Genomic DNA, 55,294 nt, shown 5'->3' on the forward strand with positions numbered 1-55,294 from the left:
CCTACCAGATCAGCGTCGAGCACCTCGCCGACTGGATCGCCACCCGCGGCTACGCCACCAGCTGACACCCGCACACAGCACACACACCGAAGGGCCGGACCCCACCACGGGGCCCGGCCCTTCGGCGTACTCGAATCAGGGTTCCCGGCCCACGCGCGCCGGCTCAGCGCCCGCCGCCGGCTCGGCGATCGCCACGGGCTCGGCTGCCTCGATGCGGTGGGCTCGTCGGCGCAGCCACCAGGTGCTGCCGAGCCCGGCGAGCACCGCGAGGACCAGCCCGGCCCAGGAGATGTCCTTGAGCCAGTGCTCGGCCGCCCGGCCGACGCTGAACAGCAGGTAGGTGGTGCCGAACGCCCAGACCAGCCCGCCTGCGGCGTTGGCCACCAGGAACCGCCGGTACGGCACGTGCAGTGCCCCGGCGAGCGGGCCGGCCAGGATCCGCAGCAGCGCCACGAAGCGGCCGAAGAACACAGCCCAGACGCCGTAGCGGGCGAAGCTCTGTTCGGCCCGGACGAGTTGGGCGGGACCGAGATGACGGGGGAAGCGCCGGCCCAGCCGGGCCAGCAGTGGTCGACCACCGCGACGGCCGACCGCGTACCCGATGGAGTCGCCGACGATCGCTCCGGTGGCCGCGGCGGTGGCGACCCACTCCGGTTCGACCACGCCTGTGGCGGCGAGCAGTGCGGAGCTGACCAGGACGATCTCACCGGGCAGGGGGATGCCCATGCTCTCCACGCCGATGATGCCGCCGACCAGCAGGTAGACCGCGATCGGTGGCAGCGACACGAGCCAGTGCTGGACGTCGAACACGGTTGACCCCTTCTCCGACCGGGCCTCGAACCCTACCCGTGGCCGGCTGTCCCGGCAGGTCCCGCACAACCCGTAGACCGTCCTAGGAGGCTAGGGGTAAGGGTCGACCGGAGGTCGGCACTCGGGTTGCGCAAATAGCAAGACGGACGTACGGTTTTGTTGAGAGCGTAATCGGCGGTAAGTGTCACCTAACCTCGGCGGTACCCCGACCGGTGCGACAGACTGCTCAGGACTACTCACGGTCGCTGGTGTGAAGGAGTACGACGTGGCGAGCCTCGACACCTTCGGTGCGAAGACCCAGCTACGCGTCGGAGACGCGAGCTACGAGATTTTCAAGATTGACAAGGTGGACGGCCACGCGCGGCTGCCGTACAGCTTGAAGATCCTGCTGGAGAACCTGCTGCGGACCGAGGACGGCGCGAACATCACCGCCGACCACATCGAGCAGCTCGGCGCGTGGGACTCCACCGCCGCCCCGAGCGTCGAGATCCAGTTCACCCCGGCGCGGGTGCTCATGCAGGACTTCACCGGCGTTCCCTGCGTGGTCGACCTGGCCACCATGCGCGAGGCCGTGCGTGACCTGGGCGGCGACGCCAGCAAGGTCAACCCCCTCGCCCCGGCCGAGCTGGTCATCGACCACTCGGTGATCGCCGACCTGTTCGGTCGCGAGGACGCGTTCGCCCGCAACGTCGAGCTGGAGTACGAGCGCAACAAGGAGCGCTACCAGTTCCTGCGCTGGGGCCAGACCGCGTTCAACGAGTTCAAGGTCGTCCCGCCGGGCACCGGCATCGTGCACCAGGTGAACATCGAGTACCTGGCCCGCACCATCATGGAGCGCGGCGGCCAGGCGTACCCGGACACCGTTGTCGGCACCGACTCGCACACCACGATGGTCAACGGCCTGGGCGTGCTGGGCTGGGGCGTCGGCGGCATCGAGGCCGAGGCCGCGATGCTCGGCCAGCCGGTCAGCATGCTGATCCCCCGGGTGGTGGGCTTCAAGCTCTCCGGCGAGATGCCGGCCGGCACCACCGCCACCGACCTGGTGCTGACCATCACCGAGATGCTGCGCAAGCACGGCGTGGTCGGCAAGTTCGTCGAGTTCTACGGCCCCGGCGTGAGCGCCGTGCCGCTTGCCAACCGGGCCACCATCGGCAACATGTCCCCGGAGTACGGCTCCACCGTGGCGATCTTCCCGATCGACGCGGAGACGATCCGCTACCTGGAGCTGACCGGCCGCGACGCCGCGCAGGTCGCTCTCGTCGAGGCGTACGCCAAGGAGCAGGGCCTCTGGCACGACCCGAACCACGAGCCGGACTACTCGGAGCGCCTGGAGCTGGACCTCGGCACGATCGAGCCGTCGCTCGCCGGCCCGAAGCGCCCGCAGGACCGGGTACCGCTGGGCGCCGCCAAGACGCTGTTCCGCTCGGCGCTTACCGACTACGTGGCCGACGACTCCGCCGGTGAGCGCGACTTCAAGCCGGGCGTTCCCCGCGAGGAGCTGCCGCGCGGCGCCAACGGGCCGGCCGACCAGGCCAGCGCCGAGTCCTTCCCGGCCAGCGACCCGCCGGCCAACGAGTTCAGCGACCCGGCCGACGAGCCGCGCGACCTGGAGACCGCGGCGGTCGGCGCGGGCGGCCGGGCCAGCAAGCCGGTACGGGTCACCGGCGCCGACGGCGTCGAGTACGAGCTGGACCACGGCGCCGTGGTGATCGCCGCGATCACCTCCTGCACCAACACGTCCAACCCGCAGGTGATGATCGGCGCCGCGCTGCTGGCGCGCAACGCCGTCGACAAGGGCCTGACCCGCAAGCCGTGGGTGAAGACCACCCTGGCGCCGGGCTCGAAGGTCGTCATGGACTACTACGAGCGGGCCGGCCTCACGCCGTACCTGGACAAGCTCGGCTTCAACCTGGTCGGCTACGGCTGCACCACCTGCATCGGCAACTCGGGCCCGCTGCCCGAGGAGGTGTCCGCCGCGGTCAACGAGCACGACCTGTCGGTCGTCTCGGTGCTGTCGGGCAACCGCAACTTCGAGGGCCGGATCAACCCGGACGTCAAGATGAACTACCTGGCGTCCCCGCCGCTCGTGGTCGCGTACGCCCTCGCCGGCACGATGGACATCGACCTGGCCAACGAGCCGATCGGTGAGGACACCGAGGGCAACCCGGTCTACCTGCGCGAGATCTGGCCGAACAGCACCGAGATCCAGGACGTCATCGCCCAGGCGATCGGCGCGACCGGGTTCAGTGCCGCGTACGCCGATGTCTTCGCCGGCGACGAGCGGTGGCAGTCGCTGCCCACCCCGACCGGCGACACCTTCGCCTGGGAGAGCGACTCCACCTACGTGCGTAAGCCCCCGTACTTCGAGGGCATGCAGCAGGAGCCGAGCCCGGTCGTGGACATCGCCGGCGCCCGGGTGCTGGCCAAGCTGGGTGACTCGGTGACCACCGACCACATCTCGCCGGCCGGCGCGATCAAGGTCGACTCCCCGGCCGGCACGTACCTGGCCGAGCACGGCGTGCCGCGCCACGAGTTCAACTCGTACGGCTCCCGGCGGGGCAACCACGAGGTGATGATCCGGGGCACGTTCGCCAACATCCGGCTGCGCAACCAGTTGGTCCCCGGGGTGGAGGGTGGCTTCACCGTCAACCACCTCAGCGGCGAGCAGACCTCGATCTACGACGCCTCGGTGGCCTACCAGGAGGCCGGCATCCCGCTGGTCGTGCTGGCCGGCAAGGAGTACGGTTCCGGCTCGTCGCGGGACTGGGCTGCCAAGGGCACGATGCTGCTGGGCGTCCGGGCGGTCATCGCCGAGTCGTACGAGCGGATCCACCGCTCCAACCTGATCGGCATGGGCGTGCTGCCGTTGCAGTTCCCGGTGGACGTCACCGCCGAGTCGCTCGGTCTGACCGGCACCGAGACGTTCACCATCACCGGGGTGACCGCCATCAACGACGGGGACACCCCGCGCACCGTGCGGGTCAGCACCGACACCGGCGTGGAGTTCGACGCCGTGGTGCGGATCGACACCCCGGGTGAGGCGGACTACTACCGGCACGGCGGCATCCTGCAGTACGTGCTGCGCCGCATGATCGCCAACTGATCGCGTACGGCTGGTCGAAGGCCGCTCCCGCTCCGGCGGGGGCGGCCTTCGCCGTCCACGCCGAGAAAGGGCTCGCGGTCAGAGCGCCCGGAGTCGAACGGCTACCGCGTCATGCCGGTCGGTCACGCCGGCCCGCTCGGGATGTCCGGGAGCGCGAGGGAAGCCAGCCGTTGGTCGATCGCCGCATCCACCTGCCCCATCTCGTAGCCACGTAACCGCCGTCGCAGGCTGGCCCCCCGCAGCACGTCGCGCGCGGCAGCCCGGGACACCGCGCTGTCGATGGCCAGAGCCCTGTCGACCTCGGCGAAGAGACTCTCGACCGCACGCATGTCGTAACCGCGCAGAGCAGTTTCGAACGGCAGTTTCATGCGGCCACCTTATCGGTCGCCGGCCAGTGTCCAACGGGGATGCGCCGCATGATCGCCAACTGACGTACCGACGTCGGCGAAAGGGCCGCTTTCCGCGCTTGCGGGGAGCGGCCCTTTCGTTTCTCCTCGCTCTCGACTCGGCAGCGGCCTCCATCGGCCCAGTCGTGGCGGCGGGCCGCATCGGTTGTCGCCGCCTTCGGTGGGCAGCCCGGCCCGCCGCCCGGTTCCGGTTGCGTCCTTTGCTCTGCACCCGCCCGTGCACCACGAACGGTCCGTAACTGGCGCGTGGGCGGGTGCAGAGCAAAGGACACGAGGAGCACCGGCACCGTCGGCCTGGATGGCGCGAGGGGCGGGTCAGCAGTGCACGCCCCAGCTCAGCGCAGCCGTAGCGCCACCGCGCGGGCCTCCTCGTCGGTCAGCGGCAGGAACCAGAGGAAACGGCGCACGATGGCGACCGGATCGGGTCCGCCCGGCTGGCCGCGCAGGTCGCGGATCGCCCGGCGGGTGATCCGGGAGAACTCGGGGATCAGGGTCGCCCGGCGGGCGAAGTCCGTCGGGGTCGCTCGCAGCGCCGGGCAGGGCCAGTCCTGTCCGCAGGCGTCGCACGTCCACAGCGGACCGTCGGCGGTGTGCGCGACAGGCGGGCCGCACCGGGACCGCCAGCGTGCTTCGGGTACGACGTTCGCCGGGCGACCCGGGCCACGGTACGGGGGGTGCCGTGGCCCGGTCGGGCGGGTGAGGCTGGGCCGGACCGGTGGCGGACCGCCCGTCGGCTTCGGGTGGTGCTTGTCCTCGGGCATCCTGCGCTCCCTCCGCGGTGCTGTCTCCACAACACACTGCCGAGGGTTGCCAAGCGATCACACCGCGTAGAAGTATCTCCCCTTGACGTCTGGAACGTTCTGGGAGGTGTGGAGATGAATCGAGCCGTACAGGCGGCGATGGCCGAGAGGGGCCACACGGCGGACAGTCTCGCTGCGCGGATCGGTGTCGATCCGAAGACGGCGGCCAAGTGGGCGAGCACGGAACGAATTCCGCAGACGCGTCATCGCGCGCGGGTCGCCGAGCTGCTCGGTCGGGACGTCGACGACCTGTGGCCGGACGCGCTGAAGCGCCGGACGCCGGCCTGGTTCCGACACTGGGCCGAGATGGAGCGCGAGGCAGTGTCGCTGCGGTCGTTCCAGCTCGCATGGGTACCCGGCCTCCTTCAGACCAAGGCGTACGCGCTGGCCACGCTTGTCGGCGAGGCGTTCACGCCGGCCGAGGCCGACAATCTCGCCGAGGCGCGGCTGAGCCGGCAGGCGATCCTGCGCCGGGAGCGCCCGCCGCTGCTGATCGCGGTCCTCGACGAGGGAGTGCTCCGGCGCACCCTCGACGGCGACCGGGCCATGATGCGCGAGCAGTGCGAGAAGCTGGCCGAGCAGGCCACGTTGCCGAACGTGTCGCTGTTCGTCGTGCCGGCCGCCGCCGGCATGTATCCGGGCCTCGGTGGGCCGTTCACCATCGCGGAGATGCCGGACGGCGGGCGGGTCGCCCACGTCGACAGCCAGGCGCAGGCGCAGCTCATCGACAAGACCGCCGACCTTGCTAGCCTGGATCGACGGTGGGAGCGCATTCGCGACGCAGCGTTGTCGCGTGCGCAGTCCCTCAACCTCCTCAGAGAAGCGGCAGCATCATGGACCTGACCGGCGCTCGGTGGCGTAAGAGCAGCAAGAGTGGCAACAACGGCGGCGACTGCGTCGAGGTGGCCGACAACCTCGCGGGCGTCATCGGCGTACGTGACTCCAAGGACCCGGCCGGTCCGACGCTCGCCTTCGACCCGACGGCCTGGACCCGGTTCCTGGCGCTGGCCAAGCGCGGCTGACCCCACCCGTCCTAGCCGGCGAGTTCGGTGGCCCGGTCGAGCAGCGCGCGGCGTTCGGCGGCCGAGCCGACCGCCGCCGCGGCCTCCCGGAACAGGGTGGCCGCGCGCAGCCGGTCACCCTGGCGGGCCACCAGATCGGCCCGCACGGCCACGGCCAGCGGGTTGTCGTCCAGCCCTCCCCCGGCGTGTGCCGCGTCGAGCAGGTCCAACCCGGTGGCCGGGCCGTACGCGTAACCGTGGGCGACAGCGCGGTTGAGCGCGATCACCGGTGAGGGTCGGCTGCCGGCCAGCGCGTCGTAGGACCGAGCGATAGTCGGCCAGTCGGTGGCGTCGGCGGACGTCGCGGTGGCGTGGCAGGCGGCGATCCGCGCCTGCCACGCGTACGGCCCGTCGTGGCGTACCCGATCGAACGCGGCCAGGCCCTCGGCGATGCCGGCGCGGTCCCACCTGTCGCGGTCCTGCCGTTGCAGGGTGAGCAGGTTGCCGGCGGCGTCGCGGCGGGCGTCCCGGCGGGAGTGCTGGAACAGGACCAGCGCCAGCAGCGCGGTCACCTCGGACTGCTCCGGCATCAGCCGGTCGAGCAGCCGGGCCAGCCGGACCGCCTCCTCGGCGAACGCCGGCTCGCCGTCGGCGACGTAACCCCGGGTGAACAGCAGGTACAGCACGGCGAGGACGCCGGGCAGCCGCTCGGTGAGCGCCGGGCCGGTCGGTACCCGGTACGGGATGCCGGCCTGCGCGATGCGGGTCCGCGCCCGGGTCAGGCGTCGGGTCATCGTCGACTCGCTGACCAGCAGCAGTCGGGCGATGTCCGCGGTCGGCACGCCGCAGACGGTTCGCAACGTCAGCGCCACCCGGGCGTCCAGGGCCAGCGCCGGGTGGCAGCAGGTGAAGATCAGGCGCAGTCGGTCGTCCACCACGTCCTCCCGCACCTCGGGCTGCGCGTCGACGGGCGTGAGGAGGGCCAGGTCGTGCAGCTTGCGGCGCTCCACCGTGGCACGGCGCAGCACGTCGAGCGCGCGGTTGCGGGCCACGGTCATGAGCCAGCCACCCGGATTTGTCGGCACACCGTCACCGGGCCAGCGCTCCAGGGCGACGGCCAGCGCCTCCTGGGCGCAGTCCTCGGCCAACGCCCAGTCCCCGGTCACCCGGATCAGGGTCGCCACGATCCGGGGGTACGCCTCGACGCCGGCGGCGGCAACCGCCTCCGCCGCCGCGCCGGCCGGTTCCCGGGTACGCGCCGGCCGGCGCGGCGAGGTGGACAACCGCGTCAGTCGGTCAGGTCCGCGAACGGGCGCAACTCCAGTCGCCCCTGGCGGGCCATCGGGTGGGTACGGGCCACCTCGATCGCCTCGTCCAGGTCGGCGCAGTCGAGCAGGTCGAAGCCCACGATCACCTCCGTGGTCTCCGCGAACGGGCCCTCGGAGACGAGCAGCTCACCGTCGCGGACACGGACGGTGGTGGCCGCTGTCGTCGCCGCCAGAACGTTGCCGGTCAGGCGGCGGCCACGAGCGTCGTTCTCCGCCACCCACTTGTAGATGTCGGGTAGCTCGGTGGGGTCGGTGTCCGGCTCGGTGTCGCTGCACACGAACATCAGGTACTTCATCTGGTCGCTCCCTGGTTTCTCGGGGTTTCGCCAGCATGACGATCGGCCGACAGCGTTCCGGACACCCTCCCCCGAAAAACCTCTGTCAGTTTCCGTTGGCGCGGCGGCGGGCCTCACGGGTCTTCATGGCGTGCTCCATCAGCGTGACGAGCACCTCCTTGCTGGACTCGCGCTGCCGGGCGTCGCAGAGCAGCACCGGCACCCCCGGGTCCAGGTTCAGCGCGGCCTGCACCTCGTCGAGCCGGTACTGCCGGGAACCCGCGAAGCAGTTCACCGCCACCACGAAGGGTGTGCCCCGGCCCTCGAAGTAGTCGATCGACGGGAAGCAGTCGGCGAGGCGACGGGTGTCGGCAAGCACCACCGCGCCGATGGCGCCCAACGCCAACTCGTCCCAGACGAACCAGAACCGGTCCTGGCCGGGCGTGCCGAACAGGTACAGCACCAGGTCGTCGCTGATGGTGATCCGGCCGAAGTCCATGGCCACGGTGGTGGTGGTCTTACCCTCCACCCCGGACAGGTCGTCGATGCCGACCCCCGACTCCGTCAGCACCTCCTCGGTGCGCAACGGCCGGGTCTCGCTGACCGCACCGACCATGGTCGTCTTGCCCACGCCGAAGCCGCCAGCGACCAGAATCTTGATCGCGGTGGGCAGTGGGGTCGCTCCCGCCGGCCGGTCAGAGTGCCCGTAGTCCATTGATTACCGCCTCGAAGATGCTGTTGTCGGGAAGGCCGGCCGTGGTGTGCGGCTCGCGGACCTGGACGAGGCTGCGAGCCGCCAGGTCACCGAGGAGCACCCGGATGGTGCCCACCGGCAGATCGAGATGAGCGGCGATCTCGGCGACGGACTGTATGCGTTGGCACAGCCCGACGATCGCCAGGTGCTCCGGGCCGAGACCAACCTCCGGCGTCACCTCGGCTCGGGTCGCGGTGACCAGGGAGATCAGATCGAATGTGCCGGTGACCGGTCGGGCCCGCCCGCGCGTCACCGCGTACGGGCGCACCACCGGACCCGCATGGTCATCCACCCACTGATGGTCTGCGGACTCCCCCTGGACCGTCATCACCGCTACCTCTCGCCGGCCGGCTGCTCTGTGCGGGACGGCGACGCGACGTACTTGCCGACGCGGGTGACGAGCATCGCCATCTCGTAGGCGATCAGACCGACGTCGGCGTCCTCGCTGGCCAGCACCGCCAGGCAGGCGTTGCGGCCGGCCGCGGTGACGAACAGGAACGACGACTGCATCTCGATGATGGTCTGCTGCACCTGCCCGCCGCCGAAGCGCTTACCGGCGCCCCGGGCCAGGCTCTGGATGCCGGCCGCCATCGCGGCGAGGTGCTCGCCGTCGTCCCGGCTCAACCCCTGGGAGGAAGCCATCAGCAGACCGTCGGTGGAGAGCGCGACCGCGTGCTCGGCCTGCTTCACCCGGCCCACCAGGTCATCAAGTAACCACGTCAGGTCGGCACTCGAAGCCGTCTTCTGCGCCACTTCGTCGTCCTCTTCTCGCCCGGCTGTGCGCCGTTCTCGTATCGGGCTGACCGTCACACCGCGCGGAACACCAGCGCTCGGTCAGGTCGCTTTCGGGTCCTCGTCGGTCAGCTCGGGGGTTGACTCCGTTGGGGTGCCGGAGGCGCCGCCGAGCATTCGTGCCGCGTCGGTCCGACCACGCCGGGTGCCGGTCTGGTACGAGCTCATCATGCGGCGCACCTGCTCCGGCGGGCGTACCACGTCCTCGTCGTCGTCGGTCTCGCTGGCCGCCGGGTCGTCGCGCAACTCGGGGACGATGTTCGCCTGTCGGACGCGGACCGGCAGGCCCGAATCGGTCCGGGCCGCCTCGGCCTCGGGACCACCGTCGCTGGCCGCGTCCGGCGCGTCGCGGCTCTCGGTCGATCGTTTTCCGTCGACCGCGGGCAGGCCGGTGGGCACCGTGGGGGCCTCCAGGGCTTGCAGGCCCGGGACGCGCCGGGCTCGGACGGGAAGCTCGGAGCCGCCGGTGGTCGGGGCTGTCCGCTGCCGGGTGGGCAGGCCGCCGCCCTCGTCGGTCACGACCTCCGGGGTGGCGGAGTCGTCCGACACCGGTGCCGGCGGGGTCACCACGTCGGGGGTCTCGCGGGTGCTGGTCGTCGACGCGGTCGCCCCGACCGGCGCGAGGAGGGCGGGGCGGCCGCTGGTGCCGGACGGCCCCGACGGCAGCGGGATGGCCGAGCCGGAGCGGAGCTCGCCCGAGTCCTCCGGGTCGGCGGCGTCCTCGGTGACCAGTTCCAGTGGGATCAGGACGACCGCCGTGGTGCCGCCGTAAGCGGATTCCTTGAGCCGCACCCGTACGCCGTGCCGCTCGGTCAGCCGGCTCACCACGTAGAGCCCGAGGCGGGTGGCGTTGGCAAGGTTCAACTCGGACTGGTCGACGATGCGGTGGTTCGCCGCGGCCAGGTCCTCCTCGCTCATGCCGAGGCCCCGGTCCTCGATCTCGATGGCGAACCCGTTGGACACCACCTGGCCGCGAAGCTCGACAGTGGTGTGCGGCGGAGAGAACGAGAGCCCGTTCTCGATCAGCTCGGCGAGCAGGTGGATCATGTCGCCGACCGCGCGGCCCGCGAGCGAGACCCGGCCGAGCGGCAGCACGTTGACGCGGGTGTAGTCCTCCACCTCGGCCACGGCGCCGCGCACCACGTCGACCATCGGGACGTTGCGCCGCCAGGCCCGACCGGGGGTGGAGCCGGAGAGCACGATCAGGTTCTCCGCGTTGCGCCGCATCCGGGTGGCGAGGTGGTCGACCCGGAAGAGGTCCTCCAACTCGTCCGCGTCGTGTTCGCGGCGCTCCATCGCGTCCAGCAGGGTGAGCTGGCGGTGCACGAGTGCCTGGGTGCGGCGGGCCAGGCTGAGGAAGACCTCGCGGACGTTGCGACGCAGGTCGGCCTGCTGGACCGCGGTGCGCAGGGCGGTCTCCTGGACGGCGTTGAACGCCTTGCCGACCTGGCCGATCTCGTCGGTGCCGAACTCCAGCGGAGGCGCCTCGGTGGCCAGGTCGACCTCCTCGCCACGCCCGAGCCGCTCCACGACGCGCGGCAGCCGCTCGTCGGCGAGCTGCCAGGCGGCGTCGCGCAGTCGGCCCAACTGGCGCAGCAGGGTCCGTGCCGTGGTGATCGAGACGACGATGGAGGCGATGACGGCGAGCAGACCCAGACCGGCGGCGAGCACCAGCCGGACGACGACCCAGATCGCCACCGGGGTGGCCCGCTTCACCAGCGCGTCACCACCGGCGAGAACTGCGGACTCCTGCTCCTCGAGGGCGGGGGCCATCGCGGCCTGCCAGGCATCGGCCTCGACCGGCAGCGGCGCGTTCGGGCGCCCGCTGACGACCATCCTGTCCTCGATGGCGCGGAGCCGGGTGAAGGCCTGACCCTCGGTCATCGTGACGTACCGTTGCCGGTCGGCGTCGGGCAACTCGGCCACGGCCTCGGCGACGAGGAACCGTTGCGCGCCAACCAGGTGCGCGAACTGGGCGTACTCCTGGGCATTGATCCGACCGGCAGCCGCCATGCCGGCGAAGAGGGCGTCCTCCTGCGACATCAACTCCCGCACCCGCACCAACTGGGTGAGGGTGAGGGTGTCCTTGGCGATCTCCGGGTCGTCGAGCTGGCCCAGGGCCGCGTACACCCGGAAGAGCGAGTCGAGAACCCCGGTGTACGCGGCGGCCGCGCCGGCCCGGTCCACCGAGCCGGCGACGACTGCCTCACGCATCGGGCCGAGCGCGTCCAACCGGGTGGCCACCTGGTCGATCCGCGAGACCAGTTCGTCGCTCGAGGCGAGTTCCGCGCGCCAGTTGCGGGCCGCCTTGGTGAAGGCGGCGGCCTCCTCGTCGGTGCGCTGCTGCTGACCCTTCAACTGCTGCGCCAGCTCCGGGTTGGGCCGCCCGAGATAGGCCACCGACATCCGACGCTCCTGCTGGAGCTCGCTGCGCAGCGCCTCACTGGGCTCGGCGACCTGCGCGTCGAGCGTCTGCACACCGAGCACGTTGAGACCGTCGCGCAGGGTCACCCAGGCTGCGAACGCCCAGAGCGCGGCGAGCGAGAGCAGCAGGGCCACAACCTTGGTGCGCAAACTTGCACTGCGGGAAGCCATCCCACCCGTCCCTCGCCCGTTTCGTTTGGCTGAATGAGCCCAGCCCCCGGCCCGGCGCACGCTAGCAGTGTCCGGAATTTGACTCAAGCGCCGCAGACCAGCGGCCCGCCGCCGTCTGGGCGGAGCCGTTCAGCCGTGCTGTGGCCGACGCCTGGGCGGCAGCCACTGCCGCTCGTACGATCAGTGTCGGATGGTAGAGATCCTTGTCATGCCACAGTGGAGGGACCCCGCCCGCATCCTGCATTGTGGACAGTCGACGGGCCGCGACCGCCACCGCGGCGTCGACCCGGGGCGACGGTGACCCCGCCAGCACCACGAGCAGGCCGTAGGCGGTCTCCTCCGCAGTGCCTCGCCATCGCCCCCAGGCACCATCCGCCCGTTGGCTGTCGAGCACCCAGGCGACGGCGCGCTGGACGGCCGGACGGGCCGCCGGACCGCCGTGCTCCCGCAGCGCGAGCACCACGCAGTAGGTGGCGTAGTACGGCGAGGCGTGCCACCGGTCCGACCAGTGACCGTCGGCCTGTTGCCTGTCGATCAGCCAGCCGGTGAGCCGCCGCGACACCGCCGCGGCGGAGGGGTCGTCGTCGCCGAGGCACCGGCCGATGGCGTCCAGCACATGGGCGTTCGTGGTCACCGACGAGCCGTCCTCACCCTGCCAGGTGCAGAAGTGCTCCCCCGTGTCGTACCCGCTCAGGCAGGCCGGGTCGGTCGGGCGGCCCAGGAGGGCCAACGCGTACAGGGTCACCGCGGTCGTGTCGGCGTCCATGGGCAGACCCGGCCCGGTGGCCGCGCCCCCCGGCCCGAGCGCGTCGTGCAGCCCGTCGGCCAGTTCGGGGGGCACCACCGGGAGCACGCCAGCGCGCGCCAGCGTGCTCAGCACCCACGCGCGCTCGAACACGGTGATCGGGGTGGCACACGGCACCGCGCCGCCGTGCTCGGTCATTGCCTGGGTCAGGTAACCCAGCGCGGCGGGTTGCGTCTCGTCCGGGCCGCCGAGCCACGCGGCGGTGGCAGCCGGGGAGGCGCCGACCGCTCCCGCGGTGGTGGCGGTGACACCTGTCAGATGCCGCGCCGCCGGGCCGAGGACCTCCAACGCGTGCAGCAGCTTGGGCGGCATCGGCCGGCCGGACGCGGCGAGCGCGCGTATCCGGTCGAGCCGTCGCCGATCCATGCCGACGGGCATCGGCGGCGGGCCGGCGCCGCGCCACCCGGCCAACCGCGGGGGCGGGTCGACGAGGTGGTCGGCGATCCGCTCGACAAGTGCCGGCACGATCAGGTCCACGGCCGGCAGGTCCGGCACGGGACAGGTGGCTGGACCGGCCACCCGGTCGAACAACAGCCGTAGCGCACGGTCGACGGCGTCGTCCACGGCGTCCGGGGACCAGCCCGCCGGCTCGTCGCGCGGCGAAACGGCGAGCAACCCCTCCACCGCGCTCAGGGTGGGCACCAGGGCGTAGCCGTCCGGCCCGCCCCAGCCGCCGTCCGGGCTCTGTGCGGCCAACAGGTACCGGATCCGGTCGGCGTGTCTCGGCAGCCACGGGGCCAGGGAAACCAGCCGGGCGGTCTCGTACGGCGAAGCGGAGGTACGGCCGGACGGATGCCGCCACAACTCCGCGACCAGCTCGTCGACGACGGACGTCGACCCGGGGGCGGGCGCCACACCGGCGTCCCGGGCCAGCGCCTCAGCGCTCACGAGACGCCCCAGAAGTCGGTGCTCCGATAGAAGCCGGTGGTGTAGCCGAGCTGTCGGGCCAGGTACGCGGCCTCCCGTGGGCAGTCGGCACGCAACTCGTCGATCAGGTCGGTCGCCTGCCCGACCAGGCGCGTCAGGTCCTGCTCCACCACCGACCGGTCGTCCACGAGCATTATCGCGTTCAGATCGCCCCAGCGGAGGTCCCGCTCGTAGGTGCTCAGGTCGTTGACCAGCCGAAGGGCGCGCTGCACCGCGTCACTGGCGACCACCAGCCGGTCCAGCCGAGCGGGCGTGTCCGCCCCGCCGGTCCGAATCCAGTGCGCGACGTTGACGACGGTGCAGGCCAGGTTGTCGGCGTTGCCCAGGTATTCGGCGAGGGTGGGCGGCGGCCGGAGATGGTCGCGTACTCCCGCTTTCCAGTGCCACTCCCGCCGCATCGCCGCCAGGGTCCGCTCGACCGCCGCCAGCCAGGCCCCGCCCAGCGTGGCGAACGCCGGCACGGCCGCCAGGTCGGCGCGGAGACCGGCGAGGAACTGACCCAACGGGTCGGTCGTCGCCGCGGGCGCGCCGTCGGCGACGAGGAGCTGCCCCTGGACCAGCCGGTCGAGCTCGGCGGCGGAGGTGGCCAGCCGGTCCACCTGCCAGTCCAGTGCGAAACCCCAGAGCACCGCCCGGTTGGTCAGTCGCAGCTCGGCGGCGTCACACCAGGGTGCGCTGAACGCGATGGCCAGCGCGATGCTGCTGGTCAGGGTGGCGTCGAAGGGCCCCTCGGCGGCGAAGAGGGCCGGGTGGGCCGCCAGGCCGCGCTGCAGGTCACGGTGGCCCTGCGCGGCGAGGGCGCAGACGCGCCCGTGGTCGGCGGCCTGCCGCAGTTCGTCGGCGACCGTGACGAGTTGTGGCACCCCGCTACGCCAGGGCCGGTTGCCGGTGTGGGGTGAGCAGCAACGGCACCCGCTCCTTGGGTCGCAGCGACGCGGCGAGCTGGGGCGTCGGCATCCCGGGCGTGCAGAGCCGGTACCGGAATCGGCTGAGCAGGGTCGCCACGATCAACGGCGCCTCGAGCTGGAAGAGGTACTGGCCGATGCACTGGTGGGCGCCGCCACCGAACGGGTAGTACGCGTAGCGGTGCGCGCGCTTGGGTGCGCCGGGGGCGAAGCGTTCCGGGTCGAAGACCGCCGGCCGGTCCCAGAACCGGGCCAGCCGTTGGGTCACGTACGGGCTCAGGACGATGGTGCCGCCGGCCTTGATCTGGGTGCCGCCGATGACGTCGTCGGCGATCGCGGTCCGGGGCACCAGCCAGCCGGACGGGTAGGCGCGAACCAGCTCGTCGAGCACCATCCGCGTGTAGCGCAGCTCGCCGAGCTGCTCGCGACTGATCACCTCGCCGGGGCCGACCACCCGATCGATCTCCTCGTAGAGGCGCGCGGCGACGTCCGGCAGTTGCTCCAGCAGCGGGAAGAGCCAGGTGAGCACGACGTAGGTGGTCTCGGTGGTGGTGGCGAACATCGACACCAGATCGTCGCGGACCCGCTGCTCGTCGAGCTTGTGGCCCTGGGCGTCCCGGGCCCGGGCGAGCGAGGCGACGATGTCGTCGCCCCCGTCGTCGCGGGCTCGCTCGGCGCGGACCAGGGGCAGCAGGATGTCGTCGATGTTCTGCACGGCCCGCCGGAAGGCGCGGTCACCGGGCATCGGCACGGCGTCCGGCATGAACGGGGTGAGCAGCCGGAAGCGCAGCGCGGTCGCCACGGTGTCCTGTTCGGCCACGACCCGCACACCGTCGGCGACGGGAATCTTGTCGCCGAAGAAGACCCGGATGACCGCCTTGCAGATGATCCGGGAGATCTCGCTGGCCGCGTCGACAGGTACGCCGTCGCGCGCCGGGACGGCCAGCTCGTCGACCGCGTCGCTGATCGCCCGGCTCAGGTCGTCGACCGCCGCGTCGATCCGCTTGGCGGTGAAGTGTGGCTGGAGCCGGCGGCGACTCGCCTCCCAGTGCGGGCCCTCGGAGAGGATCCCGTCACCGGCGAGCTTCTTGACCGACTTCCACATCATGCTGTCGCCGGCCCGGGTGTAGTTGGCGGCGTTGTCGCGCAGCACATGCTGGACGTGTGCGGGCTCGGCGACCAGGTACGGGCGGATGGTGCCCAGGTTGAGCTGGACGATCTGCCCGGGCGACGCGTCGGCGAGCCCGACCAGCGTGCCCAGTGGGTCACGGAGCAACCCGGGCAGCGTGCGTCGCAGGGTGGCGACGTGTGGCGCGCGGCGTGCCGGGATGGTCGAGTCAGTCATCTTTCACCTGCGCGGATCCGTCCTGTCGGTGGCACTGCGGGTTGCGCTGAGTGCTGCCTCGGCAAAGGCGCGTGACCATGCGAGAGAGCATCGCATTCACGAAACGGCTTCACCAGCACGCTGACCGGGAGGTTCTCGCCCCGGTCGGGCGGTGCCCGCCCCTGACCCGGGCCGTCTCGGCCGATCCCGCAGGTAGCACCTCCACCACGACCAATGTGTGAAGTCGCCAAAACTGAGCGTGAAAATTGCCACATTGACGTGTAGCTCTTGGTGTGGTGGGGATCACCGATCGTGGCGCGGCACCCCGCAGGGGTACGAATCCAGGCGCGTCGGGAGGGGCTGTGCCAGGCTCAGGAGCATGGACGACAAGACCATCCTGAACCGGATCACCGAGCTGGTCGACGAGGAACACAAGCTGCGGGCGGACGCCCAGGCCCACGAGTCGGGCACCGAGGGCGAGACCAGCGAGCGGCTGCGCGCCCTGGAGGAGTCCCTCGACCAGTGTTGGGACCTCCTGCGCCGCAGGCGGGCCGCCCGAGACACCCACGGCGACCCGGACGCGCAGGGCGAGCGACCCAAGCCCGAGGTGGAGCGCTACCTCCAGTAACCCCCGGCGGGTCGGGCGGCGGGGCCGCCCGACCCGCTCCGATCAGCGCAGGCCCGCCTCGCTGAGCAGCTCACCTGTCAACGTGCCGGGGTCGACCTGCTCGGCGGGCAGGCCGCGGGCCGCGAACCAGGCGCCGACCACCCGGACGTCACGGGCCAGGAACTCGGGCCCCTGCGGATTCGCCACCACGTCGACCACCTGCGGCAGGTCGATCACCACCAGGCGCCCCTGGTGCACGAGCAGGTTGTACGGCGACAGGTCGCCGTGCGCGTAGCCGGCCCGGGCCAGCACCCGCAGCGCCTCCACCAACTGCGCCCACAGGTCGCGCAGCTCGGCCGGACCGGGTCGGAGCTGGGCCAGACGGGGCGCCGCCTCCCCCGACTCGGCGTCACCGACGAACTCCAGCATCAGCTCGGTGCCCCGCAGTTGCACCGGGTACGGCACGGCGATCCGATCGTGCCCGGCGCTGATCTCCCAGAGCCGGGCCAGGGCGGCGAACTCGGCGGCGGCCCACTGTCCGGCGATCATCTGCCGGCCGAACGCCGTCCGGCTGGCCATGGCCCGATTCTCCCGGGAGCGGCGCACCCGGCGACCCTCCAGATAGCCGGCGTCGCGGTGGAACAGGCGGTGCTCGGGGTCGCGGTAGCGCTTGACCGCCAGCAGGCAGGACCTGTCGGTGTCGGGCACGGCCCGGCGGACCAGGTGGACGTCCGCCTCCTTGCCGGTCTTCAGCACACCCAACTCGGTGTCCTTGGCGGCCAACTCGGTGACCAGCCAGCCCGGGTGCGGCTGGGGCCCGTGGACGGCGTCGTCCCAGGACGACCAGCGTTCGCCGGTGTCCGGGTCAGGGTCGCTGTCCGGGTCCGCGGGCGGCTCGGTGTGCCGCCCGCGTTTCAGAAACTGTGGTTCGTCGTCGTCGAAGCGGCTCTTGCCGCGGCTCCGGCGCTCCAGCGCCGGAAGGTCGTGATCGCGCACTGTGGTGAGGTTCCCTTGGTCGAGACTGAGAAAGGCAGCTGGAGGTGACCTGCGAAGACGGCCATGGCCGACCTCCTCTTCTCTCGACCGGACACCTGCCCGGGATGCACCATGCGCCGACAATGCTCGCCGCGGCCCGTCGGCCGGTCAACCGAATTACCGGCCCGCGCCCGCGCGGCGTCAGCGGGCCAGGATCGTGGCGACCGCGGCGATCAGCCCGTCCGCGGTGCGGCTGGGCGCGAACCGGACGTCCGACCAACTGCGCCCCCGGTGCAGCCAGACGCTGGGCAGCCCGACCGCGGCGGCGCCACCGATGTCCGCCTCCGGGCTGTCGCCGACCACCCAGGCGCCGCGCAGCGGCATCCGGACCCGTTGCGCGGCGAGCGCGAAGATCCGCGGGTTGGGCTTGCTGACCCCGCATTCCTCGGAGATCACCCAGTCCGCGACGTAGCGGTCCAGGCCGGTCTGGCGAATCTTGGCGTCGTCGACGCGTACCGTGCCGTTGCAGACCACCACCGGCACCCAGCCGGCGTCGTCGGCGATCCGCAGCGCGCAGGCGGTCAGCGGGTCGAGCCGGGTCTGCGCCACCACCCCGTCGTGCAGGTCCTCCACCAGGTCGATCGAGGGGATGCGCAGCTCGTAGCGGTCCCGGAGGGCGTCGGCGAGATCCCAACGGTCGGTCAACCCGTCGGCGTCGATCGAGATCAGCCAGTCGATGTCGGTGGGGGGCGCTCCGATGCCGTCCAGGAAGCGCTCACCCCAGCGGCGGAACGGCCCGGCCCGGTCCAGCAGGGTGTTGTCCAGGTCCAGCAGGAGCAGTGGCACTCGGGCACCCTACGGGACCGACGTGTCCGCCAACAGATGCAGCGGGTACCGACCTGACGATGTGCTCAGCCGGACATCGACGACCGAGGGCCGCCCTGGTCCGCGAGCCGGTCGGCGAGCATCGTATGGGCCGACCGGGTGGCCGCGAGCACCGTCGGGTCCAGCGTCGCCACCAGCACCGCCGTGCCGTCGTCGGCGCCCCGGTCCAGCACCCGTCCCTGCGGGTCGTAGATCGCCGCGCCGCCGTTGAACCGCCACTCCTCGACGCCGCCGACCGCGTTGGCGAAGACCACGAACATCGTGTTGTCCAGGGCTCGCGCTGCGTAGTAGAGGTCTCGGCGGTGTTCGGAGCCGGCCAGGTATCCGCTGGGGCACAGGTAACCGTGCGCGCCGTCGAGGGCGGCGGCCCGGGCGTGCTCCGGGAAACAGCCGTCGTAGCAGATGCCGAGGCCGAGCCGCCAGTCGTCGACGAGCAGCGTGGCGCCGCGATCGCCGGCACTGAACAGGTCGCGTTCGTCGCCCCACAGTTGCTGCTTGTCGTAGCCGACCCGGACCGCGCCGGTCCGGTCGACCACAAGCGCGGCGATGGTCCGCCGCCCGTCCGGGTGTCGGGCGGCGGCCCCGACCAGCGTGGTTACGCCGGCCTCGCGCGCCGCGGCGCGCAGCGGGTCGAGCCGGGAATCCGCGACGCCGCCGGCCGGATCGGCCGTGACGTCCGTGCCGGCCGGGTCGGCGGCGAGGGTCGGCGGGTGGTACGCGCAGAGGAACAGCTCCGGCAGGACGGCCACCCGAGCGCCCCGGTCGGCGGCTCGGCGCACCAGGTCGGCGGCGGCGGCCGCGTTTCCGGCGACGTCTCCCGGCGTGGGCGCGGCCTGGATGGCGGCCACGGTCAGCGCGGCGGTGGGCACGGTGCGGGGCGGGGTCACCGGGCGATGGTAGACGGCGACGTCCCAAGCCGTACGTACGGTTTGCATGCCCCGGGGTGACCTGCGACGATCGACGCGTGCCCAGAGTAAGCCAGGACCAGCTCGACGCGCGCCGGCAGGAGATCCTCGCCGCCGCGCGGGCGTGTTTCGCCCGGCTCGGCTACGAGGGAGCGACCGTACGCCGCCTCGAGGAGGCCACCGGCCTGTCCCGTGGCGCCATCTTCCACCACTTCCGCGACAAGGACTCGCTCTTCCTGGCCGTCGCCGAGGACGATGCCGCCGCCATGGTGGAGACGGTGGCCCGCAACGGTCTGGTGCAGGTGATGCGCGACCTGCTCGCCCGGGCCATGTCGCCGGACACCACCGGCTGGCTGGGCAGCCAACTGGAGGTCTCCCGCCGGCTGCGCACCGACCCGGCGTTCGCCAAGCGCTGGGCCGAGCGGTCCGCCGCGATCGCCGAGGCGACCCGCGACCGGTTGGCGCGCCAGCGCGACGCCGGGGTGCTGCGCGAGGACGTCCCGATCGACGTGCTGGCCCAGTTCCTGGAGCTGGCCTACGACGGCCTGGTGCTGCACCTGGCGATGGGCCGACCGGCCGGTGACCTGGGGCCAGTGCTCGACCTCGTCGAGGAGGCCGTCCGCCGTCCCTGACGGCGTGGGCACCGGTCTGCCGGCCCTGGCGACGCTGCTCCACAATGGGGCCGCCGAACCCTCCGGTGACAGGAGCAGTCGATGATCGTCAACGCCGCGTCGGGCGACACCTGGGGCCTCCCCGGCCCGACCTTCCTCCGGTACTACCTCGTGGCGGCCGCCGTGGTGGTGGCGGTCGTGGCCTACTACCGGATCCGTCTGCTGACCGCCTCGGGTCCGACCACCCTCGATCCGCTCGGGCCGCAGCAGATCGCGTTCCTCAACGGTGGCCCCCAACTCGCCGTGCACGCCGCACTGGGCGGGCTGCGCGGCGGCGGTGCGATAGCCGTGCGACCGGACCGTCGGCTGACCACCGTCGGCGCCGCGCCGACCGGGCTCACCCCGCTGGACCAGGGCATCCACTGGGCCGCCCACCACCACTCGCGGGTCCGGGACCTGCCGCAGCACCGACACGTACGCTCCGCGCTGGACCAGCTCCGCAACGGCCTGGAGCAGCGCGGGCTGCTGACGAGCGACACGCAGCGGGCTCGTTACCGCTTCTGGATCGCGATCCTGAGCACCGTGCTGGGCCTCGGTGTGTTCCGGTTGATCTCCGGCCTGGTCAACGGTCACCCGGTCGGTTACCTGCTGCTGGCCCTGGCCCCGCTCCTCATCATCGTGCTGGTGCTGCGCCGGGCACCCCTGCAGACCAGGGCCGGTCGCGCCGCGCTGCGCGCCGCCCGCCGCGATCACGTTCACCTCGCGCCGGCCTCCGCGCCTGCCTACGCCACCTACGGTGCGGCCGGCGCGGCGATGGGCGTGGCCCTGTACGGCACCGCCTCGCTCTGGGCGCTCGACCCCGGCTTCGCCGAGCAGGCCGAGATCCAGCGCCAGGCCGTCTCCAGCAGCGGCGGTTGGACGGGCGGCTCCGACGGATCGAGCGGCGGAGGTGACAGCTCCGATGGCGGCAGCTCCTGCGGCGGCGGTGGAGGTGGCGGCTGCGGCGGTGGCGGCGGGTGCGGCGGATGACCGGGCCGTCCGGGGTGGGCATCGGCTGGCGGTCGGAGATCGCCGGCTTCGTGGCCGAGCTGCCGGGGCTGCGCTTCGTCGAGGTGGTGGCCGAGGCGGTGTCCGCCACCGGGCCGCTCCCACCCGGCCTGGCGGAGCTGCGCGAGCGCGCGGTGACGGTCGTACCGCACGGGGTGCGGCTCTCCCTCGGCGGCGCGGAGCCGGTCGACCCGGCCCGGGTCACCCACCTGGCCGCGGTGGCGCACCGTCTGGACGCGCCGCTGGTCAGCGAGCACATCGCGTTCGTCCGAGCGGGCGGTCTGGAGGCCGGGCACCTGCTGCCGCTGCCGCGCAGCCGGGAGGCGGTCGCCGCGGTCTGCGCCAACGTGGCACGGGCACAGGCCGAGCTGCCGGTGCCGATCGCGCTGGAACCGATCGCCGCGCTTGTCGACTGGCCCGACGACGAGTTGGACGAGGCGGACTTCCTCACCGAGATCCTCGACCGCACCGGGGCGCTGTTGCTGCTGGACGTGGCGAACGTGCACGCCAACGCCCGCAACCGGGGCGCCGACCCGCTGGCGTTGCTGGACCGGCTGCCGCTGGAGCGGGTCGCGTACGCCCACGTGGCCGGCGGCGCGGAGCACGGCGGGTTCTACCACGACACCCACACCGACCCGGTGCCGGCGGTGGTACTGGAGCTGGTCGAGGCGCTCTGCGCCCGACGTCGACCGCCGGCGCTGCTGCTGGAGCGCGACGGGCACTACCCGCCGGCCGCCGAGCTGCGCGCCGAACTGGACGCCCTGGCCGCCGCGGCGGACTTCCCGGCCGTGACATGACGGGCCCACCCGACGCCGCGCCCACGCTCCGCGCGGGGCTCGCCGAGCGGCAGGCCGAACTGGTCGCGGCGCTTGTCGCCGGGGGGCCTCCACCGGCGGGGTTCGCACCGGGCCCGCTGGCCGCCACCCGCGCGGCCCTGCTGCGCAAGCGGGCCGGCGAGGTGGCCCGGCACTGGCCACTGCTCGCCGCCGGCCTCGGCGCCGGGTGGTCGACCACATTCGCCGACTGGGCCGCCCGGCGACCCACCGCCGGATCACTGCGCGACGGTTGGGACCTGGCCCGCGAGCTGCACGACAGGCAGGCGCTTCCCCCGGTGTCCGCCGAGGAGTTGGCCGTCCGGGAGGCGCGCCTGCGCTACGACGGGCTCCGGGCGCCGCGTCCGCGTCGGGCGCCGGCGGTGGGCCGCGCCGGCGGCGCCGTCGCGGTGCAGATCGCCGGCCGGGTACGCCTGCTGCGCCCCGCCCCACGGGTATCCGTCCTCGCTGGCGACGCCGTACCGGATGCGGCAAGATCGGAGTCATGGACCTCGGACTGACCGACCGCGTGTACGTGCTCACCGGCGCCTCCCGCGGTCTGGGTTACGCGACCGCGCAGAGCCTGGTCGCCGACGGTGCGCGGGTGGTGCTCTCGGCCCGGGATCCGGATGCCGTGACCGCCGCCGCGCAGCGGCTGGGTGGCCCGGAGCACGCCGTCGGGGTGACCGCGGACCTGACCGACCCGGAGACCCCGGGGCAGCTCGTCGCCGCCGCCCAGGAGCACTTCGGCCGGCTCGACGGCGCGCTGATCTCGGTCGGCGGCCCACCGGCGGGCAACGCCGCGGCGATCACCGACGAGCAGTGGCGAATCTCCTTCGAGACCGTCTTCCTGGGCACGATCCGCGCCGTCCGTACGATCGCCGGCGCACTGCCCGAGGGCGGTGCGATCGGGCTGGTGCTCTCCACCTCGGCCAGAGGCCCGGTGCCCGGCCTCGGCATCTCCAACGGACTGCGACCCGGCCTGGTCGGCGCCGCCAAGGACATCGCCGACGACTACGGCCCCCGTGGTGTCCGGGTGGTCGGCCTGCTGCCCGGCCGGATCCTGACCGACCGCAACCGGGAACTCTTCGCCGCGACCGGCGACCCGGAGCAAGCCCAAGCCAACGCGGAGGCCAGCATCCCGCTGCGCCGCCTCGGCGACCCCGCCGAGTTCGGCCGGGTGGCCGCGTTCGTGCTCTCCCCAGCCGCGAGCTACCTCACCGGGATCACCCTGCCGGTCGACGGCGGCGCGCTGCGCGGGCTGTGACAGCCGAACGGGCCCGCGTTGCCCGGCCGGTGACGCCCGGTTCGGTCCGGCCGAGCCGCGCGGACCTGGCGGCGGCCGCCGATCGGACCATTCCCGACGTCCTCGCACCGGGACTGACGGTGCTCTTCGTCGGCATCAACCCGGGCCTCTGGTCGGCCGCCACGGGCTGGCACTTCGCCCGGCCCGGCAACCGGTTCTGGCCCGCCCTGCACCGAGGCGGGTTCACCCCCCGCCTGCTGCACCCGAGCCAACAGGACGAGCTGCCCGCGCACGGGCTCGGCATCACCAACATGGCCGCCCGGGCCAGCGCCCGCGCGGACGAGCTGAGCGGCGAGGAACTCCTCGACGGCGCGGCGGTCCTGACCGACAAGGTCGCCCGGTACCGACCGCGCTGGGTGGCGGTGGTCGGGGTGACCGCGTACCGGATCGGTTTCCAACGACCGAAGGCCACCTTCGGGCCGCAACCGGAGCCGCTGGCCGGCGCCCGACTGTGGGTGCTGCCCAACCCGAGCGGCCTGAACGCGCACTTCACCCCGGTCACCCTCGGCCTGGCCTTCGCCGAGCTGCGCGTGGCGGCGTCCGGTGCCTCCCCGGCCTCGGGCGTCCCCCGAACTGATCAGTGACGGAGGTCCCGCCGCGGGTGGGCGGCGGCCGTCAGCGGCCGCGGGCGGGCGCGCCCCGGGGAGGCGTCTCCGATCGCGGCCCGGTCGACGGCGCCCTGGACCAGGTCCGCCTCCGGCAGGTTCAGGGCACGGAACTCGTGCACGGCCCGCTCCCGGTGTTCGCGGGCGGCCACCGGGTCGCCCAGCTCGGCGTAGGCGTCGCCCAGGTACCGCTGGGCCCGCGCCGCCTCGTGCCGGTCGCCGGTGCGCGCGGTGTGCTCGGCGGCCTCCCGATGGCACTCCAGGGCCTGGTCCGGATGGCCGGTACGGAGCAGCGCCACGCCCAGGCTGTTGAGCACCTCGGCCTGCAGCACCCGGTCGGCGATCACCCGGCTCGCGTCCAGTGCCCGCGTCAGCACCGCGATCGCCTCGACGACCTCGCCCAGGTCGAGCAGGCAGGCGCCGGTGCGGCTCAGCGACCGGCACTCGTCGGCTCGGTTGCCCGTGCTGTCGAACGTCTCCAGAGCCTGTTGCAGCAGCGGGATCGCGCGTGACGGTCGCCCCGCACGCTCGTGGACGAACGCGAGCCCCTTGAGCGCCGCGCCCTCCCCGGTACGGTCGCCTGTCGACCGGCCGATCTCCAGGGCCTGCTCCAACATCTCGATCGCCTCCTCGAACCGCCCGGTCCAGGCCAGGCTGCGCCCCACGTTCGTCAGCACCCGGCCCTCGGCCACCCGTGCGTTGATCGCCCGCAGCCGGTCCACCGCCTGCCGCGACCAGAACAGCGACTCCTCGTAGCGGCCGAGACGCTCGTAGGCGAAGCCCAGATTGCACATCACCCGGCCCTCACCCGCCTGGTCGTCCAGCTCGGCGAAGACGGCAAGTGCCGCAAGGTAGTGCTGCACGCCGTCCAGCAACTGGCTCGACATGTCGTGGCAGAGCCCGAGCGTGCTGAGCACGTCCGCCTCGCCTTGCCGGTCACCGAGCTCCCGGAATCCGCGCAGCGCCTCATCGAGGCAGCTCAGCGCCTCGGTGTGGAAGCTCGTCCAGGCATAGTTGGCCCCCAGGTTGAGCAGGGCCGTGCTGCGCCCGGCGAGGTCACCCAGCTTCCGGGCGGCCTCGGCGGCGGCGACCTGCAGCTGCTCGTTCGCCCCGAAGTGCCCGCCGGCCTGCAGATGGTGTCCGAGGATCGCGGCCATGTCGACGACCCGCTCCGGCCCGGCCGCGCTCGCCACCGCCAGCAGGTTCGTGCTCTCCTCACCGAGCCAGGTCAGCGCGTCCGGGTGCGGGAAGTAGTCGGCCGGCCCGGTGCCCCGGTCCGGCAGCCACCGGTACGGGTACAGCTCCCGGATCGCCGCCGCCGCGGTGGCCACGTAGTGGTCGAAGACCCGGGCCAGCGCCGCGTCCCGGGCTGACTCGTCCTCCCGCACGGCCAGGTCCCGCGCGTACGCCCGGAGCAGGTCGTGGAAGTCGTACGCGTTCGGCCCGCGCTGCTGCAGCAGGTTCTGGTCGAGCATCGACTCCAGGAACGCCTGCGCGGCCGGTGGGGTCAGCCCGGTCAGCGCGGCCACCGAGCCCGGGGTCAGCGCGTCGCCGGGGTGCAGGGCCAGCAGCCGGTAGTGCCGCTTCTGCTCGTCGTCCAACTCGCGATAGGACAGCTCGAAGACGGCGCGGACCGTGCTGCCGCCGGCGGACAGCCCGTCCAGCCCGTGCGTCCGCAGGTACTCCACCAGGTTTTGCACGGTCCACGAGCTGCGTGCCCGCAGGCGTTGCGAGGCCAGCGCGACCGCGATCGGCAGATGGCCGCAGAGCTCCGCGACCTCGGTGGTGGCCTGCATGTCGGCGACCTTGTCGGCGCTGGCCGTGGTGCGCAGCATCCGCAGCGCCTCGTCCGGGCTGAACGCGGGCAGCGCGATCTGGCGTACGTGCGGGAGCCCGGCCAGGCTGCGCCGGCTCGTCATGATCGTCAGGCTGTACGGGCTGGTCGGCAGCAGATCACGCACCTGCTCCTCGTTCGCCACGTTGTCCAGCACGACGATCGCCTCGCGCCCGGCGAGCCGGTCACGGTACATCGCGGCCCGCCCGTCGAGGTCGGCCGGGATGCGGGAGCCGGGCACCCCGAGGCGCCGCAGGAACGAGTCGAGCACCTCGCCCGGGTCGATCGGGGCGCGCTGCCTGTCGAAGCCGCGCAGGTTGGTGAACAGTTGCACGTCCGCGTACCGGCCGTCGCGGATCAGTTCGTGAGCGACCCGGATGGCGAACTGGGTCTTGCCGATGCCGGCCATGCCCTCGAGCACGACCACCAGCGGGTGCGGGGAGTGCCCGGCCTCGTCGATCCAGGCGCGCAGGCCGGCCATCTGCGGCTCGCGGCCGACGAACCCGGCCAGCTCGTGGGGTAGCTGACGCAGCGCCTCGACCGACTCGGAACGCTGGGTGGCGGCGTGCGCGGTGATGCACGCGTCGCGCCACGCGGCGACCTGGGCGGAGTCCAGCCCCAGCGCCCGGACCAGCCGGACGACCAGGTCGATGTCGAGGCGACGGCGGCCGGTCTTGAAGATGTCGGCGACCGTGCTGTGCGAGACCACGACGGCCTCCGGATCGGCCGAGATGCGCTTCGCGAGAACCCGGTACGACGGCATGTTCGCCCAGTTCCAGAGGCTCTTCAGGGCGCCGACGAACTCGTCGACGGACCGCGGCTGGCCCGGGCCGGGCGTCGGCGGGCGGATGGTGTCGTCGTTCATCGGCGTGCCTTTCCCCGTGGTCGGCGCCGGCGTACGGATTCGTACGGACTACTCGCTCCGTCGCCCCGGACACCGGCAGAGTCCTGGTCGGACATCTCCTTGCTGATCTTCGTGCTGGCAACGTCGCCGAGTGCTCGATCGCAGTGCCGTCCGCACACAGGCCATCGGGGGTAGGCGGATGACCGGGACGAACCGGCTGTGGACCTTGCTCGACACCTTCAACCTGTCCGATTACACCGACCGGGCGCACCGGGAGGGACGCGACGCGATGCGTGGCGACGCGGCCCTGACCGAGCAGGTCCGGACACTTACCGAGGCGACCGCGGCGGTCCGCAAGGACAGCGGCGCGCTCGGCCCGTTCGCGCGGCGGGCGGTGGAGACCGCGGGACAGTTCCTGGACGCGCAGGACTACCTGCTCACGCACGACAAACCCCGCTACGAGCAGTACGCGTCGATCGGGTTGCTGCGCCACCTGCTGCGGGTCGAGGGCAACACCGCCACACCGGCCGAGCGCGCGCACGTCTGGCTGGTCTTCCGCCGGATCCTGGAGGGACAACTGGAGTTCGAGTTGGCTGCCCTGGCCGGTGTCACAAGCCTGGCGAAGCGGGACTTCTCCCCGCAGGTGGCGCGGGACAGGTATCTCGTGCTGGCCGACATCCGGGAGATGGTCCCGGGCCGGCTCGGCGGCCGCCCGGTGGGCTCGCAGTGGCTGACCATGCCGGCCGGCGGGCGCACCCTCGGGGAGGTGGCGCGGGACCGGTCCGGCACCGCCGCGATCGCGCGGCTGCTGCTGTTCCCGCAGACCACCTGCCACGACGAGGTCGCCTTCATCGCCCAGATCCAGCTCGGTGAGTGCCTGTTCTGGGGCGCGCTGCTGTGCGTGCGGCAGGCGCTCACGGCGATCGGCGCGGGTGACCTGGCCGGCGCGACCCGGCACGTGCGCGCCGCCGGGCAGTTCGCCCGGCCCCTGATCAAGATCTTCCATTCCGTACGGACCATGCCGCCCGCCCACTTCCACGGGTTCCGGGAGCAGACCGGCAACGCCAGCGCCGTGCAGTGCGAGAGCTGGCAGATGCTCGACGCGCACCTCTACGGCGTGCTCCCGGAGAAGGTCGACGCGCTGGAGTCCACCCCGGAGGTGCGGCACGTGCTGGCCCTGGACCGGCCGGACTTCGTACCGTTGGTGCCGGTGGTGGCCGATCTCGGCGACAGCCCGGCCGAGCGGGGCCTGCGCGATGAGATCGTCACCTTGGATCAGCGGATACGCGCGTGGCGCGCCTTCCACACCAGGAAGCTCGCGGGGCGGCAGGATCCCGGGTATCTGCCGGCGGGCGCGGCCGCCTCCGGCGGCACGTCCGGATATCCCTATCTGGCTGCGCAACGGCCACCGCGAGCCTCGGCGATGGAAAGAGGACCGAAGCGCGATTCGGACCACCAGGCACCCTCCGGCGATTGCAAGATAGGTTCGCGCTGAATTTTATTCCTCCGCTGCAAGTCGCCGCGGAATGCATGTCAGTTGTCCCAGTCAATGGAACGGAATGGAATATGAAGGCGGAGCGAAGCGCCACGTTGCGTGACCGATTCCCGGATCTGCAATTCGCCATGATCACGGACGTGGTGATCGACGCCGATTTCCCGGCCAGGGCGGCTGCCCTGGACGTGGCCGCGCCGATCGAGCGGGACGCGGACCGGATCGAGCGGGCGGTCGCGGCGGCCGACTCGTTCTTCCGGGTCGAGGGGCACCGCTGTCCCCTGCCCGGCCAGCTCGCCGGCGCCCGGCGCAAGGGCCTGCCCCCGGTGCCGCCGCTCGTCCGCGCGCTGCTCTACGCCGAGATGAGCACCGGCGTGCTGCTCGGCGTCCAGGACGCCGCGGGGATGCGGGGCGACCTGCTGCTCGACCTCGCCCAGGACGGGGAGACCTTCGCGGGGATGCGCGGTGACGTGGTGTGCCGGGCCGGTGAGCCGGTGATCCGCGACGGGGCCGGGATCATCGCCTCCGTCTTCCAGGGACCCGACCACCGGACCCGGATCGACGACGGCACCACCCAGCCGATCTTCTACGCCTTCGGCGTGCCGGGACTGGACCGGGAACGGCTCGACGCGGCGATCACCGCCGTACGGGAGCTGTTCCCGGCCGGCAGCGCGGTCGTCCACGGCTGAAAGGAACCGCCATGTCCACCTCACCCCTGCTGATCGTGGTCTGCCCGATGGACCGGGAGACCCGTTCGCACATGCTGGAGTCGGTCGGCGCCCACCACCGGGTCTGGCTCTTCGTCGACACCGAGCCCACCTGGGAGAGCGCCTACGCGGCCGGGCACACCGTGATCGACACACTCGACGCGGACCGGATGACCGAGCAGGCCCGCCGGCTCGCCCCGGACGCGATCGTCTGCTGGGACGAGACCCGGATCCTGGCCGCCGCCCACGTCGCGCAGCGGCTCGGCCTGCCCGGACTGACCCCGGCGGCGGTGCTCGCCTGCCGGGACAAGCACGCCACCCGGCGTGCGGTCGCCGCGGCCGGTGGCCCGCAGCCGGTGTCGACACTTGTCGACACGCTGCCGCAGGCGCTCGCGGCGGCCCGGTCCACCGGCTATCCGGTGGTCGTCAAGCCCCGCGCGCTGGTCGGCAGCACCGGCACCCGGCTGGCCCGCGACGAGCGGGAACTCGCCGAGATCTTCCCGGCCACCCGGGGGATCACCATGCCGGAGGTGCGGGAACGGTTCGACTCGGCGGTGCTCGTCGAGGAATATCTGGACGGCCCGGAGATCAGCGTCGACTCCCTGGTCTGGGACGGTGTGGTCACCCCGCTCTACGTGGCCCGCAAGCAGCTCAGCCCGCTGCCGAACTTCGAGGAGGTCGGGCACGTCGTCTCGCGCGACGACCCGCTGGTGCGCGACCCGGAGCTGCTGCGGGTGCTCGGGCTGGTGCACGCCGCGCTCGGGGTCACCCGGGGCTGGACGCACTCGGAGTGGCGGCTCACCGCGTACGGTCCCCGGCTCGTCGAGGTCAACGCCCGCAGCGGCGGTGACCTGATCTCGTACCTCGGTCGTCTGGTGACCGGAGCGGACGCCGCGCTGGCGGCGGCGTCCCTCGCCCTCGGGGAGCGCCCGGAGCCCGGCCCGGCCGGGTATCCGGCGGCGGCCGTGCGGTTCCTCTACCCACAGGCGGAGACCGTGGTCGGCGAGGTGGAGATCGCCCCGGACCGGCTGCCGCCCGGGATCGTGCTGGCCCGCGCCCTGGCCGGCCCCGGGCACGTCCTGGAGTTGCCGCCCGCCTCGCACACCGGCCGGTACGCGGTCCTGGTCGCCGCGGGCGGCAGCGCCGAGGAGTGCGAGCGGATCCTGGACGCCGCCGAGGACGCGGTTCGCCTGGTCGTCGCCGAGCCCGCGATGGCTGTGCGCGGATGAGCACGCCGGGCACCGCGCCCGCCGCCGACGGGGTCCTGGCGACGTGGCGTCAGGCGCCGCGGCCGGTCAAGGCCGTGATCGCCGGGATTCTGGTGAACCGCTTCGGCGGCTTCCTGCAGATCTTCCTGGTGCTCTACCTGACGCAACGGGGCTTCAGCACGGTCCAGGCCGGTACGGCCCTGGGCGCGCTGGGTGCGGGTGCGGTGCTCGGCACTCTCGGCGGGGGCTGGCTGGCGGCTCAGATCGGCTGCCGGCTCGCGGTCGCCGCCAGCATGTCGGCGACCGCGCTGTGCACTGTCGCGGTGCTCTACGTCCCCGGCTATCCGGCGTTGCTGGGGATGGTGGCAGGTGTCGGCGCGGCCAGCCAGCTGTACCGGCCCGCCGCCGCCGAGGTGGTGAGCCGATACACCCCCGTCGAGCGGCAGGTGCTGGTCTTCGCCATGTACCGGCTCGCCACGAACCTCGGTACCACGGCCGCGCCGCTGCTGGGCGCGGCGCTGGTGGCGATCTCGTACCCGGTGCTGTTCTGGGTCGAGGCCCTGGCGGCGCTGAGCGTGGTCGCGATCGGGCTGTCGCTGCCCCACGACCGTCCGGCCGGGGTCGGGCCGCGAGCCGAGGCCGGGCCACCAGCCGGGGCCGGGCCGCGAGCGAGTTACCGTGCCGTGCTTGCCGACCGCCGCTACCTGCTGTTCCTGCTGGCGATCCTCGGCTTCGCGGCCGTCTACAACCAGTACCTCGCGACGCTGCCGCTGACCGTGCGCGACGCCGGGCTGCCGACCACTGTCTACAGCGTCTGCGTGGCGGTGAACGCGGCCGTGGTGATCGCGCTGGAGCTGGTGGTCACCCGTTGGGTGCGGCACTGGTCCGGCCGGGTGGCGGCGGCGGCCGGGATCCTGCTGGTCGGCGCCGGGCTCAGCGCCTACGCGCTGCCGCTGCAGTTCGCCGGCCTGGTCGTGGCCACGCTGGTCTGGTCGATCGGCGAGGTGATCGGGTCGCCGACGCTCACCGCCTACCCGGCCGGGGCCGGGCCGGTCGCGCTGCGCAGCCGGTACCTGGGCGCGTCCCAGTCGATGTTCGGACTCGGCGCCGCGATCGGGCCACCGCTCGGCGTCGCCGTCTGGGCCGCTGCCGGTGACCGTTTCTGGTTGCTCTGTGGGCTGGTCGCGGCATTGTCCGCGGCGGCGGCGTGGCGCTCGATGAGCGATTCCCGCGTCCATGTCCCGGCCGCCAGCGAGGCTGTGGAATTGCTGGAAGATTCCCGACAAAAATAAGTGTGACGGCCTTACCTCATATCGCCGTCGTTGACCACTCTATTTCCCCGCCCATTCCTCGCATTTCTCCGGAGAGACCCCCATGCCTTTTTCCGATCCACCGGGCGCGTCCCGCATCGAGGTACGGACCCGGCAGACCGCCGTGCCCTGCCCGAACCCGCTCTCCGCCTATCTGGCCCTGCGCCCCATCTTCGGAGCGGCCGGCGTCTACCTGCTCGAATCGCTGTCCGGACCCGCCTCCGACCGCCGGTCGGCGACCGTGGGCTTCCAGCCGCTCATGGAGATCTCGGTGCGCCAGGGCGCCGTAGCGGTCACCGGCGTCGCCGCCGTACGCGACAAGGCCGTGGCAGCCGGGATCGCCACCGGCACCCTGGTCGAGACCCCCGACGGGCTGCGCCTGCCGGACGACCCCGCCCTGTGGGGCTTCGTGCGGGCCGTGCAGGCCCGCTTCGACACCGGCAGCACGCCCCAGCCGGGCCTCGGATTCCTCACCTTCCTCGGGTACGACGCGGTCCGCTACCTCGAGAAGCTGCCGTACCTCATCGAGGACCCCGACGGGCCACCCGACGTGACGTTCGTGCTCTACCAGGGCCAGGTCCACGTCGACCTGCGGGACAACACTGCCCGGCTGCTGGTGCACGAGTCGCCGGACTGGCCGCGGCTCGACCTGACCGCGGTCACCGCCGCGCTGGCCGCCGCACCCGAGCCGGATGCCGACCTGCCGCCCGTGCCCCGCCCACGGTCGATAAGCGACAGCACCACCGAGGACGCGTACGTCGCCGATGTCGCCCGCTGCCTCCACCACATCGGGGTGGGCGACATCTACCAGATCCAGATCGGCCACGAGCTGTGCATCGAGAGCGACGTGGACGAGCTGACCATCTACCGGCGGCTGCGGCAGCGCAACCCGTCGCCGTACATGTGCCTGCTCCCGATCGCCGGACGCACCCTGATCGGCTCCAGCCCCGAGCTGTTCGTCCGGGTCGAGGGCGACGCGATCGCCATGCGCCCGATCGCCGGCACCACCTCACGCGGCCCGGACGAGGCCGAGAACGAGCGGCGGGTGGCCGCGCTGCGCGCCGACGACAAGGAGATCGCCGAGCACGTCATGCTCGTCGACCTGTGCCGCAACGACCTGGGCCGGATCTGCCGCGTCGACACCGTCGAGGTCGACGAGATGATGGTGGTCGAGGACTTCTCGCACGTCTTCCACCTGGTCTCCAACGTCACCGGGCGGCTCGAGGCGGACACCGACGCGTACGACGTGATCACCGCGACGTTCCCGGCCGGCACCATGACCGGCGCCCCCAAGATCCGCGCCATGGAGATCATCGAGGCGACCGAGTCGAGCCGCCGCGGCCTGTACGCCGGCGCGTTCGGCCACATCGACTTCTCCGGCGAGATGGTGCTGGCGCTGTCCATCCGCACCGTCGTCGGCGACGGCGCGGGATATCGCACCCGGGCCTCGGCCGGGGTGGTCGCCGACTCCGTCCCAAGCCGCGAATGGCGCGAGACGCTGGCCAAGATGAGCGCGGCGGTCTGGGCCGTCACGGGCGAGGAGCTGCTGTGAAGACAATCGTCGTGGACGCGTACGACAGCTTCGTCTACATCATCCACCAGTATCTGCGCAGCCTCGGCGCGCGACCGCACGTGTTGCGCAGCGACGAGGCCGGCCCGGACCGGATCGCCGCCGAGGCCCCCGACCTGCTGGTGCTCGGCCCCGGCCCCGGTCACCCGGTCGAATCCGGGCACGTCGAGCTGGTCACCACGTTCGCCGGCCGGATCCCGATGTTCGGCGTCTGCCTCGGCCACCAGGCGATCGGCACCGCGTTCGGCGGCATAGTCCGCCCCGCCAAGCACCTGATGCACGGCAAGACCAGCCGGATCATGCACGACGGGCGGGGTTGCTTCGCCGCGCAGCCGCAGCTGTTCGCGGCCACCCGCTACCACTCGCTGATCGTCGAGGAGGACAGCGTCCCGGACTGCCTGGAGGTCAGCGCCCGCGCCGAGGACGACGGCTACGTGATGGGACTGCGCCACCGCGACCTGCCGATCGAGTCGGTGCAGTTCCACCCGGAGAGCATCTGCACCGCAAGTGGGCTGAACGTGTTCCGGTCCTTCATCGACCGGCACCTGCCCGGCGAGCGCCGGCCGGAGCGGGCCTGACATGGGCGCCGAACCCACGGTCGTGGCGATCAACGGCTCGGAGCGGATCGGTGGCAACACCGCGGAGGTGCTCGGCTACGCGGCCGGCCGCTTCGCCGCCCGCGGCGTACGCCTCGACGTGGTCGAGCTGGCCCGGACCGACTTCACCGCCTGTGGGCCGTGCGGCGAGTGCAACACCCGGACCGAGACGTGCCGGCAGGCCGACGACATGCCCGGGATCGTCCGCCGGATGATCGCCGCCGACGGCATCATCTACGCCACCCCGGTGCACGGCTTCGGCACCGCAAGCCTCATGCAGCAGTTCATCGAGCGGGCCGGCGTCGGCTATCTGCGCTTCGCCCGGCCGCTGACCAACAAGGTCGGCGGGGTCGTCGTGGTCGGCCGCCGCTACTCGCACGTCGACGTGCACGCCCAACTGCTGCACAACGTGATGCTCAACCGGATGCTGTTGGTCGGCAGCGGCTTCCCTGCGGTCGTGCACGCCGGCGACCGCGGCGAGGCCCTCGCCGACCGGGAGGGCGTCGACGCGGTGACCCGCCTCGTCGACCGGATGACCGACATGATCCACCTGCTGCGGGAGCACCGCCGGATGACCGGGCACGACCTGCCGGTGCCGGGCAGCAACGAGCGGGTGCTGCGATGAGCCGGCTCGCCGTGGTGACCGGATCCTCCGGTGCGATCGGCGCCGCCACCTGCGAGCACCTGGCCGCCGCCGGTTACACGGTGGCCGGTCTGGACCTGCGCCCGCCCGCACCCGGCGCCACGCACCAGCACCTGAGCGTCGATCTCGGCGACCCGCGCGCGGTCACCGCCGCGTTCGAGCGGGCCGCCGGGATGGGCCGGCTCGCCGTGCTTGTCAACAACGCCGGCGTCTACCTGGCCCGGGACTTCCTCGACACCACCCCCGAGGAGCTGGATCTGGTGCTCGCCAGCAACGTCAAGAGCGCCTTCCACTGCGCGCAGGCGTTCACCCGCCGGATCGCCGCGACCGGCGACGGCGAACCCGCCGCGATCGTCAACGTCGCCTCGATCAGCGGGCGCAGCGGCAGCCCGGACGCCGCGTACGGCGCCTCCAAAGGCGCCGTCATCGCCCTCACCCGCAGCCTCGCCGGAGCCCTGGCCCGGTACCGGATCCGGGTCAACGCGGTCGCCCCCGGCATCGTGCACAGCGAGATGTCCGACCGCATCCCCGCCGACCGGCGCAGGCACTACCTCGACGACATTCCGCTGGGCCGGTTCGCCCAGGCCGCCGAGATCGCCGCCGTCATCGCCATGCTCGCGTCGCCGGCCGCCGCCTACATGACCGGCGCCGTCGTCGACGTCAACGGCGGCCTGCACTGATCCACCCCTGCGAGACGAGAGAAGGCACCGACCCCTATGTGGCTGCCCACCGACCCGCGATACCGCGACTTCCTCACCGAATACCTCGACGTCTGCGACCGCTACTACGCCGACAGCATGACCGCGGCCGACTGGTGCGCCTGGTACGACCGCCGCCTCGCCGTCGTCGTCGGGCACACCCAGCGCAATTCCCCGTTCTACCGCCGCCACCTGGCCGGCGTCGACCCGGCCACGACCACCACGGCCACCCTCGCCGGGCTGCCCTTCACCACGAAGGCGGACCTGCGTCGGGAGATGTTCGACGTGCTCAGCGGCGACATCACCGAGGGCACCTTCTTCTACGAGACCACCGGCACCACCGGCCGCGCGACCCCCTGCCCGCGCGACGGCAAGGAGGTGATCGCCAGCAACTACCACGTCACCGAGAGCTGGCGCAGCATCTTCCGGCACCACTTCGGTGACCGCCGCCCGGCGATCGGCCTGATGGGACCCACCGAGGTGCACTCGTTCGGCGACACCCTCGGCGACGTGGCCCGCAACGTCGGCTCCTGCAACGCCAAGATCTGGCCGTACTCGCCGGTCATCGGGTTCGAGAAGGCCCTGCAGCTGATGAAGGACCTGCGGCTGGAGGTGATCGTCTGCACCCCGGGCGTCTGCCTCAACCTGGCCAAGGCCGCCCGGCACTACGGGTACGACCTGGCCAAGGACTTCGACGTGAAACTGTTCTTCCTCACCGGCGAGATGTGCACCCCGGCCCTGGCCGCCAACATCGACTCGGTCTGGGGCGTCGACACCTACAACATCCTGTACGGCTCGCAGGAAGCCTTCGTCATCGGCACCACCTGCAAGAACAAGAACATGCACCTGTCCGCGCCGAACTACGTCGCCGAGCTGATCGACCCGGACAGCGGTGACGTGCTCGGCAGCACCGGCACCGGCGAGCTCTGCGTCACCACTCTCATCGACGGCCTCAAACCGCTGATCCGCTACCGCACCGGCGACCTGGTCCGGCTCGGCCAGGACACCTGCGACTGCGAGCTGAAGGGCCCGCGGCTGGACGTCGTCGGCCGGGTCCTGGACCGCATCGAACTGGGCCGCGGCCGGCACCTCGCCGCCGAACTGGAGGAGGCCGTCCTGCACGGCGTCCGCGACTGCCTCGGCTTCCAGATCGTCATCGACGCCGACGCGGACGGCGACCGGGTCACCGTCCGGCTCGACCTGATCGACGGCGGCGGCAACCCGGACGAGGTACGGGCCGGTGTGGTCGGGCGCTTCGCCGACCGCTTCGGGGTGCCCGCCACCGTCGAGATCGTCGGCGAACTGGACCAGATCGTCAGCACCGGCGCGTTCGTCAGCTGGAAGGCCGCTCGCATCCAGGACCGGCGCACCGCCCCGGACCACGAGACGGAGGTCGCGATGGCGATGGCCGCCCGGCGGGGGTACACGACGTGACGACCTTCGGCGACACCTACGCCCGCAGCCTGGAACGCTTCGGCGCCGTGCTGCGCGAGCACGGCCCCCTGCGGCTGAGCACCCTCGGCCCGGCCGGGACCAGCAGCGACCACGCCGCCGGGCATCTGCGTGAGCGGCTGCTCGCCGCCGGATACCCCGGGCCGGAGGTCACCCTGCACCCGACCTTCGACGCGGTGCTCGACAGCGTCACCGGTGGGCGGTCCGAGGTGGCGCTGGTGCCCAGCGCCTACCGGGACGCGACCGCGTTCCACTGGCACCCCGCGCTGCGGTTGCTGTTCCACTTCGCCCACCCCACCCCGGCGTACGGGCTGGCCGCCCGCCAGGGGCAGACCCCGGACCGTACCCCGCTGCGGATCTCCACCATGTCCGAGGTCTCCGTGCTCTACCCCGAGCTGTGCCCGCCCGCCCTGCGTGACCGCGCCGTCGACTGGGTCCCGGCCCGCTCCACCATGGATGCCGCCCAGGTGCTGTCCCGCGGCGACGCCGACCTCGCGCTCACCAACGACCACGGCCGCCACGCCCACGACCTGCACTGGCTCGCCCGGCGACCCGGCGCGCAGATCGTCTGGCTGCTGTTCACCTCCCTGCCCCTGAACACCCCGCCCACCACACCCGCATTCACCGACGAGGACGAGCGATGACCACACCCGCCACGCGCCCGCTGTTGCTGCACGACGTCACCGTCCAGGAAGGGCTCGGCCGTGCCTCGGTGCCCGGTCGCTCGATCCTGATCCGTGGCGACCGGATCGAGGCGGTCATGCCGGTGGGCGACGCGCCGGCCGGTTCGCCCGACGTGGACGTACGCGTGCTGACCGGCCGGACCGTGCTGCCCGGCATGACCCTCGGGCACACCCACGTCGCCTACCACAACGTGGTCACCGCCCGGGACACCATGTTCAAGTACTCGCTGCCGGAGATCACCCTGATCGCCGCCGCGAACGCCGAGCGGCTGCTCCAGCTCGGTTACACCGCCATGGTCGGCGCCGGTTCGGTCGCCGGCATCGACATGGCCCTCAAACGCGCCATCGCCGAGGGCCGGATCACCGGCCCTCGGGTCACCGCGTGCAGCCGCGACCTGATGGTCTCCGCGCCGCCGGACCGCCGCGATCCCGCGGTCGCCCGGCGCATCCCGGTCGAGCTGATGCCTGTCGTCGACTCTGCCGCCGAGATGGTCGAGCGCACCGACAAGGAGATCGACGAGGGCGCCGAGATCATCAAGACGTTCTCGTCCGGCGACGACACCTACCCGAACGCGAAGAGCAAGGAGCTGCTCTACACCCTCGACGAGCTGCGCGCGGTCGTCGAGAAGGCGCACGCCCGGGGCGTCCGGGTCCGGGCACACTCCCGGGGCATCGACGGCATCCGCAACGCGATAAGCGCCGGCGTCGACGTGATCGACCACGCCTCGTACGCCGACGAGGAGTGCCTGGAGCAGATCGCCGAGCGTGGCATCTTCGTCGTCCCCAGCCTGTACCAGCCCCGGCAACTGCTGCTCTTCGGCGAGCAGCACGGCAAGAGCCCGGAGTACCTGGAGAAGCTGGAGTTCCAGGACGAGATCGACAACACTCTCTGGCTCCTGCCGCGTGCCCAGGAGCTGGGCATCCGCCTGGTCCCCGGCGACGACTTCGGTTTCGCCTGGACCCCGCACGGCACCTACAACGACGAGTTGCGCGTCTACGTCGAGGTGGCCGGCATCCCCGCCCCCACCGTGCTGAGCTGGGCCACCGCCAACGGCGCGGCCCTGGCCGGCCGCGGCGACGACGCCGGGGTGGTCGCACCCGGGCGCCTCGCCGACCTGGTCGTCACCGACGGCGACCCGGCCGCCGAGATCACCGTCCTGGGTGACCCCGACCGTATCGAGATGGTGCTGCTCGGCGGCGAGATCAAGCGGGACGCGGTACGCGTGCCGGTGGCGGCCTGAGATGCGCCGGGTCTACCTGCTCGCGCTCGGGTCGTTCGCGATCGGCACCGACACGTTCGTGACCGCCGGCGTGCTCCCGGCCATCTCCGGCGACCTGCACGTCTCGGTCGCCGCGGCGGGGCAACTGGTCACCGTCTTCGCGGTGGCGTTCGCCGTCTTCGCGCCGCTCGCGGCCGCCCTGCTCGCCAGGGTGCCGCGCCGTACCCTGCTGCTGGCCGCGCTCGGCCTGTTCGCGGCGGCCAACCTGCTCTCCGCGCTCGCGCCCGACTTCACGGTCCTGCTGCTGACCCGGGTGCTGGCCGCGGCGGGGGCGGCCGCGTACACGCCGACCGCGGCCGCCGGCGCCGCCGCGCTTGTCGAGCCGGAACGCCGCGGGCGCGCGCTGGCCGTCGTGCTCGGCGGCGTCACCGCCGCGACCGTGCTGGGGGTGCCGATCACCGCGTACGTCGGTATGCAGCTTGCCTGGCGGGCGACCTTCCTGGTGGTCGCCGGGCTGGCCGTGCTCGCGCTTGTCGCCCTGGCCGTCGTCCTGCCGGCGGTCCCGGCGCCACCGCCCGCGGGGCTGCGCGCCCGCCTCGCCGTCCTCGCCCACCCGCAGGTGCTGCTCGCGATCCTGACCACGGTGCTCTACTACGTCGGCGGCTTCGTGGTCTACACCTACCTGGCGCCCGCCCTGTCCGGCGGCACCGCCGTGACCGCCGGGGCGCTCGCCGGGTTCCTCCTGGTCTTCGGCGTCGCCGGACTGATCGGTAACGCCCTCGGCGGACGGCTCACCGACCGGGCCGGCGCGGCCCCGGTGCTGCTCGGCGGTCTCGCGGTGTTCGCCGCGGCCCTGCTGCTGTTCCCGGCCGCCACCGGATCGGTCGCGGGCACCACAGTGGTCCTGGCCATCTGGGGCGTGTCGGCCTGGGCGCTGACCGTGCCGCAACAGCACCGGCTGATGGCATTCGCACCCGGCGCCCCGGCCGTCGCGATCGGGCTGAACAGCTCGGCCACCTTCCTGGGGATCGGACTGTCCGGCCTGGTCGGCGGCGTCGCCCTGGACACGATCGCCGCGCCTTCGCTGGGGTACCTCGGCGGGGCGCTTGTGGTGGCCGCCCTCGGCGTGGCCGCGCTGCAGACGGTGACGACCCGCCGCGTCGCGGTTCGGGCCGCACCGATGCGGGCATGATGGCGTGCCGCGGCGATCAGTCGCCGGAGACGCGATGATGTTCGACGGTCTCCATGTCGATGAACGCCTGGATCATGCCGCGGTAGATCCGCTCGATCAGGTCCGGGTCCGCGCCGGCCGCACCGGCCAGGGCCCGGACCCGGGCCACCACCTGCGCCACCCGCTCCGGCGCCCGCACCGCCTGCCGGTCGGTCTTGAGCGGGGCGGCCTGCCGGACCAGGTCCGCGCGCCGAGCGAGAAGGCCGACGATCTCGGCGTCCAGGTCGTCGATCGCGGTACGGATGCCGGCCAGCGCCGGCGCGGTGTCTGCCATGCCGGAAATCTTCGCACGAACCACTGGATGCCCGGTTCGCTGTCATCCGGGCCGCTGACACACGGGAGGAGGGGCCGATGACCCCGACGACACCGCTCGGCCACCGGCCGGCGGCCCGCCTCGCCGGCCAGCACCTGCTGCCGTGGCACATCGCCGTGGAGAAGGCGCGGCTGCTGGAATACCAGCGGATGCGACTGCTCAGCAAGCAGGAGGCGGCCGACATCGGCCGGCTGTTGCACGACGCCGGGCGCGCCGCGACGATCACCGGTGCCGGGACTGCGCCGGACATCGCCACCGCACTGGAGCGGTGGGCCCGCGAGCGGCTGCGGGACACCCCGGGCCTCTGGCACGCGGGCGGCGGCCGGACCGACGTGCGGGCCTGCGCGGAGGCGCTCTTCACCCGGGACCGGCTGGCTCGGGCGGGGGATTGCCTGGTCGCGCTGGGCCGGTCCGCGGTGGCGCTCGCCCGGCGCACCACGCACCTGCCGATGGCCGGACCGGACCGGCAGCTGATCACCCCTGGGTTCTACTTCGCGGCGGTCGCCGACCAGGCGGTGCGCTCCGGGCGGCGGCTGCTGTACACGTACGACCTCGGCAACACGGCCGCCCTCGGCGCTGGCGACGGCAACGGTCAGGACCTGGCCTTCGACCGCGACCGGATGGCCCGCCTGCTCGGTTGTGCCGCCGCCACTCCGCACGCCCTGGCTGCCGTCGCCTCCGGATCCTGGATCCTGGAGCCGGCCGGTGAGCTGGCCACCGTCGCGGTCGCCGTCAGCCGGTACGTCACCGACCTCAGCGCCTGGGGCGACGCCGGGTACCTCGACCTGCCCGGCGAGATCGCGGGAGTCGCCACGGGCCGGCCCTTCCCGGTCCTCGACCAGGCCCGGGTCCGGACCTCCCACCTGATCGCGCTCGCCACCGCCCTGTCCCTGAGCCGGCGCGGCGTTGCGTTCGGCGCTGGCGCGCCGGCCGATGCCGACCACCGGCTACCCGAGCTGTTCGACACGTTCGACGGGATGATCCGGCTGCTCACGGCCGTCTTCGACCGTCTGGGGTTCCGCGCCGATCGGATGCGTGCCGCCTGCGAGCAGGGCGTGGACGGCGACGTGGACCGCGCTCCGCACCGCGACCTCACCGGCGGCTCGGCTCATCCCGAGGCGGTCCGGGCGCTGAGCACCCGGCAGTTCACCGAGCTGGGGGAGATCAGCCGCGGCTGGTCCGAGCGGGCCGCCGCCCGCCGTGCCGGGCTCGCCGAGGCCGACCGGCTGCTCGGCCTCGGCCACCTCACCCCCTGATCCGGCGAGGACCTCCGTGACCATCGAGCCCACCGCCCGGCGCGGCTGCTCCGTACCGGCACGTCGCGGCCCGCTCACCGACCTGGGCGCCGCCATCGGAACCCGGTGCCGTACCACCGACCCTCTGCTGGTGTGCGTCCCGCACGCGGGCGGCGGCCTGGCGGCGTACCTCCCGCTGGCGCGCAGCCTGGCGGCCCACGACGTGCCGGTACGGATCCTCGGGGTGCGGCCGACGGGCCGGGAGGTGCCCGCCGACCAGGGCGCGGCCGGCCTCGACGACCTGGTCCGGGACCTGGCCGAGGAGGTCACCGGCCGCGCCGCCGACGCCCCGGTGCTGGTCCTCGGCCACTGCACCGGCGCACCGGTCGCCCTGCACCTGACCCGGGCCCTGGAGTCGCGCAGCGTCCCGGTGGACCGGCTGATCCTGGTGGCGCGGCTGCTGCGCTCGACCGACCCGGCGGACTACGTCGTGACCGGTGCCGGCCCGAGCTACGCCGAGATCGCCGACCGGCTGGTCACCGGCCCGTGCGGGCCGCACGAGCGGGACCCCGCGCGCCGCGCCGCCCTGGCCGAGGCGTTCCGGCGGGATACCGCGCTGGCCACGCACGCCCTGTACCAGGCCCTCGACGACGTCGACGGGCACCGGGTCGCCGCGCCCGCGACAGTGGTCCTGGCCCGCGACGACACTCGGACAGCCGACTACCCGGCGGCGGTCGGCAACTGGGACCTGTTCCTGCCCCAGCGGCGCCTGGTCCTCGTCGAGCACGGCGGCCACCACCTCAACGTCACCCGCCCCGACCTGCTCGCCTCGGTGATCGAACGCGACCTGGCCGCGCTGCGCCCGCCCCCGTAGGAGCCGGACGTGTGCCGGCGGGCGGGGACGAGGACCGCCGGCGACGGGGGCTCTCACTCCTCCTCGGCGGCGATGGCGTTCGCGCTGATCAAAGGCCTGTCTCAGGACGTGCCTTTCGGGTTCGAGTTCTGAGGTGGTCCCAGTGCGACGAACCACGCGCCGTCGACGCGACGAAGCCAGATGACATCGGAGTACGGTGACGCGTCCAACTGCCCGGACAGGGTCACCCGCACATCCGCGGCGGACGCCGTCTTGTCGAACCGCCGATCCGACAGGACGAGGCGATCACCGCCAAGGTCGCTGATCCGCCGGTTGATCTCCGCCGCCGAATCGTTCTCCGGATCCGCGATATCGGCCAGCTTTCCGCGGTCCTTGTCGCGAAGGGCCGTCACGTAGTCGGCGACCACCGCCTCGGGCGTGGCGGCGCCGTCCGGACCGCTGGACCGGACACCGACAACGAGCCCGACGACCAGGCATGTTGCGACGACAGCGAGGGCAAAGATCAATGCTCTCCGGGTCATGTCCGGTGAGCATACGTCCAGACATCGACATGGATCGGGCTGCGAGGATGTCGTTGGCGGCGGGTGGCGGCATCTCGTCGGCTCACACCCGGTGTCGACGGCCCGGTCGCCCAGAGATCAGTTGGCGGCGGCGGGTGGCAGCAGCTCGTCGGCGCGGTACGTGCCCAACGGCATGACCACCGGCTCGGGGCCGGTCGCGTCGACGAACGGGCGGGGCGAGTCGGCGACCGCGAACTGGGTCCGGTACAGCTCGGCGTAGAGCCCGCCGACCGCGACCAACTCGTCGTGACGCCCTCGCTCGACGATCCGCCCACCGTCGAGGACCAGGATCTGGTCGGCGTCGCGGACGGTGGAGAGCCGGTGCGCGATGACAAGCGCGGTCCGCCCGGCCAGCGCCACCGACAGCGCCCGCTGCACCGCCGCCTCGCTCTCCGAATCCAGGTGTGCGGTCGCCTCGTCGAGGATCACGATCGACGGGGCCTTGAGCAGCAGCCGCGCGATCGCGATGCGCTGCTTCTCGCCGCCGGAGAACCGGTAGCCGCGCTCCCCCACCGTGGTGTCCAGACCGTCGGGCAGCGCCCGGACCAGGTCGGCCACCTGCGCGCCGGCCAGGGCGGCCCAGATCTCGTCGTCGGTGGCGTCCGGCTTGGCGTACCGAAGGTTCTCGGCGATCGTCTCGTGGAACAGGTGCGAATCCTGGGTGACCACACCGATCTCGTCGCGCAGGGAGGTGAGCGTGGCGTCCCGCACGTCCACCCCACCGACAAGCACCTGCCCGTCGGTGACGTCGTAGATCCGGGAGATGAGCATGGACAGCGTCGACTTGCCGGCGCCGGACGGGCCGACGAGCGCGACCATCTGCCCCGGCTCGACGCTGAACGAGACACCCTTGAGCACCGGCTCGTTGACGGTCCGGTCCAGGGTGGCGACCTCCTCCAACGAGGCGAGGGAGATCTCGGCGGCGCTCGGGTAGCGGAACCGCACATCCCGGAAGTCGACCCGGCCGGCGCCCCGGGGCACCGCCACCGCGTCCGGCTTCTCCACGATGCCCGGCTGGAGGTCGAGCACCTCGAAGACCCGGTCGAACGAGACAAGCGCGCTCATCACGTCCACCCGGACGTTGGAGAGCGCGGTGAGCGGCCCGTACAGCCGCGTGAGCAGCAGCGCGAGGGTCACCACGGTGCCCGCGCTGGCGCCGCCGGTGACGGCGAGCCACCCACCGAGGCCGTAGGTCAGCGCCTGGGCCAGCGACGCGACAAGCAGCATCGCCACGAAGAACGTGCGGGAGTACATCGCCGACTGGATGCCGATGTCACGGACCCGCTCGGCCCGGTCGGCGAACCGGCGGGCCTCGATCTCCGGCTGGCCGAAGAGCTTCACCAGCAGCGCGCCGGCCACCCCGAACCGCTCGGTCATGGTGGCGTTCATCTTGGCGTCGAGGTTGTACGACTCGCGCGTGATGTCGGCCAGCCGCCGACCGACCCGGCGGGCCGGGATGATGAAGATCGGCAACAGCACCAGCGAGAGCGCGGTGATCTGCCAGGAGAGGGTGAACATCACCGCGGCGGTGAGCACGAGTTGGATGACGTTGCTGACCACCCCCGACAACGTCGAGGTGAACGCCCGCTGGGCGCCCAGCACGTCGTTGTTGAGCCTGCTGACCAGGGCGCCGGTCTGGGTACGCGTGAAGAACTGCAACGGCATCCGCTGCACGTGGTCGTAGACCCGGGTGCGCAGGTTGAAGATGATGCCCTCGCCGATCCGGGCTGAATACCACCGTTGGGCCAGCGAGAGCAGAGCGTCGGCGACGGCCAGCCCGGCGATGAACAGGGCCAGCTTCACCACGAGTCGGCCGGCCTCGGTGCCGCCCCGGTGGATCGCGTCGATGACGTCGCCGGCGAGCACCGGCGTGGCCACGCCGATGACGGCGGCCAGGACCACGGTGACCAGGAAGACGATGATGTCGCGCCGGTAGGGCTGGGCGAAGGCCACGATGCGTCGGGCGACCCCGCGCTTGAGCCGGTGGGTGGAGACCTCGTCGCTGTTGCGCATCGACCGGAGCATGCTCCACCCGGCCATGCCACCGCCGGACATCGGGTTGGACATCGCTCACCTCCGGGTCGTCGGGCGGACTGCACCGTCAGGCCCATTCTCCCGACGAGTGTGACAACCTCGGTCGTAACCCGGATCTTCCCGTCCGGTCCTTACCTATTCTCCCTGGCCGGCCAGATCGCGCAGTCGGCGGGTCTGCGCCTCCCGCTCGGCGCGCTGCTGGTCGGCGTGCGAGCGCCCGGCCGCCCCCGCCAGCAGCGCCTTGATCTCCACCACCGCGTCGCGGGCCCCGGCGAGCAGCCCGGCGGTCAGGTCCTGGACCGCGCCATCCAGCTCGGCCGGTGGCACCACAAGGGTCGCCAGCCCGATCCGGTCCGCCTCGGCGGCGTCCAGTCGGCGGCCGGTCACGCAGATCTCCAGCGCCCGCGCGTAGCCGACCAACTCCACGAGACGCTTCGTGCCGGCCAGGTCGGGCACCAGGCCGAGGGTCACCTCAGCCATCGACAGCTTCGCATCCGCGGCCAGCACCCGCAGGTCACAGGCCAGCGCGAGCTGAAAGCCGGCACCTATCGCGTGGCCCTGCACGGCCGCGATGGAGATGACGTCCGGCCGGTGCAGCCAGGTGAAGCCCGCCTGGAATTCCGCGATGCGCTCGGCGCACTGCTGCTCGGGCAGCGTGGCCAGCTCCGCGAAGGAGCCGGGGCCGGAAGCGCCAGCCACCGCGAGGTCGAGGCCGGCGGAGAACGCACGCCCCTCGCCCCGGACCACCACCACCCGCACGTCGCCGGGCAGCTCGCGGGAGAAGTCGCCCAGCGCGCGCCACATCGCAGGCGTCTGGGCATTGAGCACGTCGGGCCGGCACAACGTCACCGTGGCGACCGGCCCGTCGCAGGTCAACCGAACCCCGGTCGCTTCGGTGGTCACCTGGCGGCCCGGGGCGTGGCGCTTGTCGACGACGCGAGGAGGCGGGTCACGCCTTCTTGCGGCGCCGGGCACCGCCGCGCTGACGCAGCTGCACCCCTGACTCGGTGAGCACTCGGTGGATGAACCCGTAGGAACGGCCGGTCGAGGCCGCCAACGCGCGGATGCTCTCCCCCGACGTGTACCGCTTTACCAGGTCCTTGGCGAGCGTCTGACGCTCGGCTCCGACGATCCGGCGACCCTTCTCAGTGCTGGTGGCTGTGCCAGTGGCTGCCATGCTGTGTCCTCACGTCCCAGACTGTGCGGTTCGGATACGGTCCCACCTATTAGACCGCCTTGAACGATCATGCGCCAGATATCAACTCTTCGCCAACCGACACGCTATGCAATGTCAGCTTCCCGATAGAGTGATCCTGACAATCGACCCACCGTGCTCTCCAGGCGTACACCGGTCGCGTGCTTGTCGCTGGCGGCGACCCGTAGCCTTCGGTCGTGATCGACCTCCTGGGCACCGGGGCCGCGGCGGCGGTGGTCTTCGCCGCCACCGACATCGACGACGTCGTCATCCTGACGCTGTTCTTCGTCGCGGCCCGCACGACCGGTCGGCCCCGACCCTGGCAGATTGTCGCCGGCCAATACCTCGGAATCGGCGCGCTCGCGCTGGCCAGCGCGGTGGTCGCGGCCGGCCTACTGGTGGTGCCGGACCCGTGGACGGGGCTGCTCGGGTTGCTGCCGATCGCGCTCGGGGTACGCGCGCTACGGGGCTCCGACGACGAGACCCCCACGGTCGTCACCGGCCTGCTCGGGGTGGCCGGGGTGACGATCGCCAACGGCGCCGACAACGTGGCCGTCTACGTACCCGTCTTCCGGGCCCTCGGCGTGGCCGGCAGCGCGATCTACCTGCTGGTGTTCGTGCTGCTGATCGCCCTGTGGTGCGCCGCTGCCGCCTGGCTCGGCGGGCACCCCCGCGTGGTCCGGCTGGTCGAGCGCGCGGGCCACTGGCTGGTGCCGGCGATCTTCGTCGGCGTCGGGGTGGTGATCCTGGTCAGCTCGGGTGTGCTGGGTCGGCTCGTCGACCTGCTCGGCTGAGCGCCGGCCCCGCTCAGCCGAGCAGGTCCTGCTCGGTTGCGGGCCGGCCGGCTGAAGATGCCGGTCAGGCCAGCTCGACCAGTTCGAGCAGGTCGTCGCTCCAGGCGTCCTCGTCGCCGTCGGGCAGCAGGATCGCGCGGTCCGGCTTGAGCGCGAGCACCGCGCCCGGGTCGTGGGTGACCAGGACGATCGCGCCCGGATAGTTGGCGATGGCGTCGAGCACCTGCTCCCGGCTGACCGGGTCGAGGTTGTTCGTCGGCTCGTCGAGCAGCAGCACGTTGGCACCGGAACAGACCAGGGTGGACAGGGCCAACCGGGTCTTCTCACCACCGGAGAGCACCCCGGCCGGCTTGTTCACGTCGTCACCGGAGAAGAGGAACGCGCCGAGGATCTTGCGCAGGTCGGTGTCGGACTGCTCGACGGCGGCGGCGCGCATGTTCTCCAACACGGTCCGCTCCACGTCCAGCGTCTCGTGCTCCTGGGCGTAGTAGCCCAGCCGCAGGCCGTGACCCGCGTGCACCTCGCCGGTGTCCGGGCCGAGCAGCCCGCCGAGCATCCGCAGCAGGGTGGTCTTGCCGGCGCCATTGAGCCCGAGGATGGCCACCCGGGAGCCCCGGTCCACCGCGACGTTGACGTCGGTGAAGATCTCCAGCGAGCCGTACGACTTGGACAGGCCGGTCGCCGTGAGCGGGGTCTTGCCGCACGGCGCGGGGTTGGGGAAACGCACCTTTGCCACCCGGTCGGCGACCCGCACGTCCTCCAGGCCGGAGATCAGCTTCTCGGCGCGGCGGGCCATGTTCTGCGCCGCCACGGTCTTGGTGGCCTTGGCCCGCATCTTGTCGGCCTGCGCCATCAACGCGCCGGCCTTCTTCTCCGCGTTGGCCCGCTCCCGACGGCGACGCCGCTCGTCGGTCTCGCGTGCCTCCAGGTACGCCTTCCAGCCCAGGTTGTAGACGTCGACCACGGATCGGGTGGCGTCGAGGAACCAGACCTTGTTGACCACCGACTCCAGCAGCGCCCCGTCGTGGGAGATCACGATCAGGCCGCCCTTGTGGTTGGCGAGGAAGCCGCGCAACCAGGTGATCGAGTCGGCGTCGAGGTGGTTCGTCGGCTCGTCGAGCAGCAGGATGCCGCCGCCGTTCTCGCCCGCGTCGCGGAACAGGATCCGGGCCAGCTCGATGCGCCGGCGCTGACCGCCGGAGAGGGTGCCGATGGTCTGCGCGAGCGCGCGGTCGGGCAGACCGAGGTTGGCGCAGATCCGGGCGGCCTCGGCCTCGGCGGCGTACCCGCCGAGCGCGGCGAACTGGTCCTCCAGCGCGCCGTAGCGGCGGACCAGCTTGTCGCTGGCGTCCTCGGCGAGCTGGGCCTCGATCTCCTGCATCTGGGACATCAGCACGTCCAGGCCGCGCGCGGAGAGCACCCGGTCGCGGCCGGTCACCTCCAGGTCGCCGGTACGCGGGTCCTGCGGGAGGTAGCCGATGGCGCTGCGCGTGTCGATCTGGCCGGCGTACGGCTGCCCCTCGCCGGCGAGCACCTTCAGCGTGGTGGTCTTGCCGGCGCCGTTGCGGCCGACCAGGCCGATCCGGTCACCCGGCTGCACGCGCAGGGTGGTGTCGGACAGCAGGATCCGGGAACCGGCACGCAGTTCCAGGCCGGTGGCTGTGATCATGTTTTCGGGCTCGCTCTCGGGGTCTGGAAGGCTGACTCGGGGCACGCGAAACGGCCGGCGGGCTCAAGGGGCCCGACGGCGCGGGGCGGTTCAGCCTTCGCAGCGCAGCACGCGGACAAGTGTACCGGGCGCTTCCCCGCGCCCCGCCCGGATTACCGATCAAGATCATCGGGTAACGAACGCCTGTCCGGACCCCGTCCGGCACTTCAAGGGACGAACCGACACACAGACGACATTCACCGGTATACGGCGATCGGGGTCAGCATGGAACTCAATGAGCGGGCCGAAATCGACACCTCGCAGGTCAACGACGTGGGCCGCGGTGGCGGATCCGGCGGCGGCTTCGGCATCCCGATCCCCGGAGGCGGGGGCCGTGGCGGCATCATCGGCATCGTGGTGGCCGTGCTCGTCGCGCTGCTCGGCGGTGGCTTCGGCCTCAACGCCATGACCAACGGCGACGACACGGGCCAGGCCGGCGGCACCGACCTGAAGGAGGTGTGCGCAACCAGCAACCCGGAGCACCTCAAGGACCTGCGCTGCCGCAACGCGCTCTACGTCAACAGCATCCAGGGCTACTGGCAGACGGCGTACCCCGAGCTGGGCAACGGGAAGTACGAGCCGACCACCACGAACTTCTTCCAGCAGGCGGTCAACACCGGCTGCGGTCAGGCCGACTCGGGCGTCGGCCCGTTCTACTGCCCGGCCGACCGCAAGGTGTACATCGACCTGAGCTTCTACGACGAGCTGGCGTCGCGGTTCGGCGCCAAGGGTGAGTTCGCCCAGCCGTACGTGCTCGCCCACGAGTACGGCCACCACATCCAGAACCTGCTCGGCACCAACGCGAAGGCCGGCCAGGGCGACCAGAGCGGCCCCCGTTCCGCCTCCGTACGGTTGGAGCTGCAGGCCGACTGCTACGCGGGCGCCTGGGCCAAGCACGCGACGGAGAGCAAGGACCGGACCGGTCAGGAGCCGCTGTTCACGTCCATCACCGAGACCGACATCAGCGAGGCCGTCAACACGGCCGAGGCGATCGGCGACGACAGCATCCAGGAACGCTCCGGCGGACGGGTCAACCCGGACCAGTTCACCCACGGCACGGCCGAGCAGCGCAAGCGGTGGTTCACCCAGGGCTACGACCGGGGCGACCCGAAAACCTGCGACACCTTCGGCACCGACCAGCTCTGACCCGACCCGCCCAGCGCGCGGTGGTTAGGGGAGCTGTGAGACCTGGTAGTGGCTTATGTGCCAGTCGTTGTTGGTTCGGCGCAGGACCACGCCCAGGTGGACCGGCAGGGGTGGCCGGTCGGTGAAGCCGAACTCGACCTCCAGGTAGCCGAGGACCACATCGTCGGCCAGTCGGCGGGTCTCCCGGATGTCGTAGCTGGCGGTCAGGCCGAGCGGCTGTGCGGCGTAGTACGCGGCAACACCGTCGCGGCCGACCGTGTACGGACGCAACCCCTGGAAGATCGCGTCATCGGTGAAGCAGGACGCGACGCGATCCGGCTCGTGGGCGTCGACCGCGGCTCGCCACCGGTCGAGGACGGTACGCAGGATCTGGGCCTCGGGCATGATGATCTCCCTGCTGTCGCGGGTGGGCGAGCCACCTGCTCATCCTCCGGTCGCCAGCGCGGGCTTGGCGCAGGAATCCGCTATCGCGCGCCGGCGCTGGCAGCGACCGAGGTCACCCGGCTCACTCGGGAGCCGGGTCGCGGAGCCGGATCCACACCGCCCGGGCCGCACCCACCGCCGCGACCAGCACGGCGTGACGCGGCTCCGGCACGTCGAGCAACCGCTCGGCCCGCAGCGGCACGAGCGGGGCCAACCGCCGGTCGGCCAGTACCGTGTCCACAGCCTTCCGGTCACCGCCGCAGACCAGCGCGTCCAGCGCCGCCACCTTCGGCAACAGCAGCCGCACCGCCAGGTCCGCCGCGTCGCCAAGCGCCGCCTTGGCCTGGTTGTCACGCCGCCGGGCGAACCGGTGCTGCGACCATCCTCCCGCCGCCGTACGCCCCTGCACGTACCGAGTGTCCACCTTGGAGACAACGAGATCGGCGCCCTCGGCCACGCCGACGGCCACCGCGCCCTTGCGGGCCAGCAGCAGACCGATCCGCCGGGGCGCGACGGCGTGGGCCACGAACCCGGGGACGTCGACGCTGGCCGGCGACCCCGGCGGGGCGTACAACTCGGCGGTGGACCCGTCCGGGGCGGCGAGCAGCAGGCCGTACTCCCGCGCGGTGGTGGTGGGCGGGCCGTGCCGGTCGGCGAAGCCCTCGACCCAGCGACCGACGCGGGCCGGGTCGACCTCGACCCACCGCCCGCCCCCGGCTGCTGGTCGACTGGTCACCGCCCGACCGTACGGCACGATGAGCCCGCTCGGGCCGCCGGGCGGTGCCGCACGGCACATCGGGACGGGCCGCGGACCCGCTCAGCGCGGCAGCAGAGCGACCACCGCCAGCGCGGCGATCAGCGCGCTGGAGACCAGACCGGTGACCAGTCGCCCCTGCGGGCTGCTCAGCGCCCGACCGACCACCGTGCCACCGCCGGCGATGAGCAGTTGCCAACTCGCCGACGCCAGGAACACTCCCGCCACGAAGAGCGCCGCGGTGCCCGGGTCCGCATCGGCGGTGTCTCGACGGCCGAGCACCAGCGCGGTGAAGTACAGCACGGTCGCCGGGTTCAGCAGGGTCAACCCGAGCAGCGCCGCGTAGGCCCGCCCGGGGGTGCTCAACCCCCGCCCGACGGCCGTCGTCGGCGTCCGCCGCGAGCGGTGGGCGGCCCAGGTCCGCCACAGGCCGTGCCCGGCGAGCCCCAGCAGGACGACGGCGGCGACCACCCGCAGCGGCCCGGCGACCGGGCCGATGATCCCGGCCAGGCCGGCGCCACCGAGCGCGGCGACCGCCGCGTAGAGCCCGTCAGCCGTCGCCACCGCGAGCGCCGCGGCCGCACCGACCCGAAACGAGGTACGCGCACTCAGGCCCAGGATCAGGATCGCGATCGCGCCGACGGGGATCGCGACGCCGTAGCCGGCCACCAGACCGGCCAGGAACGCCCCGCTCACGATCGTCGGTGCCGGATCGAGGCCCGCCCGTGGACCGGCCGCTGTCGACGCACGGCAGTCGCCGCACGGACAAGGACCTGCATCGGGTACGCCTCAATCACACGCGCATCCTCCGCGCCGAGGCGGCGTCCCCGCCACCGCTTTCCCACGCGGCCATGGTGTGTCGCGAGAAGTTCGCGCCGATCTTGCAGTTTCGGTTGTCCATATAGGTGATATGCCCCTTGTGTCGGGACAGAAAGTGCAAGATCGCGGAGCGGGGGCAGTCCGGACCCGGCAATCACCTCATCCTGGTGCCGAGCTTGGGGCCTTTATGGGCGCCCTGCCGCATGCCACAACGTCGTGACCGGCGACGCGGCGCGGTTGACGCGCAATGGTCCCGCCTACAGCAACGGTGTTGTCCTGGATCTCGACGTGGTTGCGTTTGGCGCTGCGCCGGCCAGGCACGACCTCGATCACCAACCGCCCCGTCAGGCACGGTGCACGAGCCGCCCCCCTTTGCTCTGCACCCCAATAGGCGCCGGTCACAGACCGTAGCCGTCGCACCCGCGGGTGCAGAGCAAAGGACCCCCGACCACCCCCGGAGACGCAGAGCCCGCCCCGCCGACCGGCACCCCACGCACCCCTGGCCGATCAACCTGGGTCGACGCACAAGACCACCCCGGCACACCAGCATGAAAGGCGAGACAGTGCCCATTGACGAACAACCCCTCGCCCTAACACAAGGGCGTTGACAACCAGGACACTGCGCGATCTTGCGGGCGGTACGGCACGCACGGAGCAGTTGCGGGGCGACACAGCGTGGGGCGGGTCGCACCGCGCGGCACGGGGCGCAGGGCTCGCTGGGGGTCACACGCAGCGAGCGCGACGCCCCGGGCGGGGCGTCGCGCTCGACGGGTAGAGCCGACCGGGGTCAGCTCAGACGTTGAAGCCGAGGGATCGGAGCTGGTCCCGGCCCTCGTCGGTGATCTTGTCCGGGCCCCACGGCGGGAGCCACACCCAGTTGATCCGGATGTCGTTGACCAGGCCGCCGCCGGGGCCGGTGGTCAGCGCCTGCCGGGTCTGGTCCTCGATCACGTCGGTCAGCGGGCAGGCCGCCGAGGTGAGCGTCATGTCCAGGGTGGCTACGTTCTCGTCGTCGACGTGTACGCCGTACACCAGGCCCAGGTCGACCACGTTGATGCCCAACTCCGGGTCGACGACGTCCTTCATCGCCTCCTCGATGTCGGCGATCATGGCCTTGCTGACGCCGCCCGCGACCGCGTCGCCGCCCGCCGAGGCGACCGCGTCGCCGCCCGCCGAGGCGACAGCTTCCACCGGGGCGACAGCGTCGCTGGCGGCCGGCGGCACGGCTCCATCGGTCGTCACGGCGTCGGTCTGCGGCGCCGCGACGGCGTCACCGGCCTCCGGCGTCGCCGCGGTAGCGGTGTTCTCGCTGCTCATGCCGTCCCTCCGCTTCGCTCCGTGACGCCGCGAGGCACCACCGTGCTGCACAAATGATTCGCTCGCTGACGCTCGCTCATGCCTTCACCTCCGGGCTCACGCCCACACCGGCGCGTGCCGCGGCGTCCTTGAACGCCATCCACGGCAGCAGCGCGCACTTGACCCGGGCGGGATAGCGGGCCACACCCGCGAAAGCAACCCCGTCACCGAGCACGTCCTCGTCCGGCGTGACCTGGCCACGTCCGGACATCAACTCCACGAACGCCTCGTGCACCTCGAAAGCTTCCCCGGCGCCCCGACCGCGCAGCAACTCGTGCAGCACGCTCGCCGACGCCTGGCTGATCGAGCAGCCCATCCCGTCGTACGAGATGTCGTGCAGCACGGTGCCGTCGGTGGCCACCCGGACGGTGACCTCGTCGCCGCAGGTCGGGTTGACGTGGTGCGCCTCCGCGACCTGGTCGGCCGGGTCGTCGGCGTCGCGTAGGCCACGCCCGTGCGGGCGCTTGTAGTGGTCCAGGATGATCTCCTGGTAGAGCTGGTCGAGCTGCATCAGTCGAACACCTTCCGCACCTGCTCCAGACCGGCCACCAGAGCGTCGATCTCCTCGGTGGTGGTGTAGAGGTAGAACGAGGCCCGGGTCATCGCCGGGACACCGAACCGACTGCAGACCGGCTTGGCGCAGTGGTGGCCCACCCGCACCTGCACGCCGAGCGAGTCGAGCACCTGACCCACGTCGTGCGGGTGCACGTCACCCAGCGCGAACGAGATGGTGCCGCCCCGGCCGACCGGCACGGTCGGGCCGAAGATCCGCAGGTCGGGCACCGCGCCGAGGGCGTCCAGCGCGTACGCCGTCAGCTCCTTCTCGTGCCACTGGATGGCTGGCATGCCGATGCCGGTGAGGTAGTCCACCGCCGCGCCGAGCGCCACGGCCTCGGCGATCGGCGGGGTGCCCGCCTCGAACCGGGCCGGCGGCGCGGCGAACGTCGAGCGGGCCATGGTGACCGTCTCGATCATCGAGCCGCCGCCGAAGACCGGTGGCATGGCCGCGAGCAGCTCACCCCGGCCCCAGAGCACCCCGATGCCGGTCGGGCCGCACATCTTGTGGCCGGTGAAGACGATGTAGTCGGCGTCCAGGTCGACCACGTCGATGGGCAGGTGCGGCACCGACTGCGAGCAGTCCAGCAGCAGCAGCGCACCCACCTCACGCACCCGCGCGGTGATGCGCGAGGTGGCGTTGACAGTGCCGAGGATGTTCGACATGTGCACCAACGAGACGATCTTCGTCCGTTCGGTGACCAGGTCGTCCAGGCCCGACTCGTCCAGTCGGCCCTGCTCGGTGACTCCGAACCAGCGCAGGGTCGCGCCGGTGCGTTCGCAGAGCAGCTGCCACGGGACGATGTTCGAGTGGTGCTCCATCTCGGAGATCACCACCTCGTCGCCGGGGCCCAGGCGGAAGCGCGGGTCGGCATCCGGACGCAGCGAGGCGTTGGAGAAGGCGTACGCCACGATGTTGATCGCCTCGGTGGAGTTCTTGGTGAACACCACCTCGTCGACGCTCGGCGCGGAGATGAACGCGGCGATCTTGGCCCGCGCCCCCTCGTACGCCTCGGTGGCCTCGGTGCCCAGGGTGTGCACCGAACGCGACACGTTGGCGTTGTGCCGCGCGTAGTGCTCGTCGAGCACGTCGAGCACCTGCCGGGGCTTGTGCGAGGTGTTGGCGCTGTCGAGGTAGACCAGCGGGTGCCCGTTGATCTCCCGATCCAGGATCGGGAAGTCGGCGCGTACCCGGGCCACGTCGAAACGTGGCACGTCGTCGTACTGCGGCATCCCCGCGGGGATCGCGATGCTGGTCATCTCGGCAGCGCCTCTCCCGCTCAGGCCTTGGCCGTGCCGGCCCCGGCGGCGTACCGCTCGTAGCCCTCGGCCTCGAGCTTGTCGGCCAGCTCCGGGCCGCCCTGCTCGACGATCCGGCCGGCCACGAAGACGTGCACGAAGTCCGGCTTGATGTAGCGCAGGATCCGCGTGTAGTGGGTGATCAGCAGCACGCCGGTGTCGCCGGTGTCGCGAACCCGGTTGACGCCCTCGCTGACCACGCGCAGCGCGTCCACGTCGAGGCCCGAGTCGGTCTCGTCGAGGATGGCGATCTTCGGCTTGAGCAGCTCCAGCTGGACGATCTCGTGCCGCTTCTTCTCACCGCCGGAGAAGCCCTCGTTGACGTTGCGCTGGGCGAACGCCGGGTCCATCTGCAGGCGCTCCATCGCGCCGCGCAGCTCGCCACCCCAGGTGCGCAGCTTCGGCGCCTCACCGTCGATGGCGGTCTTCGCGGTGCGCAGGAAGTTGGCCACCGAGACGCCGGGCACCTCGACCGGGTACTGCATGGCCAGGAACAGGCCGGCGCGGGCCCGCTCGTCGACGGTCATGGCGAGCACGTCCTCGCCGTCGAGGGTCACCGTGCCGCTGGTGATCTCGTACTTGGGGTGACCGGCGATCGAGTACGCCAGGGTGGACTTGCCGGAACCGTTCGGGCCCATGATCGCGTGGGTCTCACCGGAGCGGACGGTCAGGTCGACGCCGGCCAGGATCGGCTTGAGCTCACCCTCGGGCAGCTTGACCGACACCTTCAGGTCGCGGATCTCCAGGGTGCTCATTATCGGGTCACTCCATTACTCGGCGTCAGGCTGAGGTAGATGTCGCCGTCGCGGACTTCGACGGGGTAGACGGGGACGGGTTCGGTGGCGGGCAGCCCGGACGGCTGGCCGGTGCGCAGGTCGAAGCGCGAGCCGTGCAACCAGCACTCAAGGGTGCAGCCGTCGACCTCGCCCTCGGAGAGGGCGACCGAGGCGTGCGAGCACTCGTCGTAGGCGGCGTAGAACTCGCCGTCCTCGCCGTGCACAAGCGCGATCGGGGTGCCGTCGACGTCCGCGCTGATGGCGGTGCCCTTCGGCACGTCCTCGGTGGAGCAGACGCGGATCATCAGGCGCCCGCCTTGGTCAGCCGGGCCTCGATCGCGTCGCCGAGGCGCTCGCGCAGCGACTCCACCGGGATCTTGTTGATC

At 72.2% G+C, this 55,294-nt stretch carries 57 protein-coding genes (1 of these 57 cut by a window edge); 26 read left to right on the top strand and 31 right to left on the bottom strand.

Going from position 1 to position 55,294, the window contains the following annotated elements; genetic code table 11:
* Positions 1 to 135: 135 nt before the first annotated feature.
* Complete coding sequence (locus ACLQ29_RS14155) at positions 136 to 810, bottom strand: DedA family protein (protein WP_425772047.1); 675 nt, start codon at positions 808 to 810, stop codon at positions 136 to 138.
* Positions 811 to 1,060: 250 nt separating this feature from the next.
* Between ACLQ29_RS14155 and ACLQ29_RS14160 the strand changes: the two genes are divergently transcribed.
* On the top strand, positions 1,061 to 3,913 hold the full coding sequence (locus ACLQ29_RS14160; protein WP_425772048.1) for an aconitate hydratase: 2,853 nt from the start codon (positions 1,061 to 1,063) through the stop codon (positions 3,911 to 3,913).
* Between the two features lie 122 nt (positions 3,914 to 4,035).
* On the opposite strand, the gene ACLQ29_RS14165 is transcribed toward ACLQ29_RS14160, so the two are convergent.
* Both ACLQ29_RS14165 and ACLQ29_RS14170 read right to left on the bottom strand, forming a co-directional pair.
* The gene (locus tag ACLQ29_RS14165) at positions 4,036 to 4,281 is read right to left on the bottom strand and encodes a hypothetical protein (protein WP_425772049.1); all 246 of its coding nucleotides are present in this window, start codon (positions 4,279 to 4,281) and stop codon (positions 4,036 to 4,038) included.
* Between the two features lie 374 nt (positions 4,282 to 4,655).
* A complete protein-coding gene (locus ACLQ29_RS14170) occupies positions 4,656 to 5,081 on the bottom strand; it encodes a hypothetical protein (protein WP_425772050.1) in 426 nt (141 codons plus the stop codon).
* Positions 5,082 to 5,195: 114 nt separating this feature from the next.
* Between ACLQ29_RS14170 and ACLQ29_RS14175 the strand changes: the two genes are divergently transcribed.
* Complete coding sequence (locus ACLQ29_RS14175; protein ID WP_425772051.1) at positions 5,196 to 5,963, top strand: Scr1 family TA system antitoxin-like transcriptional regulator; 768 nt, start codon at positions 5,196 to 5,198, stop codon at positions 5,961 to 5,963.
* Entirely contained in the window at positions 5,954 to 6,142 is a 189-nt protein-coding gene (locus ACLQ29_RS14180; protein WP_425772052.1) for a DUF397 domain-containing protein, read from the top strand. Before ACLQ29_RS14175 ends, ACLQ29_RS14180 begins: the two co-directional genes overlap by 10 nt.
* A gap of 11 nt (positions 6,143 to 6,153) precedes the next feature.
* On the opposite strand, the gene ACLQ29_RS14185 is transcribed toward ACLQ29_RS14180, so the two are convergent.
* From ACLQ29_RS14185 to ACLQ29_RS14225, 9 genes are all read right to left on the bottom strand, one after another.
* The gene (locus tag ACLQ29_RS14185) at positions 6,154 to 7,404 is read right to left on the bottom strand and encodes an RNA polymerase sigma factor (RefSeq protein WP_425772053.1); all 1,251 of its coding nucleotides are present in this window, start codon (positions 7,402 to 7,404) and stop codon (positions 6,154 to 6,156) included.
* Positions 7,405 to 7,409: 5 nt separating this feature from the next.
* Positions 7,410 to 7,745, bottom strand: coding sequence for a YciI family protein (locus ACLQ29_RS14190; RefSeq protein ID WP_425772054.1), 336 nt, complete (start codon positions 7,743 to 7,745; stop codon positions 7,410 to 7,412).
* Between the two features lie 85 nt (positions 7,746 to 7,830).
* Positions 7,831 to 8,439: a GTP-binding protein gene (locus ACLQ29_RS14195; RefSeq protein WP_393362877.1), complete on the bottom strand. Its 609-nt coding sequence runs from the start codon at positions 8,437 to 8,439 to the stop codon at positions 7,831 to 7,833.
* Positions 8,420 to 8,806 carry a DUF742 domain-containing protein gene (locus ACLQ29_RS14200; RefSeq protein WP_393362880.1) on the bottom strand — a complete coding sequence of 129 codons (387 nt, stop codon included), beginning with the start codon at positions 8,804 to 8,806 and terminating at the stop codon, positions 8,420 to 8,422. Before ACLQ29_RS14200 ends, ACLQ29_RS14195 begins: the two co-directional genes overlap by 20 nt.
* 5 nt (positions 8,807 to 8,811) lie before the next feature.
* Positions 8,812 to 9,231: a roadblock/LC7 domain-containing protein gene (locus ACLQ29_RS14205; RefSeq protein ID WP_355032793.1), complete on the bottom strand. Its 420-nt coding sequence runs from the start codon at positions 9,229 to 9,231 to the stop codon at positions 8,812 to 8,814.
* Between the two features lie 81 nt (positions 9,232 to 9,312).
* A complete protein-coding gene (locus ACLQ29_RS14210) occupies positions 9,313 to 11,865 on the bottom strand; it encodes a nitrate- and nitrite sensing domain-containing protein (protein ID WP_425772055.1) in 2,553 nt (850 codons plus the stop codon).
* 61 nt (positions 11,866 to 11,926) lie between these two features.
* Positions 11,927 to 13,558 carry a prenyltransferase gene (locus ACLQ29_RS14215; protein ID WP_425772056.1) on the bottom strand — a complete coding sequence of 544 codons (1,632 nt, stop codon included), beginning with the start codon at positions 13,556 to 13,558 and terminating at the stop codon, positions 11,927 to 11,929.
* Positions 13,555 to 14,460, bottom strand: a complete 906-nt coding sequence (locus ACLQ29_RS14220; protein WP_425772057.1) for a terpene synthase family protein — start codon at positions 14,458 to 14,460, stop codon at positions 13,555 to 13,557. Before ACLQ29_RS14220 ends, ACLQ29_RS14215 begins: the two co-directional genes overlap by 4 nt.
* A gap of 4 nt (positions 14,461 to 14,464) precedes the next feature.
* Positions 14,465 to 15,847, bottom strand: coding sequence for a cytochrome P450 (locus tag ACLQ29_RS14225; RefSeq protein WP_425772058.1), 1,383 nt, complete (start codon positions 15,845 to 15,847; stop codon positions 14,465 to 14,467).
* Between the two features lie 358 nt (positions 15,848 to 16,205).
* On the opposite strand from ACLQ29_RS14225, the gene ACLQ29_RS14230 reads away from it, so the two are divergent.
* Positions 16,206 to 16,454 carry a DUF2630 family protein gene (locus ACLQ29_RS14230; protein WP_357069883.1) on the top strand — a complete coding sequence of 83 codons (249 nt, stop codon included), beginning with the start codon at positions 16,206 to 16,208 and terminating at the stop codon, positions 16,452 to 16,454.
* A gap of 42 nt (positions 16,455 to 16,496) precedes the next feature.
* On the opposite strand, the gene ACLQ29_RS14235 is transcribed toward ACLQ29_RS14230, so the two are convergent.
* The 3 genes from ACLQ29_RS14235 to ACLQ29_RS14245 all read right to left on the bottom strand — a co-directional run bounded on the left by ACLQ29_RS14235 (position 16,497) and on the right by ACLQ29_RS14245 (position 19,180).
* A complete protein-coding gene (locus ACLQ29_RS14235; RefSeq protein ID WP_425772059.1) occupies positions 16,497 to 17,429 on the bottom strand; it encodes an RIO1 family regulatory kinase/ATPase in 933 nt (310 codons plus the stop codon).
* A gap of 180 nt (positions 17,430 to 17,609) precedes the next feature.
* Positions 17,610 to 18,254, bottom strand: a complete 645-nt coding sequence (locus ACLQ29_RS14240; protein ID WP_425772060.1) for an HAD family hydrolase — start codon at positions 18,252 to 18,254, stop codon at positions 17,610 to 17,612.
* 65 nt (positions 18,255 to 18,319) lie between these two features.
* Positions 18,320 to 19,180 carry a carbon-nitrogen hydrolase family protein gene (locus tag ACLQ29_RS14245; RefSeq protein WP_425772061.1) on the bottom strand — a complete coding sequence of 287 codons (861 nt, stop codon included), beginning with the start codon at positions 19,178 to 19,180 and terminating at the stop codon, positions 18,320 to 18,322.
* A gap of 77 nt (positions 19,181 to 19,257) precedes the next feature.
* On the opposite strand from ACLQ29_RS14245, the gene ACLQ29_RS14250 reads away from it, so the two are divergent.
* From ACLQ29_RS14250 to mug, 6 genes are all read left to right on the top strand, one after another.
* The gene (locus ACLQ29_RS14250) at positions 19,258 to 19,830 is read left to right on the top strand and encodes a TetR/AcrR family transcriptional regulator (RefSeq protein ID WP_365069814.1); all 573 of its coding nucleotides are present in this window, start codon (positions 19,258 to 19,260) and stop codon (positions 19,828 to 19,830) included.
* Between the two features lie 81 nt (positions 19,831 to 19,911).
* Positions 19,912 to 20,838 (top strand): TIGR04222 domain-containing membrane protein, encoded by a 927-nt coding sequence (locus ACLQ29_RS14255; protein ID WP_425772062.1) that lies wholly within the window; start codon positions 19,912 to 19,914, stop codon positions 20,836 to 20,838.
* Positions 20,835 to 21,653: a DUF692 domain-containing protein gene (locus ACLQ29_RS14260; protein ID WP_425772063.1), complete on the top strand. Its 819-nt coding sequence runs from the start codon at positions 20,835 to 20,837 to the stop codon at positions 21,651 to 21,653. The genes ACLQ29_RS14255 and ACLQ29_RS14260 overlap by 4 nt, the downstream gene beginning before the upstream one ends.
* Positions 21,650 to 22,189, top strand: a complete 540-nt coding sequence (locus ACLQ29_RS14265) for a hypothetical protein (RefSeq protein WP_425772064.1) — start codon at positions 21,650 to 21,652, stop codon at positions 22,187 to 22,189. Before ACLQ29_RS14260 ends, ACLQ29_RS14265 begins: the two co-directional genes overlap by 4 nt.
* A complete protein-coding gene (locus ACLQ29_RS14270) occupies positions 22,174 to 22,935 on the top strand; it encodes an SDR family oxidoreductase (RefSeq protein ID WP_425772065.1) in 762 nt (253 codons plus the stop codon). Before ACLQ29_RS14265 ends, ACLQ29_RS14270 begins: the two co-directional genes overlap by 16 nt.
* The gene (gene mug / locus ACLQ29_RS14275) at positions 22,932 to 23,558 is read left to right on the top strand and encodes a G/U mismatch-specific DNA glycosylase (RefSeq protein WP_425772066.1); all 627 of its coding nucleotides are present in this window, start codon (positions 22,932 to 22,934) and stop codon (positions 23,556 to 23,558) included. Before ACLQ29_RS14270 ends, mug begins: the two co-directional genes overlap by 4 nt.
* Here the strand turns inward: mug and ACLQ29_RS14280 are convergent.
* Complete coding sequence (locus tag ACLQ29_RS14280) at positions 23,552 to 26,278, bottom strand: tetratricopeptide repeat protein (RefSeq protein ID WP_425772067.1); 2,727 nt, start codon at positions 26,276 to 26,278, stop codon at positions 23,552 to 23,554. The two genes, mug and ACLQ29_RS14280, sit on opposite strands and share 7 nt — an antisense overlap.
* Positions 26,279 to 26,456: 178 nt before the next feature.
* On the opposite strand from ACLQ29_RS14280, the gene ACLQ29_RS14285 reads away from it, so the two are divergent.
* From ACLQ29_RS14285 to ACLQ29_RS14340, 12 genes are all read left to right on the top strand, one after another.
* Positions 26,457 to 27,752, top strand: coding sequence for a hypothetical protein (locus ACLQ29_RS14285; protein ID WP_425772068.1), 1,296 nt, complete (start codon positions 26,457 to 26,459; stop codon positions 27,750 to 27,752).
* A 71-nt stretch (positions 27,753 to 27,823) separates the two neighbouring features.
* A complete protein-coding gene (locus ACLQ29_RS14290; RefSeq protein WP_425772069.1) occupies positions 27,824 to 28,438 on the top strand; it encodes a hypothetical protein in 615 nt (204 codons plus the stop codon).
* 11 nt (positions 28,439 to 28,449) lie between these two features.
* Entirely contained in the window at positions 28,450 to 29,685 is a 1,236-nt protein-coding gene (locus ACLQ29_RS14295; protein WP_425772070.1) for an ATP-grasp domain-containing protein, read from the top strand.
* Positions 29,682 to 30,956: an MFS transporter gene (locus ACLQ29_RS14300; protein WP_425772071.1), complete on the top strand. Its 1,275-nt coding sequence runs from the start codon at positions 29,682 to 29,684 to the stop codon at positions 30,954 to 30,956. Before ACLQ29_RS14295 ends, ACLQ29_RS14300 begins: the two co-directional genes overlap by 4 nt.
* An 82-nt stretch (positions 30,957 to 31,038) precedes the next feature.
* Positions 31,039 to 32,526, top strand: a complete 1,488-nt coding sequence (locus ACLQ29_RS14305) for an anthranilate synthase component I family protein (RefSeq protein ID WP_425772072.1) — start codon at positions 31,039 to 31,041, stop codon at positions 32,524 to 32,526.
* Positions 32,523 to 33,122, top strand: coding sequence for an anthranilate synthase component II (locus ACLQ29_RS14310; protein WP_425772073.1), 600 nt, complete (start codon positions 32,523 to 32,525; stop codon positions 33,120 to 33,122). Before ACLQ29_RS14305 ends, ACLQ29_RS14310 begins: the two co-directional genes overlap by 4 nt.
* 1 nt (position 33,123) lies before the next feature.
* Entirely contained in the window at positions 33,124 to 33,765 is a 642-nt protein-coding gene (locus ACLQ29_RS14315; RefSeq protein WP_425772074.1) for a flavodoxin family protein, read from the top strand.
* Positions 33,762 to 34,463 (top strand): SDR family NAD(P)-dependent oxidoreductase, encoded by a 702-nt coding sequence (locus ACLQ29_RS14320; protein WP_425772075.1) that lies wholly within the window; start codon positions 33,762 to 33,764, stop codon positions 34,461 to 34,463. Before ACLQ29_RS14315 ends, ACLQ29_RS14320 begins: the two co-directional genes overlap by 4 nt.
* 36 nt (positions 34,464 to 34,499) lie before the next feature.
* Positions 34,500 to 35,915, top strand: coding sequence for a phenylacetate--CoA ligase family protein (locus tag ACLQ29_RS14325; RefSeq protein WP_425772076.1), 1,416 nt, complete (start codon positions 34,500 to 34,502; stop codon positions 35,913 to 35,915).
* Positions 35,912 to 36,577, top strand: a complete 666-nt coding sequence (locus tag ACLQ29_RS14330) for a prephenate dehydratase (RefSeq protein ID WP_425772077.1) — start codon at positions 35,912 to 35,914, stop codon at positions 36,575 to 36,577. Before ACLQ29_RS14325 ends, ACLQ29_RS14330 begins: the two co-directional genes overlap by 4 nt.
* Positions 36,574 to 37,857, top strand: a complete 1,284-nt coding sequence (locus tag ACLQ29_RS14335; protein WP_425772078.1) for an amidohydrolase family protein — start codon at positions 36,574 to 36,576, stop codon at positions 37,855 to 37,857. Before ACLQ29_RS14330 ends, ACLQ29_RS14335 begins: the two co-directional genes overlap by 4 nt.
* 1 nt (position 37,858) lies before the next feature.
* Positions 37,859 to 39,028: an MFS transporter gene (locus ACLQ29_RS14340; RefSeq protein WP_425772079.1), complete on the top strand. Its 1,170-nt coding sequence runs from the start codon at positions 37,859 to 37,861 to the stop codon at positions 39,026 to 39,028.
* Between the two features lie 16 nt (positions 39,029 to 39,044).
* Here ACLQ29_RS14340 and ACLQ29_RS14345 read toward each other — a convergent pair whose 3' ends face one another.
* Positions 39,045 to 39,341, bottom strand: coding sequence for a chorismate mutase (locus ACLQ29_RS14345; protein ID WP_393362920.1), 297 nt, complete (start codon positions 39,339 to 39,341; stop codon positions 39,045 to 39,047).
* 77 nt (positions 39,342 to 39,418) lie between these two features.
* Between ACLQ29_RS14345 and ACLQ29_RS14350 the strand changes: the two genes are divergently transcribed.
* Both ACLQ29_RS14350 and ACLQ29_RS14355 read left to right on the top strand, forming a co-directional pair.
* A complete protein-coding gene (locus tag ACLQ29_RS14350) occupies positions 39,419 to 40,636 on the top strand; it encodes a hypothetical protein (protein ID WP_425772080.1) in 1,218 nt (405 codons plus the stop codon).
* Positions 40,637 to 40,652: 16 nt separating this feature from the next.
* Positions 40,653 to 41,489: a thioesterase II family protein gene (locus tag ACLQ29_RS14355; protein ID WP_425772081.1), complete on the top strand. Its 837-nt coding sequence runs from the start codon at positions 40,653 to 40,655 to the stop codon at positions 41,487 to 41,489.
* A gap of 101 nt (positions 41,490 to 41,590) precedes the next feature.
* Here the strand turns inward: ACLQ29_RS14355 and ACLQ29_RS14360 are convergent, their stop codons facing one another.
* The 4 genes from ACLQ29_RS14360 to ACLQ29_RS14375 all read right to left on the bottom strand — a co-directional run bounded on the left by ACLQ29_RS14360 (position 41,591) and on the right by ACLQ29_RS14375 (position 45,260).
* Complete coding sequence (locus ACLQ29_RS14360) at positions 41,591 to 41,896, bottom strand: hypothetical protein (RefSeq protein ID WP_425772082.1); 306 nt, start codon at positions 41,894 to 41,896, stop codon at positions 41,591 to 41,593.
* Between the two features lie 231 nt (positions 41,897 to 42,127).
* Positions 42,128 to 44,104, bottom strand: a complete 1,977-nt coding sequence (locus ACLQ29_RS14365) for an ABC transporter ATP-binding protein (RefSeq protein WP_425772295.1) — start codon at positions 44,102 to 44,104, stop codon at positions 42,128 to 42,130.
* Positions 44,105 to 44,218: 114 nt separating this feature from the next.
* The gene (locus tag ACLQ29_RS14370; protein ID WP_425772083.1) at positions 44,219 to 44,986 is read right to left on the bottom strand and encodes an enoyl-CoA hydratase/isomerase family protein; all 768 of its coding nucleotides are present in this window, start codon (positions 44,984 to 44,986) and stop codon (positions 44,219 to 44,221) included.
* A gap of 46 nt (positions 44,987 to 45,032) precedes the next feature.
* Positions 45,033 to 45,260 carry a helix-turn-helix domain-containing protein gene (locus ACLQ29_RS14375; protein ID WP_007462679.1) on the bottom strand — a complete coding sequence of 76 codons (228 nt, stop codon included), beginning with the start codon at positions 45,258 to 45,260 and terminating at the stop codon, positions 45,033 to 45,035.
* Between the two features lie 215 nt (positions 45,261 to 45,475).
* Between ACLQ29_RS14375 and ACLQ29_RS14380 the strand changes: the two genes are divergently transcribed.
* Entirely contained in the window at positions 45,476 to 46,072 is a 597-nt protein-coding gene (locus ACLQ29_RS14380) for a cadmium resistance transporter (RefSeq protein ID WP_425772084.1), read from the top strand.
* Between the two features lie 64 nt (positions 46,073 to 46,136).
* Here the strand turns inward: ACLQ29_RS14380 and ACLQ29_RS14385 are convergent, their stop codons facing one another.
* Entirely contained in the window at positions 46,137 to 47,741 is a 1,605-nt protein-coding gene (locus tag ACLQ29_RS14385) for an ABC-F family ATP-binding cassette domain-containing protein (protein WP_393362937.1), read from the bottom strand.
* Positions 47,742 to 48,005: 264 nt separating this feature from the next.
* Here ACLQ29_RS14385 and ypfJ point away from each other — a divergent pair, with 264 nt between their 5' ends.
* Positions 48,006 to 48,926, top strand: coding sequence for a KPN_02809 family neutral zinc metallopeptidase (ypfJ, locus tag ACLQ29_RS14390; RefSeq protein ID WP_425772085.1), 921 nt, complete (start codon positions 48,006 to 48,008; stop codon positions 48,924 to 48,926).
* A gap of 24 nt (positions 48,927 to 48,950) precedes the next feature.
* Here the strand turns inward: ypfJ and ACLQ29_RS14395 are convergent, their stop codons facing one another.
* The 9 genes from ACLQ29_RS14395 to sufD all read right to left on the bottom strand — a co-directional run.
* Positions 48,951 to 49,310 (bottom strand): YybH family protein, encoded by a 360-nt coding sequence (locus ACLQ29_RS14395; protein ID WP_425772086.1) that lies wholly within the window; start codon positions 49,308 to 49,310, stop codon positions 48,951 to 48,953.
* Positions 49,311 to 49,431: 121 nt separating this feature from the next.
* The gene (locus tag ACLQ29_RS14400) at positions 49,432 to 50,085 is read right to left on the bottom strand and encodes an acVLRF1 family peptidyl-tRNA hydrolase (RefSeq protein ID WP_425772087.1); all 654 of its coding nucleotides are present in this window, start codon (positions 50,083 to 50,085) and stop codon (positions 49,432 to 49,434) included.
* Between the two features lie 81 nt (positions 50,086 to 50,166).
* Positions 50,167 to 50,799, bottom strand: a complete 633-nt coding sequence (locus tag ACLQ29_RS14405; protein ID WP_425772088.1) for a LysE family transporter — start codon at positions 50,797 to 50,799, stop codon at positions 50,167 to 50,169.
* A gap of 915 nt (positions 50,800 to 51,714) precedes the next feature.
* Positions 51,715 to 52,239, bottom strand: coding sequence for an iron-sulfur cluster assembly protein (locus ACLQ29_RS14410; RefSeq protein ID WP_425772089.1), 525 nt, complete (start codon positions 52,237 to 52,239; stop codon positions 51,715 to 51,717).
* A gap of 76 nt (positions 52,240 to 52,315) precedes the next feature.
* Positions 52,316 to 52,789 (bottom strand): Fe-S cluster assembly sulfur transfer protein SufU, encoded by a 474-nt coding sequence (gene sufU, locus ACLQ29_RS14415; protein ID WP_425772090.1) that lies wholly within the window; start codon positions 52,787 to 52,789, stop codon positions 52,316 to 52,318.
* Positions 52,789 to 54,093, bottom strand: coding sequence for a cysteine desulfurase (locus ACLQ29_RS14420; protein ID WP_425772091.1), 1,305 nt, complete (start codon positions 54,091 to 54,093; stop codon positions 52,789 to 52,791). Before ACLQ29_RS14420 ends, sufU begins: the two co-directional genes overlap by 1 nt.
* A 20-nt stretch (positions 54,094 to 54,113) precedes the next feature.
* The gene (gene sufC / locus ACLQ29_RS14425) at positions 54,114 to 54,887 is read right to left on the bottom strand and encodes a Fe-S cluster assembly ATPase SufC (RefSeq protein ID WP_355032770.1); all 774 of its coding nucleotides are present in this window, start codon (positions 54,885 to 54,887) and stop codon (positions 54,114 to 54,116) included.
* Positions 54,887 to 55,213 carry a non-heme iron oxygenase ferredoxin subunit gene (locus tag ACLQ29_RS14430; protein WP_334631645.1) on the bottom strand — a complete coding sequence of 109 codons (327 nt, stop codon included), beginning with the start codon at positions 55,211 to 55,213 and terminating at the stop codon, positions 54,887 to 54,889. Before ACLQ29_RS14430 ends, sufC begins: the two co-directional genes overlap by 1 nt.
* Positions 55,213 to 55,294 carry the 3' end of a Fe-S cluster assembly protein SufD gene (gene sufD / locus ACLQ29_RS14435; protein WP_425772092.1) on the bottom strand. It continues 1,067 nt past the right edge of the window, so only the last 82 of its 1,149 coding nucleotides appear in the window; its start codon lies beyond the right edge, outside the window; the stop codon is at positions 55,213 to 55,215. The genes ACLQ29_RS14430 and sufD overlap by 1 nt, the downstream gene beginning before the upstream one ends.

The organism is Micromonospora sp. DT228, from assembly GCF_049841595.1.
In the GTDB taxonomy this organism is placed as follows: Bacteria; Actinomycetota; Actinomycetes; order Mycobacteriales; family Micromonosporaceae; genus Micromonospora.

Excerpts from the sequence above, each read along its gene's own strand:
- ACLQ29_RS14375 (WP_007462679.1), bottom strand. The coding sequence starts at position 45,260 with ATGGCAGCCACTGGCACAGCCACCAGCACTGAGAAGGGTCGCCGGATC.
- ACLQ29_RS14170 (WP_425772050.1), bottom strand. The coding sequence starts at position 5,081 with ATGCCCGAGGACAAGCACCACCCGAAGCCGACGGGCGGTCCGCCACCG.
- ypfJ (WP_425772085.1), top strand. The coding sequence starts at position 48,006 with ATGGAACTCAATGAGCGGGCCGAAATCGACACCTCGCAGGTCAACGAC.
- ACLQ29_RS14410 (WP_425772089.1), bottom strand. The coding sequence starts at position 52,239 with ATGAGCAGCGAGAACACCGCTACCGCGGCGACGCCGGAGGCCGGTGAC.
- ACLQ29_RS14260 (WP_425772063.1), top strand. The coding sequence starts at position 20,835 with ATGACCGGGCCGTCCGGGGTGGGCATCGGCTGGCGGTCGGAGATCGCC.
- ACLQ29_RS14180 (WP_425772052.1), top strand. The coding sequence starts at position 5,954 with ATGGACCTGACCGGCGCTCGGTGGCGTAAGAGCAGCAAGAGTGGCAAC.
- ACLQ29_RS14290 (WP_425772069.1), top strand. The coding sequence starts at position 27,824 with ATGAAGGCGGAGCGAAGCGCCACGTTGCGTGACCGATTCCCGGATCTG.
- ACLQ29_RS14225 (WP_425772058.1), bottom strand. The coding sequence starts at position 15,847 with ATGACTGACTCGACCATCCCGGCACGCCGCGCGCCACACGTCGCCACC.
- ACLQ29_RS14190 (WP_425772054.1), bottom strand. The coding sequence starts at position 7,745 with ATGAAGTACCTGATGTTCGTGTGCAGCGACACCGAGCCGGACACCGAC.
- ACLQ29_RS14365 (WP_425772295.1), bottom strand. The coding sequence starts at position 44,104 with ATGTCCGGCGGTGGCATGGCCGGGTGGAGCATGCTCCGGTCGATGCGC.
- ACLQ29_RS14210 (WP_425772055.1), bottom strand. The coding sequence starts at position 11,865 with ATGGCTTCCCGCAGTGCAAGTTTGCGCACCAAGGTTGTGGCCCTGCTG.
- sufU (WP_425772090.1), bottom strand. The coding sequence starts at position 52,789 with ATGCAGCTCGACCAGCTCTACCAGGAGATCATCCTGGACCACTACAAG.
- ACLQ29_RS14395 (WP_425772086.1), bottom strand. The coding sequence starts at position 49,310 with ATGCCCGAGGCCCAGATCCTGCGTACCGTCCTCGACCGGTGGCGAGCC.
- ACLQ29_RS14340 (WP_425772079.1), top strand. The coding sequence starts at position 37,859 with ATGCGCCGGGTCTACCTGCTCGCGCTCGGGTCGTTCGCGATCGGCACC.
- ACLQ29_RS14175 (WP_425772051.1), top strand. The coding sequence starts at position 5,196 with ATGAATCGAGCCGTACAGGCGGCGATGGCCGAGAGGGGCCACACGGCG.
- ACLQ29_RS14385 (WP_393362937.1), bottom strand. The coding sequence starts at position 47,741 with ATGATCACAGCCACCGGCCTGGAACTGCGTGCCGGTTCCCGGATCCTG.
- ACLQ29_RS14430 (WP_334631645.1), bottom strand. The coding sequence starts at position 55,213 with ATGATCCGCGTCTGCTCCACCGAGGACGTGCCGAAGGGCACCGCCATC.
- ACLQ29_RS14195 (WP_393362877.1), bottom strand. The coding sequence starts at position 8,439 with ATGGACTACGGGCACTCTGACCGGCCGGCGGGAGCGACCCCACTGCCC.
- ACLQ29_RS14305 (WP_425772072.1), top strand. The coding sequence starts at position 31,039 with ATGCCTTTTTCCGATCCACCGGGCGCGTCCCGCATCGAGGTACGGACC.
- ACLQ29_RS14285 (WP_425772068.1), top strand. The coding sequence starts at position 26,457 with ATGACCGGGACGAACCGGCTGTGGACCTTGCTCGACACCTTCAACCTG.
- ACLQ29_RS14335 (WP_425772078.1), top strand. The coding sequence starts at position 36,574 with ATGACCACACCCGCCACGCGCCCGCTGTTGCTGCACGACGTCACCGTC.
- ACLQ29_RS14255 (WP_425772062.1), top strand. The coding sequence starts at position 19,912 with ATGATCGTCAACGCCGCGTCGGGCGACACCTGGGGCCTCCCCGGCCCG.
- ACLQ29_RS14345 (WP_393362920.1), bottom strand. The coding sequence starts at position 39,341 with ATGGCAGACACCGCGCCGGCGCTGGCCGGCATCCGTACCGCGATCGAC.
- ACLQ29_RS14280 (WP_425772067.1), bottom strand. The coding sequence starts at position 26,278 with ATGAACGACGACACCATCCGCCCGCCGACGCCCGGCCCGGGCCAGCCG.
- ACLQ29_RS14265 (WP_425772064.1), top strand. The coding sequence starts at position 21,650 with ATGACGGGCCCACCCGACGCCGCGCCCACGCTCCGCGCGGGGCTCGCC.
- ACLQ29_RS14420 (WP_425772091.1), bottom strand. The coding sequence starts at position 54,093 with ATGACCAGCATCGCGATCCCCGCGGGGATGCCGCAGTACGACGACGTG.
- ACLQ29_RS14165 (WP_425772049.1), bottom strand. The coding sequence starts at position 4,281 with ATGAAACTGCCGTTCGAAACTGCTCTGCGCGGTTACGACATGCGTGCG.
- ACLQ29_RS14315 (WP_425772074.1), top strand. The coding sequence starts at position 33,124 with ATGGGCGCCGAACCCACGGTCGTGGCGATCAACGGCTCGGAGCGGATC.
- ACLQ29_RS14320 (WP_425772075.1), top strand. The coding sequence starts at position 33,762 with ATGAGCCGGCTCGCCGTGGTGACCGGATCCTCCGGTGCGATCGGCGCC.
- ACLQ29_RS14350 (WP_425772080.1), top strand. The coding sequence starts at position 39,419 with ATGACCCCGACGACACCGCTCGGCCACCGGCCGGCGGCCCGCCTCGCC.
- ACLQ29_RS14230 (WP_357069883.1), top strand. The coding sequence starts at position 16,206 with ATGGACGACAAGACCATCCTGAACCGGATCACCGAGCTGGTCGACGAG.
- ACLQ29_RS14270 (WP_425772065.1), top strand. The coding sequence starts at position 22,174 with ATGGACCTCGGACTGACCGACCGCGTGTACGTGCTCACCGGCGCCTCC.
- ACLQ29_RS14295 (WP_425772070.1), top strand. The coding sequence starts at position 28,450 with ATGTCCACCTCACCCCTGCTGATCGTGGTCTGCCCGATGGACCGGGAG.
- ACLQ29_RS14325 (WP_425772076.1), top strand. The coding sequence starts at position 34,500 with ATGTGGCTGCCCACCGACCCGCGATACCGCGACTTCCTCACCGAATAC.
- ACLQ29_RS14200 (WP_393362880.1), bottom strand. The coding sequence starts at position 8,806 with ATGACGGTCCAGGGGGAGTCCGCAGACCATCAGTGGGTGGATGACCAT.
- ACLQ29_RS14300 (WP_425772071.1), top strand. The coding sequence starts at position 29,682 with ATGAGCACGCCGGGCACCGCGCCCGCCGCCGACGGGGTCCTGGCGACG.
- sufC (WP_355032770.1), bottom strand. The coding sequence starts at position 54,887 with ATGAGCACCCTGGAGATCCGCGACCTGAAGGTGTCGGTCAAGCTGCCC.